This is a genomic window from Nostoc mirabile CHAB5784, from assembly GCF_020829645.1.
Taxonomy (GTDB): domain Bacteria; phylum Cyanobacteriota; class Cyanobacteriia; order Cyanobacteriales; family Nostocaceae; genus Nostoc; species Nostoc mirabile.
The window spans coordinates 57,672-115,342 of sequence record NZ_JAIVFS010000017.1; the positions used below are offsets into that span (position 1 = coordinate 57,672).

Below are 57,671 nucleotides of genomic sequence, written 5' to 3' on the forward strand. Positions count from 1 at the left end.
CTTTTGCTATTAGCAAGGAACTTCAGTTCCTTGCGGGTACGTTAAGTTGACACCAATGTACAGCCATACGCCCCTACAGGCAATTTGTTGCAAAGATTTTTGGAAATGGTGTTATTAAGCCTTTTCGTTAGGCGAAGCTAATGAGGTAGTATTGGCTTATCTTCGTCTAAGGTTGGTGCTGGTATACCCAAATGCTTTCTTGCAGATTCTTCAGCTAGCTTTCGGTCTTGCTCGTTATCGAACTGACTCTCATCTAACAAATGAGGGTTTTTTGCCGCTTCATCTCGGCTTGGTCGATAGCCATTTTTCCACCTGTACTTCAAGTCCATAATTTGAAAAGCAGATATACTGCGATTTGATTCCCTAGTTGTTCATAGTAGGCGCTTAATGGAAAATGACACTCCTGCTATAGGTTGAAGAGGCTCATTCAGAAGGTACAAATTTAACAGAATCTTTGAGTAAGAATACTCTATTAAGCAGGACTTGATAGATTAGCACACTGAGACAAGTCATGAGTAGCGATCGCAAGTATGATAACTTTGGTGATTATTGGCGATCGCTGCTGGATGTCATATAAAATTTCACAGTTGCAGTATTTATTTGGTTTTATATTTTAATTTAAAAACCGATATGATAAATATTATTTTAGATATTGCCAAAACGCAAAACAAGACAATTATGCTTAAAAAACAGATTACACAAGAACTAGAAAAATTACCTGAACCTCTGTTACAGGAAATTTTAGATTTTGTTCAGTTTTTACAAGCCAAATACCAGAAAGATAAAACTTTAGAAATCACCATTATGAGTGAATCATCACTGCAAAAAGATTGGTTAAAACCAGAGGAAGATTCCGCATGGCAGGATTTGTAAAAGGAGATGTTGTTATTGTTCCATTTCCCTTTTCAGACTTAACTAAAACAAAACGCAGGCCTGCTTTAGTTATTGCTACTCTTCAGGGTAATGACCTGATTCTTTGCCAAATTACTAGCCAATCTGTTGGCGATATCTATGCTATTGAAGTGGAGAATAGTAATTTTAACTCTGGCCGTTTAAATCAGCCAAGTAATATCAGACCAAATCGGATTTTTACTGCCGACAAACAAATTGTTTTATATCAAGCAGGTCAAATAAAAACTGAAAAATTAACAGAGGTGATTAATAAAATTATTGAAATTATACAGTACTCAAACCTGTAGTTGTATTGAGTATTTGACTAAGTTGGACTGCTATCGTCGTCGGGTGGTTGAGTAACTGGTGGTTGTGTGACGGTTGTACATGGACTTGGTACATCTTCTGGTAAAATAGAGACGCCAAAGCGTTTCAGCTGGGATAAGTCCAGCAATACTGTTTCCGGCAAAGGTTTTGAATTTGATGGAACTGAGGAAGTTACTGCTGGATTATTAGTATTAGCTGGAGTTTGTGTGCTTTTATTAGCACAGACTCGCATAGACACGGAAAAATTAAGAGAAGCAGGTTTAGAATTTGGTTTTGTGTTGATAACTTCTAAAAAAGCTCCAGGGGGAAGCGATTGGTTGTTTCCCAAGGCAATTTGATTGTTGGTTTTAATTACCCAGCCAGGAGAAAGGTTAGCAAGCGATCGCGCTGCGGGTGTCGGTTCGATGGTAGGATTTGAAGTTGGTATCGGAGTGGATGAAATCAAGGGGACTGATGGCGATCGCAGTTGCCTCACGAACAATCCTAAAACACCTGCTCCTACCACAAATATTAACGGAACAATCCACTTTAGCAGTACTTGGGGACTTTTGGGAAGCTCTGTGTCTGGAATTACCTGAGTTGTTTGGTTTGGGACAGATCATCTTTTTGACGATGGGCAAATAGATTTTCGATAGCTTCCTCCATATCTTGGCGCTGGGGATTTTTTAGCACCATAATATCTGCTTCGGCAAAGCCGCCCATTTCTGGGTGTAACAGCACTTGCTCCATCGCTTCAACATCTTTGATAGCAGCAGGTAGCGGGTTTAACCCAGGCTCATACTCACTCACGCCAATCAGCAACGCTACTTTAGCCATTTGAAATACTCTATCCTGCTACGAATTTCTCTGCTGCCTCAATTGCCGCTTCTAACTCTTGCCGACTGCTGGCTTTGACTTTCAGCTTCTTGCCATTGGCCTCAATTTCTAGTTCAATGGTTTTGTTACCAAGGCGATCGCCTAAAAATCCCATCAGTGCTTTAATATTCTTGGCATTCACCTGCGCTGTTAGCCAACCCACGGCCAGCCCTGTGAGTGACTTGCTCTTTTCTGGTGCTTCTGCTTCACCAAAAAGACTAGCGTCTTCTACTTCATCCAGTTCTAGCAACTGTTGCAATAGTCTCTGCGTTTGGGCTTGCAGTTCATCGTCATCTAAATCAGGCTCTTGGAGGGCGATGGTAATCTGGACGTTGGATGTACTTGCCATTGTCAATTTCTAATTGTGATTAATGCTTAAATTATTACAAGGATCTTATACAATCCAATTACTAATAATTTCGACCTTGATTGTCATAAATACAAATTTTGCCAAGATTCATAGCACGCTATGAATAGGAAGCGTACTGTAAAGTAAAAAAAGATACTATTGCTCACCATAGCAAGCTAGGCTTGATTTTGATTTACTTTGTTAATTTTGCAATACGAGAGCGATCGCTATTGCCGTGTCATATAAAATTTCACAGTTGCAGAAGGGAGGATCCCAAATGTGTAAAAACATATTTTGTCATTGCGTTCGCCCTTGGCGTTCCCGCAGGGTACGTAATGAAATGAAGCGTTCGCGGAGCGTCTCGTAGAGAAGCAATCGCAACATCTAGACTTTGTGATTGCTTCATTCCGCTTCGCTTCATTCGCAATGACAATCTATCAGTTTTATATCAAGCAGGTCAATTAACAATTCAAAATTCACGCATTCAAAATTCAAACATTTTAGACATTTTCAGATGGGGATTTAAACCCCAACTGAAACTGCGCTACGTGTAATGGTTGGGGTCTTAAACCCTTTAATTTCCGATAAATACAAATTTTGCTAAGATTCATAGCGTGCTATGAATAGGAAGCGGACTGTAAAGTAAAAAAAGATACTGTTGCTGACCACAGATAGCTAGGTTAAATTTTTATTTCCTTTGTTAATTTTGCAATACGAGAGCGATCGCTATTGCCGTGTCATATAAAATTTCACAGTTGCAGAATATCTAAGCGTCGGCTTTGTACCCTTCCCTACGGGACACCACGCTAAGGCGAACGGGATGTTGGTATGTGCAGCCGTGAGTTTTAATCGTCAGGTATATTTGCTGATTACTTTATCAAAAAGCCTAATTGCTTTATCAAAAAGCCTGTTTACTTTCTCAAAATACTTAAATGCTTTCTCAAAATGCCATTTGACTTTCTCAAAATGCCATTTGACTTTCTCATTTTGGTGTTTTCCGCAAGCAAAATGGCATTTGACTTTCTCAAACCCCAGTTTGCTTACTCATTTTAGTGTTTTCCGCAAGCAAAATGACATTTGACTTTCTCAAACTCCAGTTTGCTTACTCATTTTGGTGTTTTCCGCAAGCAAAATGACATTTGACTTTCTCAAACCCCAGTTTACTTACTTATTTCAGTGTTTTCCGCAAGCAAAATGAGATTTGACTTTCTCATAAATGCTTTTTCAATAGACCTCTTGCATAAATCAAAAATAAGGAACCCCACCCCGCATTTGAGTAAACTTACGCTCCCCTCCCCAAAGCATCTACGGTGTACACACAAGTCTGAAATAGCTGATTAACCAAGGTTTTACCCCACCCTAACCCGGACCTTATAAAGGGGAGGGAACTAGATTTCCGGTCTCCCCCCTTTCTAAGGCTACGGTGTACACACAAGTCTTGTCGCAGTCTATCTTTATTAAAAAATCTCGCACTGCGTTTCTATCCCGCCTCGGAATGAATTCCGAGTCTCATAGCTGAAGTCCACTTAAGTGGACTAAATTGATCGTTCAGTCCACTTAAGTGGACTTCAGCTATTAGCCCTGAACTTTAGTTCTGGGCGGGATGTTGGTGAGTGTGACAGTTTAACTCTGACAAAATGTAGGTAAAAAAGTTGAAACCTATGTGGACAGCACTTGTGTGTACACCGTAGCTTTCTAAGGGGGGATTAAGGGGGTAATTCGACTTGTGTGTACACCGTAGCCCCAAAGCATCGGGGAGGAATACTGCCCGACGCTCGCGGACTCGCTAACGCTGCGCTATCAGTCTCCTGCCGCGACCAATTAGGGTGCATGGTTTAAGTCCCACACCAAAATCTCCAATTTGGTGGACTGAAAAAATTTATAAAATTTTAGGACTTACGCATTGACAATGAATACCAAATATGTTTGAAGGTTAAAAACCATATCTTTTGTAAGGGCTAAGCTTTGCTCATTAGTGTCAACTTAAACTCAAACGCTTATCCCACAGGCGTTTTACCCCCCTTAATCCCCCCGTTTATTGGGGGGAAACAAGAAAATCCAGTTCCCTCCCCTTGGAAAGGGGAGGGTTAGGGTGGGGTAACGCGGATCGTGATGGGAAGCCAGAGAACTGAATATCACGTTTTGACAAGGGTTTGACGTTAAGTTGACACCAATGAGCAATGCTTAGCCCCTACAGCATGGTCTATTTACGATCGCAGGATAATTAAGAAAAGCCTGAAAACTTCCTCAAGATAGGTAATGCACATCACGATGCATTTGTACAGTGCGTAAGTCCTAAATTTATGTCTAAAGAAATAAGCCCAAAATTCACCTGACTATGCCTAAAGGTTATGTATGCACAGAACAGTCACTTTTAACCAATATCTCTATAGATATAACTAAAAAAGCTAATTTTAGGATAATTCCATCTGTAGGCTCACGCAATTTAAACAAAAAAGGTTAATACTGAAAAATAACTTTACCAGCATGAAACCTGATTGTAATCAAAAATTACAGTCAACGAAAAGCAAATAGAGAAAAGAGTACAAACAATGGCAACTTCTACAGACCGCGATCAACAGATTCAAAAGCTGCATGAACTAATCAAAAATATTGATTATGGTATGTTTACCACAGTCGATGATGATGGCAGTTTGCATAGTTACCCCATGTCAAAAAGTGGTGAAATTAACTCTGAAGCCACACTCTGGTTCTTTACATACGCTGGTTCCCATAAGGTGACTGAGATTGAACACCATGAGCAGGTAAATATTAGTTTCTCGTCACCCGAACAGCAGCGATACGTTTCTATCTCAGGTACAGCACAACTCGTGAAAGACCGCAACAAGATGCGAGAGCTATGGAAGCCGGAACTTCAAACCTGGTTTCCTAAAGGATTGGACGAACCCGATATTGCTTTGCTTAAGGTGAATATTAACCAGGTTAATTATTGGGATAGCACATCGAGTTTCAAGCCACAAACAATTAATTTATTGACATCATCACGGCTTTAACTAATTCGTAATTCGTAATTCGTAATTCGTAATTAATAATTCAATTATAGATTAATAATTACGAATTATTTTCAGACGTGTAATTCTTAAACTAAATTGGCAAGAATTAAGTATTTTTAATTACAAAAAATCAGTGACAGGAAAAAATAATGATGAAGCCGCCCAAAAGCATCTACCTTTAGAGGTAAAGCGGCGAAATTTTTTAAAAGGAATAGGCTTTATCGGTGCAGGTGCAGGGGCAATCTTTGCTGATCACATCCTCAATGCAAATCCCGAAGTGGAAGCAGCAGAGGTTCCAGCATTATCTGTAACTCCAACGAATAGCACAAACAGTGCTGAAATCCCTCTCCGTCCACTGGGAAAAACAGGGGTGAAAGTGTCAGCAATCGCACTTGGAGGTGCAACTTTAGGGCAAGCAAAGAACAAGGAAGAGGCGATTCGCATCACCCACGAAGCTATTGACAATGGCATCACTTTCATGGATAACGCTTGGGAGTATAACAAGCATCGTAGTGAAGAGTGGATGGGAGAGGCGTTGCAAGGGCGACGAGACAAGGCTTTTTTGATGACGAAGGTTTGCACCCACGGACGCGATCGCAAAGTGGCAATGCAGCAACTCGAAGAATCTCTACGTCGTCTCAAAACTGATCACCTAGACTTGTGGCAAATCCACGAAGTTGTTTACGACAACGATCCAGAAAGGATTTTTCGTGCCAACGGAGCAATTGAAGCTCTGGATCAGGCGAAAAAAGAAGGTAAAGTCAGATTCGTTGGCTTTACGGGTCACAAAGACCCCGCTATTCATCTAAAAATGCTCTCTTACAATTACCCATTTGATGCGGTGCAATTGCCGCTTAATTGTTTTGATGCTAGTTTTAGAAGCTTTGAACGGCAAGTACTACCGGAACTCAATAAACGGGGAATTGCCGTAATTGGCATGAAAAGTCTCAGTGGCAATGCTGATGCAGTAAAAAAAGGTGTCGTGACTCCCCAAGAAGCCATCCGCTATGTTATGAGTTTACCGATCGCTACACTTGTTAGCGGTATTGATTCGCTGGAAGTACTGCGGCAAAATTTAGCAATCGCTCGTGGTTTTCAACCGATGCAGGCAAAAGAAATGCAAGCGTTGCGCGATCGTTGCGTCCAATATGCAACTGATGGGCGTTTTGAACTCTTCAAAACCTCCATGAAGTTTGATGGCGATGAAGGCAGAATCCAGCATGGCTTTCCACCTCAAAGCCAAGTGCAGACATGAGATTGGGGAGATGAGGGAGACAAGGGGACAAGGGAGACTACTAAACCCAATGCCCCATACCCATATAAGGAAACTAAATTTATGCCTTACAAACAGATTACAGACTTACCTGATTCAGTCAAACAGCACTTAACCCTTGCACGCTCAAGAAATTTTTCGGGCTGCATTTAATAATGCTCAAGAAGAATATGGGGAAGAAGAAAGTGCCTTTCGTGTTGCTTGGAGCGCTGTGAAACGCGATTACGAAAAAGGCAACGATGGGCAATGGCACAAAAAGCCAGAATAGCTCATACAATTTTAGATTTTAGATTGGCAAAGAGTTAGTGGTAATCGCTTTTAGACCTTCATCTGTCGCAATCATTTTTCAAATTGGTATCAGATTGTATTAAGCAGTTTTATTGCTGCACAAAAAAACTTTATTAAGTGAGGTCTTATGAATTACCTTGTTGCAGTTTTACCAGATCGAATACAAGCAGAAGCCGCCTACTCTGCTCTGGAAAAAGCAGGCTTACCAGCTTCACAAGTCAATATTTTGGGCGATGGTTATCTAAGTGCTGATGAATTTGGACTAATTGATCCCGACAAGCAAGCCCGCAAACAATCAAATCGGCTCTTTTGGTGGCTTGTACCTTTTGGATTTGTTGCAGGTTATGCCTTCAACTATCTCACAAAAATTGAAATATTTCCCCAGTTTGCTCGATTTGGCAATGAATTTCTTGCTGGGATCTTAGGAGGTATAGCCGGTGCTTTGGGCGCTGGTTTAATCGGTCGAAGTGTCGGCTTTACAGTTAGCAGTGGCGATGCTTTACCCTATCGTAACCGTCTGAATGCTGGCAAATACTTAATTGCAGTTACCGGAAATGAGGATTTAATACGCGAAGCTACGCGTGTACTGCGTCAATTTGAACCAGAAAATATTCAAGGCTATACAGACTATTCACAAAAGAGCAAACTTGTGGGGAATTAAGTCAAAATTTGTGAGTTTTGAATGTGCAATTTTTCTATTACGTTTCTAGGACTTACGCTGTGAAAACCTGAAACCTCGATCCCCCCTAACCCCCCTTAAAAAGGGGGGGATCTGAAAAGCCCCCTTTTTAAGGGGGTTGGGGGATCTCTTCTGCGTAAGTCCTAGTTTCTAAAAAAGCTAATCAACATCGGGTTCAACGCCGAGCGATCGCAATTGTGCAATCAACCGTTCAGCCCGTTGTCTTTCCTGTTCAGCCCGTTGACTTTCTTGTTCAGCCCGTTGACTTTCTTGTTCAGCCCGTTGACTTTCTTGTTCAGCCCGTTGACTTTCTTGTTCTGTAGAAGTCAATACCCAGCAGCCTGTCCAATCATACCAGCGTAACCAGGGCTGTTCTACATCTTGATAGCGTCCGTGCCACACACCCAAACCTAATTCTAGTTCTGGTATCCAAAAGCGTGATTCTGACAGTGTTATCTCAGCATAACGACCACCGTCTAACTTAAATACCCTTAACTCATATTTATAGCGATCAAATACTGCATAATAAGGAACACGCAAAATCTGCTCATATACTTCCCATTTTCCTGGTGGTTGCTTGATATCTCGCAATGTCTGCCCCAAGTCTTCCTTTTCAGTACCTGGAGACAGCAATTCAACCACAATAAAAGGCTGAACTCCCTCTTGCCAAAGGACATAACTTAAGCGTAAATCTCGTTGTTCATAGAGACGGGAAACACCTAAAACGGCAAACCAATCAGGCCGTTTATGCCACAGTGGATGGCGCGGGTCATAATAAAGATTCAAATCGCTAGCAACAAATATCTCGTCGCTGGGATAATTCGGTGGACGAAAGGTTTCGTCTAACAGACGAGGTTGCAATAAATGAAACTGATCGGGCAAACCAGGCTCCTTAGGATCTTCACTGGGAAGATCATACATGGTTGGCAATACATCTTTTGGCGATCGCGGCGGGTCGGTTTGATACATCATAAAGCAGTCCTGATGATGAAACTCTCAGTTCTATTATGATTCAATTGTTTTTGAGTAATATGATGTCCGGCAAATCACCCAAAATATGTCATTGCGAGTGGAACGAAGTGAAACGACGCAATTCACTTGCGTTTTTGGGATTGCTTCCCTTCTCCTAAGGGAGACGCTGCGCGAACGGTCGCAATGACGGTTATTTAAACGGACATGATATAACTCAACACCTTGCAGAACGCGGCAGCATAAATTTCTCGCCCTCGGCTGCAAATTTACCACGAACCATCAGCACAGTTTCATCAAATACATGGGGGAATGATTGCACATCTTTGACATCAAGAAGTTCTGGACTAAAGTAAATCACTACTTCTTCAATGGGTTGAGGTATCTTAGCAAGAATATTCTTCAAAGGACATATCTGCGTTGTAACTAGATCAAAAAGATGAAGTCGGGTATCTTCTATCTCCAGACAGGCGATTAAATCTAAATCTTCTGCATAGTATAAGGGACGACTTCCTTCATTGACACAGAACACAGGTTTTTCCTTGACTACGCCAACTATATTAGAGACAGGGGCGCGTGTTTCCAAAAGTCTGTGTAACAATGTGTAATCTTTGGTATCTGTAAAATCCAGTGTTCTGAAGCTATCAGTGCTACCTGTAGAGTTACACTTAACTTTGAAGATGTGTTCTTCGACTACACAAAAGCCAAAAGGTAAGTAAAACTCTGGTTGTGGTGTTGTCAGTACCAGGGTTTCATAAAGGCGATGGCAATATTCCAGCACTTCTTTCATTACTTCGCGGTAATACCCTCTCCTGCGAAACTCTGGACGGGTAGCTACTCCATGAATTCCTCCGACAGTGAGCTTTTGTCCCATAATTTGCATGGGAATTTCTAACACTCCCACATGGGTAATAGCTATATCATCATGAAAGCGAATAAACGGAGTTGAAGCTGTTTCCCAAGATGCACCAAGTTTTCTTGCACATTCTGCTAAACTGCTGAGTCCGGGAAATGTGACTTCCATCAAGTCAAAAAGCTTATCGCTTAAGGTGGGATCATCAGAGAAGGACTGTTTGAAGCGATACTGGCTCATAGTTCAAGTATTACGATCAATTCAGTAAAGAATACAAAATCAATTCCAGCAAATCCAGAAAAAGGGAAATTATAAATGGATAACAAGGGCGTAAGGTGTTGCGCCTCCAACGTTTAACCCAATATTTCTCAAGCCTGAGTTTCTTCAAATAAGACTAAGCCATACTTCTGGCCAGTAGGCAAAAAGCCAATTCCTCGATAAACGGCTTGGGCTGCTTGGTTATTCTCACCTGTAAACAGGATGGCACGTTTTACTAAGAGCGATCGCGCATCTAACAACGAGCCTGCTACTACACTTTTGGCGTAGCCTTTACCCCGCAGCGCTGGCGGTGTCCACACTCCACCAATTTGCACAATATCAGGTAAGCTGGCATTGAAAGCAGAGTAGGAAACTGGGGTGTCTCCTGCTACTAAAACCCAATGCATATCCGTAGCTTGACGGGCTTCAATGATGCGATCGCAAGCAAGTCTTAAACTGGGAGTATCTGTTCGTCCTAAAGTTTCCACATTATAAGCAACGCACCACTCGCCCAGTAACTCCAACTCCTCTGGATGTGGCAAACGACACTGCACCTTTGCTGATGCTAAAGCTTCAGGTATTTGTAAGTCTCGTAATGCTAGAGAAAACAATATCTCAGCCTCATCAAGCTGAGTCAGTCGGTTGCTAAGTCCCAAAATGCTTTTTGTCGCTTCGACTTGTGCTGCTGGGCCACTAATTCCAGAAATAGCACGTCCAGATTGTGCCACAACTGCTTGCACCACCTCTTGCAGATGTACAGGGGCTTGGACTACGATCATCCCATTCCAAAAGTGGGCTGCAACTGCCACTATAGTTTCATCTATGTAGGCTGCTATGTAAGTTCCTTGAAATCTGGCACCTTGGTCAAGTAGTCCCGCAACTCGCCAATTAGAGCGCAAAAACATAGAAGTATCGCTGTGTTGCAAGAGAAATTCTTCCAGCGATGCTTCATCTCCAGGTTGTAGGGTTCTCAAAGTAGGCACAAAAAACTCCTGAGTATCCATTCAGTTTACCGAAGAAGCAGTTCTGGGAATAATAGCAATGCCACCTGTGAAGCTGGTTCTACCTAGAATAACCGCAGCGATGTCTGGCGACAAACAGCTTTCTTTGCGTCTACACAAAAAGTACCCTTGAGTGTACTATTCACTGCCCAATCGTATATTCCATGCTAAGAATAATGTGGATATAAGCAGCAAATAAGCAAAAACAAAGTGATTGAGTATCTTGGCCAATTCCCTCAAACCTATTCACAGATACACCTATAAACTTTAGAAAATAATTGGAGGCAAAATGGTTTCTAATCAAAATATAACTGATAATCATTGGAATTTAGATGAAAGTAGGACACTTATTCAGGCACTTATAAAGGATTTTTATAAAAATAATTTAAATAGTTTTGCAGATCCAATTAAGCAAGAAGGTTTAGTAGCAGCAGGAAAAGAAATATCTCAAATCATTATATTGTTTAATAGGCTTCAAAAACTCATTAATAGAAATACACCGCAAAATATTTGGTGGAACAAAATACCGAGAATAGTTATACCTGACAATAGGGATAAAATTCAAAGAGAACTGACTGAACTCTCTAAAGCTTTAATATTTGCAATAGAAGCTCTGCGTGAATCATCATCGAATATAAATATTGCTCAGGCTATTAGATTTGATGTTGAACAAATTGTTTGCAAATATGAACATCCTCTCACAGGATTTATCATCAACCCATTTTTATCAGTCCACCGTTCACCATCAACAACGACTAAAGTAATTTTTGGACTTATAAGTGCCGTTTTTATATATGGAGGAATTACTTCTTCTTCTCTTGCCGGACTTTGGATTTTTTCAGAAGTTGTTAATTATTATAATAACAATAATTATAATACAAACAAGAAGGCATTACAAAATGAAATCAAAGAGATCCAGAGATATACAGATAGCCGGGTAGAGCAAATTCAAAACAAAGCTGAACAACAAAACCAATCAGAAAACACAAATTCTACTTCCGAGAATGATGTTAATAAATTGAAACAAAGCAAAGAGGAAATTAAAGAGTTAACTATAATCTCACAAAAGAATACTGAATTTAAAAGTACAGAGCTAACAACACTCAATAATAATCTTGCTGAATTAAATGCACAATATAGCAAAAGGCAATCTGTAAATGAGAAGTATAATGAATTTCTTCTTCAACTAAGTTTAGCTATTTCGGCAGGAACATTAGGTAGCATTATCAGTATTTTAATCAGAATTGAAGAATTTCAGAAGAAGAAATATTCTGATCCACTAACTCCTTTCCTTGTTGGTGCTTTTAAACCAATGATCGGAGGAGCATTTGCTGTTTTGTTTTTAGCCTTGATTAACTCTGGAATAATATTAATGTTTATTAATCCCAGTGTATTTAAGCTAAATCCAACTACCAACCAACAATCATCTCAAGACCAACAAAGGTCTCTGATTTTTGTAATAGCATTCGTTGTTGGTTTTAGTGAAAGGCTTGCAAAGGATTTTATAGGCAAAGCAGAAGAAATAGCAGGAGGTAACCGAGATAACCCTGAATATCAACCAGTTACTAATGAATTAGCAACCGATGTACGTAGTTTAAACAGGTTATCAAATCAACTAGCTATTAGTGGTTTAAAAAATAGTACAGTCGCTTCCAATATATCGCCAAATCAACTAGATAGTATTGATCCTCTAAATGGTGGAGATGATTTAAACCCAAGCAAAAACGATCGCTAATTTTTCACTCTATGCTAAATAAACGTTTCTATCACATTGGCTTTGGACAAGACGATTTAGGTTCATCGCCTCCCAGCATTGCCCTATTATCTGGCGATCCAGAGCGATCGCGTCTAATTGCCCAAACTTATTTACAAGATGTGCGCTTGTTGTCGGAGAATCGCGGACTCAATAGCTACGTAGGATACTTACCTAATGGTCGCACCATCTTATCAGCTACTAGTGGTATGGGTGCGCCTTCATTAAGTATTGTTGTCAATGAGTTAATACAAGTAGGAATCCGGCAAATTATTCGCATTGGAACTTGTGGTTCCATTCAATCTTATATAGCAGTCGGTAGCGTTGTTATTAGCAGTGCAGCATTGTGTCGCCAAGGTGCAGCAAATGACATTGCACCTGTGGAGTATCCAGCCGCAGCCGATCCGTTTCTCACAGTTGCTTTAGTTAAAGCAGCGCGAGAATTAAAGGTTGAACATTACATAGGAATTACAGCATCAGTTGATACTTTTTACGAAGGACAAGAACGCACTGATTCAGCGAATCCAAATTTAATGCGATCGCTGCATGGTATTACAGAAGAATATCGGCGATTAAATATCTTAAATTATGAGATGGAATGCGGCACATTATTCAAAATGGCAGGAGTGTATAATTTTGCTGCTGCTGCTGTTTGTGGTGTAGTTGCTGGGCGTACTGTTAGTGAAAATATCATCTTAGAACAAAAGGATATTGCTGTTAAAAATGCGATCGCAACTGCTGTACATGCAGCAGAAACCCTTGAATAATCACAAATGTATCTTATTTAACTTCTTACTCTGCTAGATTTAACTCCTGTCCGTGGGTTTAAGTCCCCCGGTTCAATAAAAATTTTGTTTTGTGTTGGGGTTAAATCCCCATTACAAAACAAAATTTACGTTAACCTGAGTTCGGGATAAGAAATCCTCAAAACCCTTGATTTATCATTGTTCGATCTGAAGCTCTGTTTTAATCTATTCTCAATAAGGCATATTGTTGATATTAGACTTATTTGTGAGCCTTATTGACAAAATGATTACACTTTAATCGCTTCCTTTATCACTTAGAGTTTTGCTCAATCCTTACAGAATAAGCTTTTTAGCTTCTGGCTTAACCCGAACTCAGGTTACGAAAGCGTTGCGGGGCGTTCGCGTTTAGCGTCTCGAAGAGAAGCCCATTACGAATTACGAATTACGAATTACGAATTACGAATTATAGCGATCGCACCAAAAGCAAGCATCGGCTTACTGGGTCACGATTTCTTTGGCACTTATGATATTAAGATTCTGGAAAAAGAGGTCGAATTTCATCACCGCTAATGTTCGCAGGTAAAAACGTAGTATCCTACATTTTGGTATCTATAAAAGGACGGGGTTTCTACCCAAATTTTCGATGACTAAGCTGATTGAATACGAAGAAGCCAGCGACGAAGTCCGGGCAGTATATGACGACATCTGCGCTACACGGCAGAATGACTATATCAATAACTTTTGGAAAGCTATAGCCAATCATCCCCCTACCTTGCAACGAACTTGGCAAGCGGTGAAGGAAGTGATGACTGGCCCTGGTGAGATTGATCCACTGATGCGCGAACTAATTTACATCGCCGTGAGTGCGACGAATGGCTGTGAGTATTGCATTGCCTCGCACACAGCAGGGGCGCGGGCCAAGGGCATGAATGATACCATGTTCGGGGAACTCATGGCGATCGCAGCCACTGCCAACATGACCAATCGCCTCGCCAACGGCTATCAAATTCCAGTGGACGAGAGATTTAAGACGTAGGAGTGTAGCCTTGTCCATCCCTGCTTAGGGACTTCTGAATAAAAAAATACTCAAAAAACTGGCGAAAAAACTCTCTCCTCCTTATTCCTCTGTGTTCTCTGTGTCTGGAGTGGTTCGTTTATTTGGATAATTTATTTCTTGGAAATCCCTTAAGAAAAGGTTTAGCAGAATAATTGACTATGCCCAAAGTTCAGATTAACGGGATTGATTTGTTCTACGACATTAAGGGAACTGGTGAGCCTTTGCTATTAATAGCTGGCTTCCTTTGCGATCATGCCTATTGGTCGCTGATTATGCCATCGCTGGTTTCGCAGTATCAAGTCATTCGCTTAGACAACCGAGGTATGGGGCGAAGTTCTGCTCCCGAAAACCCTTATAGTCTGAAACAGATGGCTAATGACGTTGCAGCATTGCTCGATTATATTGCGATCGATAAAGTGCATTTAGCAGGTCATTCAATGGGTGGCCAGATAGCCCAAGAGTTAGTGTTAGCACATCCTGAAAAGGTAGAAAGTCTGATACTACTTTCATCCTTGGCAAAGGGTGATGGATTATTCAACAGCATCATCGAGACTTGGGGCGACCTCTGCAAAAATGTAGACTTGAAACTTTATGAAAAAGTCGTATTACCCTGGATATTTACAGATACGTTCTACTCGATTCCTGGGATGATCGAAGGTTTGATTGAATTTGCAATCAGATATCCTTTCCCACCTGCGGCTCATTCACTCTATCATCACAGCCGAGCCATGCTTGACTTTGACACAACAGACCGCCTACAACAAATTCATTGTCCTACCCTAGTTCTAGTTGCTAAACAAGACATTCTCACCCCGCTAAAGTTTTCCCAGCAACTTGCTCAAGGCATTCCTAACGCTGAACTTTTAGTCCTCAACGGTGGGGGTCATGGCTTCTTAATTGAGTCCCCGGATGCTGTGGTTTCAGCTATGCTTAACTTCCTGCGGAAGTTGAAGCCAGCTTACACGATGTAATTACGAAAACTGGTTCTACCGCTCCTTTCTTTTATAGCTTGTCGTTACCCACATTTTTGTAACAGTCAAAGTGTCGCGCTCACCCGATATCCCGCCTCGGAATAAATTCCTCTTGCTTATAGCTAAAGTCCACTCAAGTGGACTGAAATTTTCTCTTTTATATCAGGTTCGGTTAAACACTTATAACATCTGTAGGTTGGGTTGAGGAACGTAGCAAGATCCTGTAGGATAACCCAATACTTGATCCTTGTTCATGTTGGGTTTCACTGCCGTACCCCTATGGGGATCTTGCTACAACCCAACCTACATTGATAGATTTTATTATAAATCACCTGAACTTGATATTACATAAGATAGCCTTCTACATGGCTGAAAACTTTGTATTTAGTCCTCTTTAGAGGACTTTAGCTATAAGCAAGAGGAATTTATTCCGAGGCGGGAATGGTGACGAAGCCCAAGATTTAAAAAATGTTGGTAATAACAAGGTGTTAAAGGCAGAGGTTAAGTTTTGAAAACTAGATAGAATAATTGAAATATTCAGCGAGTTTCTAAATTAGAAACTCGCGCCTCTAATTTGTTGACTTGTTGCTTCAATTCAACCACCAAAGTTGCCAGCCGATCAAACATCGGATCTTGCTGTGATAAGTTCCTTCTGGAACCAGTTGACTGGCGTGGGGTAAGTGTTGTTCTTGGGGATGAAGACTGGCGACTTGAACCCAGTTGAGACTCTATCTGGTTTAATCGTGACTCAACACGATTTAAATCCGCTTCCAGGTTGTAGATGCGGGACTGCACTTGCTGGGATGAAGCAGTGTTTCCAAATAACCCACCCCAGAGAATTGTTGCTAAAATCCCGGCAAATATTAGCACTTGGATTTTTTTCATAACAGTCTATTTAGACAGGATATGTTGGGATGGCTACAGAGTATAAGTCTGTAGTCACTTCACTTATTTATCCTTTACTAAATCAAAAAATAACTTCTGCCAATCGATAGAGTTAACAGTATTATCTCCCTGTTTTACTTCAAACGTGACATTACAAGCTTTTGCTAAATTTAGCGATCGCACGCAAAGTTCTGCCACATCCTCACGGCTGATTTTGCCCTTAATATTATCGCCTTGCTCGAATATTAATTCCTTCCCTCCTGGTTCTTCAGTTAAGGCACAAGGTCTAACAATCGTATAAGGAATTCCGCTTTCTCTTAAACTATCTTCTCCCTTCAACTTCCAAGTTAAAATTCCTCCCAATTGGTCATTTAATTTCACTGCTGGCGGTTCTTCATCTAAATTAATGCCAGGGCGGCCAGGACGAGTCACGCCTGCTGAACTGACGAGGATAAATTGTGGTAAAGTTGCACCGCCGTAAGCTTTAATTGATTCCAACTGCAAAGCAAAACCACCGGGAGAAAATTTAGGATTCAAAGCGCCATCATATTCAAATTTGCTCAACATCAGTTGGAATGAACAAACTCTATTCTGCTCAATTGGCGGCGCATCTTTGACAACTTTTGCCCGAAACACGGGAATCAAATCTGCAAAGGGAATGTGAACATCTATCCAGGTATTAGCTATGGTATCGAATGAATAGCTATAGCCAATACCATCCCATTTTGTATCTGTCCGCAGGAATATTTTATAACGTTGTCCGTCACCTTTGACGCGCAATTTCACACCTTCGCAATCAGATAAGTTGAAGGGTGGATCAAAATTCTTGGTTCTGATAGAAGCAAATCCGCCAGAGTTAGCGGTGGAGACATTACCAGCAAACAAAGCTGTATTTTCTACTAATTGAATATTACTGGCACTCACGCCACCCATGACAACATCATCCAGCGCCCCCCAGTAATCTTTTAATTCTGCTGATGGCTTTGTGAAATCAAATATCGGTTTCTCGTTTGCTTGGGGTAGATATTTTGCCGCCGCTTGGACTAAGTTTTTAACACCTTGATATTCTACATTTTCTGGGGTGTCGCCAACAATTTCTGGTTGGTAAAATTTAACACCTTGATAATATTTGGCTCTATCTGCTGTGTCTCCCTCAACTGGTTGCACGCGTACTGCTGTACAACAAATTACAGCTTGGATATCAGCCATAACTAAAGGAGTTAAAGTTTCTGGTTGAGTGATATCCGCAACTACTAAGTCTATATCATTACCAATAATTGTCCGGGCTTTGTCAATGTCTCGAACTAGTGCGCGAACTTTATAACCTTGTTCGAGCGATCGCTGCACCACTCGTTTACCTACACCACCTGTTGCACCTGCTACTAATATTACACCCACATTTCTTCCTCCATTGGGTCTATTTTGATTATCCTTAGGACGGCCTTGGATTAACTGCTGTACCCAGTTAAGGAAAGGAATTACCTCAAAGTAAGTCAGGGTTTCGATAAACCTGCCTAAATCCCATTGAGAACGATTTTTGTCAGTCATATTTGCGTCCTCATAACTTTCTTAAGTTTAGCCCAATGTTTGTTTCTCCAAATCCTCCGGTACTCAGAGCTTGGATAATGCTGAATTGCTTTAATTAGGGGAAAGGGTACAGGAGATACCTGTAACCTATTCCCTTCAATGAGGGACACTAGCTACAATTAAGCCAACTCTTTGGCATTCCATGCGACGCAGAATAGCCCGCACAACTCTTGGAGACGCTGCGCGTAGCAAGATCCACGAAGTGGTACGACAAGCTACTTCGACTCCTTTCGACTTCGCTCAAGGCAAGTCGCTCAGTACAAGTCAGTGACCATCGTAGACATCGCTTAATCACGTTAGGATACTTAATGAGGTGTTCCTAATCAAACGGTAATTTATTTATGAGCCAACTTGAAAACATTCAAGCTGAGTACGAAAAGTTTCCAGAAAAATTAGAGAGTGTAATTATTAGCACCGTGAACGCACAGGCAATACCCAATGCTAGTTATACTCCCTTTGTAATAGATGATTCCAAAAACATCTACATTTACGTCAGTGGTCTTTCAACTCATACCAAAAATCTCTATGACAATCCTCATGTTAGTGTCTTATTTATCGAGGATGAAGCCAAGAGTAATCTAATTTTTGCCCGTCGTCGTTTGAGTTTTGATTGTACAGCAAATTTGATAGAGCGTGAAACTGACAAGTGGAATCAAATTGTTGAGCAATTTCAAGGGCGGTTTGGTCAAATTATCGAGGTTTTGCGCGGCTTGTCTGACTTTAGGATTTTCCAGCTAACTCCGAGTGAAGGTCGTTTTGTAGTTGGTTTTGGGGCAGCCTATCACATCAGTGGTGATAACTTAAATCAAGTTGTTCAGATCACAGGAGATAGTAATCAAAAGCAAGGATGAATTGTATGCGAATTAAATATGAAATAGCTTAAAAGACAAAAAGTTTACTTACTCTGATATTTATCGGTAAGCTTGACTTTATACCTCGTAATTTTGCCTTCGGGTAAAGTGCCATTAAACTATACTTTTTAATTTTATGCTTCAGTTTCAACCTCCTGGCTTTGGACATAAACTTATCCATACATCCTTGGGGGCAATGGTTTACTATACCCAAACGAATGCACCTTGGGCATTTGCTGATACTGAAGATTTACCTCCACTACTGTTTCTCCATAACTTTGGTGGTGGGGCGTCTGCGTATGAATGGTCTAAAGTTTACCCGGCTTTTGCCTCTAATTACCACATTTTAGCTCCCGATTTAATCGGCTGGGGAGAATCGGCTCATCCAGTCCGGGATTATAAAATTAGGGATTATCTCAGCACGATCGCAGAGTTTATCATTGAAACTTGTCGTCAACCAGTGACAGTGGTAGCATCGTCTCTGACAGCCGCTTTTGCTATTCGTTTAGCTATTGTTCAACCCAATTTATTCAAAGCGCTGTTTTTGGTGTCCCCTTCTGGATTTGATGATTTTGGGCAGGGTGCTGGACGCAGACTTCCGCTTTCGGTGATCAATACGCCTCTGTTGGACAATTTTATTTATATGCTTGGTGCTGAAAATGAAATTGCAGTCCGAAATTTTTTACAAAGTTTTCTGTTTGCCAAGTCACAACGAGTTTCTCAAGAAATGGTGGAGGCTTATTTAATCTCTGCACAACAGCCTAATGCCAAGTTTGCCGCTTTGTCATTTTTGCGGGGCGATCTTTACTTTGATCTGAGTTTATATATTAAACAACTGACAATTCCTACTGTCATCTTTTGGGGAGAAAGGGCACAATTTACCAGCATCAAATTAGGACAACGCTTGGCAAATTTAAATACAAGTGCAATTAAAGATTTTTATGCGATCGCAGATGCAGGAATATTACCTCATTTGGAAATACCAGAAGTTGTCATTGGTTTATTGCAAAGGTATCTTGGGGAAGTGGGGAGTGGGGAGTGGGGAGTAGGGGGAGCAGGGGGAGCAGGGGAGGCAGGGGGAGAAGAACTAATGACAAATGACCAATGACAAATGACAAATGACAAATGACAAATGACAAATATCTACTTAGAAATTAACTGTGCATTTAATGCTTTGGTGATGCGATCACCAGAAGCTTCTAAGTGGGCTAGGGTGTAAATATCAAGGCTTTCACTCATATGATGTCCGGGTAATTAACCATAATAACCGGAACCCCACCCCGCAAAAGCTGCGCTTTAGCTCCCCTCCCGAAGAGCGGGGTGGGGTTCTTTATTTTTGATTTATGCAAGAGGTCTTATAAACAGAAAGAGAGACTCCTAAAAAAGCTGTTATTGAGCATTAAAAAGCTTTTTGAACATAATGATTTTCTTTAGTAGATTGAAAAGATAGGAGCATCCCAATGCAAGCAAATTTACCAAAATCGTTACAAGTCAATTGCGAATGAAGAGTAAAGTCAACGGCATAGCTTCGCTTAACGCGCTAGCTTTTCTAAGAGTTGCAAAATGAAGCGATCGCAACATCTGTACTTTGCAATTGCTTTGTTTCACTGCGTTCCGCTCGCAATGACCAATTAACGTCAAACAAATTGCCTCTTCCTAAAGATTTAAAATATATTTATTTTTCCTAACTAAAATATGCCTTTTGCTAGAAGGATAATTACCTTTCTATAGTTAATCTTTATTTGTAGTCAAAAAAAAGCTAATTGGCATGATAAATTTGATTTCTGGGACGATTGCTAACATCAGTTCCCTACTTAAAGGACTTCAGGTAAAATCTTTTTTGGCTGTTGTCGTAGTTGGTTTTCTAGTGCTGACGACGAATGTTAGTTCTGGGGAGAATGATAAAGGCTTAAAGGAGAGAGTTCGCGAACAGGTAGAGCAAAATGATGCCCAAAGACCGAAAACAGTAGGGCAGTGGTATAAGGACGCTCGTGAAACGGAAGGTTCTCCTGGTGAACGACTTCAGAAGATTGGGCAACAGTCAGGAGAAGCCCTTAAAGAGTTTGGATCTGGATACGTAAAGGGCGCTCAAGAAACTGCTAGTGATGTAGGCGACAGTGCGGCAGAGGCAGCCAAAGATGTCTCAAACAAAGTTGGACTCTAGATGCGTTACAATATTCTATTGGCAGCAAGTACTAATAACTTTTCGCCAATACAAAGAGTAATAATAGGGACGCTGGTGTTCAACCACCGAATTCTAATACTTGGGTAACGCGCTTACCCTTGCAGATGATAGATTGTAGTCTTTCTCAGTTGCATAAAATATAGTCATTTAGTAGGGGCGTACAGCTAGCTGTGCGCCCCTACTGCATGTTGCATCTAAAGAATGCTAATTTTGAGAAGCGATGCCGATAGCGAACGCGAGTGCGTCTCCCCTCCCCTTAGCAAGCCTACAGTGTACACACAAGTACTTTGGTTCAGAACACAAGGACTTTGGTTCAGAACACAAGGACTTTGGTTCAGAACACAAGGACTTTGGTTCAGAACACAAGGACTTTGGTTCAGAACACAAGGACTTTGGTTCAGAACACAAGGACTTTGGTTCAGAACACAAGGACTTTGGTTCAGAACACAAGTCTAGGACTGTTAACAGTGAACAGTGAACAGTGAACAGTTATCTATTTATCTCGCAAGTTTTTGTCCCCCACCTACAGGTGTCAGGCCTTGGTGGCGCAACATTTATCCCCCACAGTATGCCTTGAGGACTGATAACTGATAAGCTGTTGCGCCTTCAATTTGCACTAATATTTTTTTCAATATGATTGTGGGGTGGGCATCTTGCCCGCCCTGATAATGCAAGTTGTATACGTAACAGCTTAACTGATAACTGATAACTGTTTTAAACTGAGTCCCGACAGATTAAGACGGGTACTCAAAAAAAGGGGGTCACGTCGCTTCTCTACGAGACGCTGCGCGAACGCTCCGAATTCACGCATTCACGCATTCACGCATTCAAACATTTTTGATCCCCATAAATAAATTTACTTGCTCTGTATCCTTTTCGGTTCCGGTCAATTGGAAGCGAGCTAGAAAGAGCTAAATATTCTGCAAGGGTTATACCAATTCTATATAAAGATGCGCTGAATTCGACCCCTGTAATTCCACGCCAGATGCTTCAAGTCGGCAGAGCCGCCCAACGCACTGGCTCCCCTTGGTAAGGCTATGGTGTACACACAAGTATTGAAATCCTACCTAAAACTTGGTTTCGTTGCCCTAGCCCTAAAAATTAGCGGGATAAATGGAGTTTCCAGTTGCCCCAAATTTGGGTATTTATGGGGCTGGAAGTGTTGGAACCCTTGTGGCCTATACTTGTCTGTACACCGTAGCTTGGGAAAGGGGACGCCAAAGGCGGGGGGTAAATATGGTGCAGCTTCACAGATAAACGGTATTAGGAGAAAACACAACTCATGCTTAGTGCATTTCCCAAAAATGATGCTTTATTAGGCATATTACCAGAAAATTCGGTTAAATCTGTTGTTTCTGAAAGAGTTAGTCAGTCTGATTTATTAGTTGAGCCGGGAACTGGAGAGGAACAAAGCCTTGGAACTAGCCAAGCTCATGCTGATGCAATTTACCCACTAGAATACACACTTCTAGAGCCGAGTACGTTCCCTAATGGCGATTCCAAATGGCCACAGCCCTCTGGTAAAGGAACACCAATCACTATTACTTATAGTTACAGTAATCTTCTAAACGGCAACTTACCTGGAGGTCTTGCTGTAAGTACACTGACTTCAGCAATAGAAGAGGCATTAAGGCTGTGGGCAACTTATGCACCGCTAAATTTTGTGGAGATAGCTGATAGTGGCCCTGCACCATCGAACAATTATTACCCCGCAGCTACCCATCCTCAAATACGGTTTGGTTATTCTACGATAGATGGTAGTAGTGGTGATGCTTTGGCAGAAGCCTATTATCCCTCAACCACAGATGGTCAAGGTGGCGATATTCACTTCGACGGCAGTGAGACTTGGGCAATAAAACCTGGTTCTAATCAAGAAGACATCCTAGAAACAGCAGTACACGAAATTGGTCACGCTTTAGGGCTTCGCCATGAACTAGTCAATAGCGGTATCATGAATCCAGTTGACGTTAGTCGTTATTCTGGTTTAGGAAGTGCGTTCCTGCTAGATGATGACATTAAGGGAATCCGAGACATCTACGGAACAGGTGTTGGTTCGGTTGAGCCACTTGCTTCTCGTGGAATCGACGGTACTGCCAACAATGACAACATCATCGGCACCCCAGGCGCTGACATTAATTATGCTTTGCCTGGCAATGATACCGTCTCTGGCAGCGACGGCAATCACCAGCTTTTTGGCGGTAAGGGCATTGACCTAGTACACACACCTCTAGAGCCGGAGAACTTCAAGAAGAGCGGTTCCAAATGGCCACAACCCTCTGGAAAAGGAACACCAATCACTATTACTTATAGCTACAGTAATCTGCTAGACGGCAACTTACGTGGAGGTCTTGCTGTAAGTACACTGACTTCAGCAATAGAAGAGGCATTAAAGCTGTGGGCAACTTATGCACCGCTAATTTTTGTGGAGAGACCTGATAGTGGCCCTCCACCATCGGACAATCCTTACCCCGCAGCTAACCATCCTCAAATACGGTTTGGTTACCATACGATAGATGATGGTACTGAGGTGGCACATGCCTATCCTCCCTCCCCCGGTTCAAGTTATGGTGTAGGTGGTGATATTCACTTCGACAGCAGTGGGACCTGGACATTAAAATTTGATTCTAATCAAACTGACATCTTAGAAGTAGCAGTACACGAAATTGGTCACGCTCTAGGGCTTGACCATGAACCTTCAGCTAAGGAGGGCGGCACTAATGCTATCATGAATCCATTTGTCGCTGGTCGTTATTCTGGTTTAGGAACCGCGTTCCTGTATGATGATGACATTAAGGGAATTCGAGACATCTACGGAACAGGTGTTGGTTCGGTTAATCCATTTCGTAGAATCTACGGTACTCCCAACAATGACAACATCATGGGCACCCCAGATGCTGAGATTATTTATGCTTTCGCTGGCAATGACATAGTTGATGGCAAGGCAGGTAATGACACTCTAATTGGTGGCTTAGGTGAAGATACTGGGGACTACTCAAGTGCAACACAAGGGATAAATGTTACACTTGGAGGCTCAGGATTCGCTACTAATGATGGTTTCGGTACACAAGACAAATTGAACGGAATTGACCATATCATTGGTAGCCAATACAACGACACTATTGTTGGTGATGCAGGTTGGAATAATACGCTACGTGGTGGCGCTGGTAATGACAACCTTAGTGGTCTTGGTGGCAATGACACTCTCATCGGCGGTAATGGTAACGATACCCTTAATGGTGGCACTGGTAATGACACTCTAGATGGTGGCTTAGGTGAAGATACTGGGGACTACTCAAGTGCAACACAAGGGATAAATGTTACACTTGGAGGCTCAGGATTCGCTACTAATGATGGTTTCGGTACACGAGACAGATTGGGCGGAATTGACCATATCATTGGTAGCCAATACAACGACACTATTGTTGGTGATGCAGGTTGGAATAATACGCTACGTGGTGGCGCTGGTAATGACAACCTTAGCGGTCTTGGTGGCAATGACATTTTAACTGGTGGTGCTGGCGCTGATAGATTTTTATTCAACTCTGTATCAGAGGGGATTGATACTATTACAGACTTTTCTCATTTGTCCAGAGATAAAATTTTTATTCGCTCTACCTTTGGCGCAACTTCCACAAGCCAGTTCCGTTACAACAACACTACAGGTGCTTTGAGCTTTAATTCCACTCAGTTTGCTACTTTGAATACCAATTCTAGTTTCATTCTTGCCGAAGACATCATATTTGCATAGTCGAGTCTAGAGTTGAGAGGCCATTTATAAAGTAAATATTAAGTAGGGTGTGTTACGGCTATGTAAGGATTTAAGCGTTTGAGAGTATGAATTATATCATGTCCGTATAATTAGTTATGATTTCCACAGTCATTGCACCCCACACGCTATCCGGCTCCACTTGGGGAGACCCCAAGACCGCACTGGCTCCCCAAAATCTCCCCTCCCCGCAAGCAGGAGGGGAGACAAAGCTACGCTTTGGCGGGGTGGGGTTCTTCGGGTTTAATAAGTAATCAAGCGGACATGATATTAGCCGTAACGCACCACTAAATACGGTGCGTTACGCGCTGCTTTAACGCACCCTACAATTTAAGGTTTACTTTATAAATCAATACAGTTCAGTTAGCGCCAAAAACCTTAAATTGTGTAGGTTGGGTTGAGGAACGAAACCCAACATTTCCGGGGCTTTGTTGGGTTGCGCTTTGCTTAACCCAACCTACAATTTTCCTTAACCCAAGCGTATTGCTTTATAAATGATCTCTGAGTCTATCACCCCTGCATCGAATGGCACTAAAAAAAGCAAAAACGCTTGTGGTTTAAGCAGCAATACCGTTCAGTTAAGTCCAAAATCTTTGGTAGAGACATCTCTAACAATTTTGCCTTTACGCTACGCACTCGAAAAATTTCTGATCGTGTGAATTAATGAAAATACATCGTTTTAGGCTTCTCTGAATTATCTTTATCAATAAATAATTCAGCAGCTAGAATTAAACCGCGTCTATCTTGAAACCTGTAGTTCTTCGGTGATGAAAAGGATTTGCCCTCATCCCCCAACCTATCCCCCAGATTTGGGAGAAGGGGAGCCAGAATTTCAAAGTCCCTCTCCCATATCTGGGAGAGGGATTTAGGGTGAGGGCAAAAACTACGGTTCTCAACTTAGATGAGGTTTAAGTTTGGCTTTCTGTGCGACTGGAGATGAATCAAGGGGTTTAAGAAACTTGTATATCTTGTAGCTTTGCCACCATTTCTGCACGCGCCGAAACCTTCAACTTACGAAACATCCTCTTCAAAGCTTGTTTGACGGAATTTTGCGTAATCCAAAGTTTTTCCCCAATTTCCGCGTTTGTTAACCCCTGCGCCACTAAGTCGGCAATTTCTAACTCACGCGCTGTTAGAGGATTTACTAAAAGAGAATGGGATATTTTTGGTTTTGTCCGTAGAGTTGCCATTTTTGCTGATAAATGAATGCATAAGGCACTCAAATCAGCTAAATCGTTGCCATTAAAAGCAGGATTTCCCTTGTCACGAGCCAAATTAAGCGTTCCTACAAGACGACCATTGCAAACAATTGGCCCAGTCATCACATGTTCGTGATCGGAACGCGAACAAAAATGCTTCCAGTCTTTTGGTGATAATAATAACTGTTCATGGGCGGGAGCGTGACGCTCAACCACGTAGCGCCCGACAGGATTACTTTCTAAACATACTGCCGGAATAGCCTGAACATCGATTTGGGCCGTTGGTTGCTCATCTAGGAAATAAATGCCCCAATTTTGCACGCCAAAATGCTCACCAATTTTATCCGTGAGAGCTAGTCTTAATTCTTGCTCATTTTGGACATTGGCGATCGCATGAAATACAGCGTGGAGAGAATTAACCATAAGTGTACCCAGTTGGGGACTATCCAAGCCTCAACAATTACTTCTATGCTAATACCAAGGAAACTAAAACGCTAATTACAGTAGCGACTAGGAGAAGCACATGACAGTTACACAACTCTCTGCTCAGGAACTTTTCCGGGCTGCTTATGAGAACCGCTACACTTGGGACAAAAATTTCCCTGGTTATACCGCAAATATTACCTTTAAGCAAGATGATAAAGTGTTTACAGGTAAAGTGATCATCAACGCCAATCTGAAAGCGGAAGTTTTGGATGTAGATGACGAGCCAGCAAAGCAAGCAATTCATGGTCAAGCCTGGGAGATAGCAATTCACCGCATCCGCCGCAGCTTTGAAGACACCCACAGCGCCAATACGTTTAGCTATGGTAAAACTGACGAAACTGGTGCGGTTGAGCTTTTAATGGGTGGTAAGGCTGAGGGCGATAAATACAAAGTCCGCAATAATGAAGTATGCCATGTTCACCGGTTAATCCACGGTACTTACGTGACAATTGACACCTTCAGCAGTCATGACACCGGGTCAGGCTACCTATCCCACAGCTATGACTCTGTGTACCATGATCCCAAAACAGGGGAACAAAAGGGCGGTAGAAGCGAATTTATCGATGAATATGAAAAAGTTGGTGACTATTTCATTCTAAATCGTCGGGAGATTCGCACCGAGACAGCAGGACAAGTTTCTATTCAAGAATTTATCTTCTCTGATATTAAATTGTTGGAACCTGTTGCTGCTTAAGCTGTATTTTTTAATTTACAAATTAGCGTAGGCGCAGCCCGCCGCAGGCATCGCTCTTTATTTAAAAGCAGCGATCGCTTTTTTTTTGACATTTTTAGGACTTACGCAAGAGTTACGGAATAACGAACCACAGAGGCGCAGAGTACACGGAGAAATCAGAGTTTAAGAGATATTTTGCGTAAGTCCTAATTTTGATTGATGAATATGAGGTTTTAAAAAGAGAGCTTGATCTGAAAGAATATTGATATAGCAAAAGCCTTGGTGATTAGGACATCAACAGATGATAAAATTTAGACACAAAAAGACTTTTCACCCAGTCCCAAGTATTGAGTCCCAAGTATTGAGTCCCTTGCTATAACTAATTTCTGGCGATCGCTTCAGATATAATCAATATATAGAAAGTAAGAGGCTCTTATCCAATCAAATAGTAAACCAAATGACACAGCTATCTTCTAATCACACACCACGTCGAGGAAGAGTATTTCCAGAACGTCAACTATCACCAGAAGAAAGAGCCAGACGCAAAGCTGAAGATGAGGTATTTTATCAGCGTTGTCGAGTAGTATTTGATAGAGTTCAACCAGAGTTAATTAAAGAACACTACGACTGGTTTATAGTCATTGAGCCTGAGAGTGGAGACTATTTTATAGATCCAAATGAGGATGTTGCCAGAACAAAGGCTCGTGATAAATTTGGTGATACTTTGCGTCTCATGATGCGAATCAATGAGACTGGAGCCTGTGGCAAAATATGATTTTCGGAGAGTTTAACAGTAAAGGCGAGTTAATTTTTGAAATTAGTTTGATAGCTGCTGATGGTGATATTATCCCAGTACAGGCGCTACTAGATACAGGATTTACTGGCACTCTAGCAATTGATAACCAAGATGCTCTAAGTTTAGGATGGATTCTTAACACAAATGAACAACGAGATATGCAAACAGCATGGGGAGAAGCACGGTTTAGAGGTTGTTTGAAAAGTGGTTAGCTGTGATTTTAAGTACTCGTTGATCCCCCCTAGCCCCCCTTAAAAAGGGGGGAATTAGAATCAAAGTCCCCCTTGAAAAGGGGGATTTAGGGGGATCTAAAACTTTTTGCTACTAACAAAAGGACTTTTCAAACAGCCTCTTAGTCTTTATGAGGGAACCGTGCTTTTAGATGGAGAAAAGTTCACCATAGAAGTTCTGGGTGGAGATGATCAGGGTAGCATTCTTTTGGGTGTGCGTTGGTTGCAGACAAAACGACTAGTAGCAGATTTTCCAGCAGGAGTGTTGACATTGGGGTAAAGGCGATCCGCTTTACTTGAGAAACCTGTAATATTTAGAGGTGTTTTTGGTAATATTCCTCTATCGTGCCTACGTTCAAAAAATTTTGCCTTCAAAATTTGAGGCGATGCCTATAGCAACCCCTTCAGGTGTACGCGCAAAATTCCTTGAATTACTTGTTGTACAGCTTCTTTACTCAAGCTGCCATCTACTTGGATAATTCTTGAGGGATAGGATGCTGCTAACTCTGCGTATCCTTGCTGAACGCGCCGATGAAAAGCGATTGTTTCTTGTTCAATGCGGTCTAATCCTATTCCATCTCCCCGTTTCCGGGCTAGTCCTACTTCGACATCAACATCTAGCCAAATAGTTAAGTCACTCTCTAAACCACCAGTGGCAATATGATTAAGCTGATTGATTAAACTCATGTTAAGACCGCGACCATATCCTTGGTAGGCAATGGTAGAGTCAGTGTAGCGATCGCATAAAATATATTTCCCTGCTTGCAGTTGCGGTTTGAGTTCTTGTTCAACGTGTTGCGATCTGTCAGCAGCATACAACAAAAGTTCTGTCACTTGTGCAACTGGTTTATCCTCCGTCTTCTCTAATAGCAAGCGGCGAAGATGTAAGCCTAACTCTGTTCCTCCTGGTTCACGAGTAAGAACTACAGAAATACCCAGACTTTTCAACCACTCAGAACAAAGCTGCATTTGGCTGGTTTTACCACAGCCTTCTACCCCTTCAAATACAATTAATTTGCCACTCATGTTTTTTTATTGTAATTGTAATTCCGCTAAACCAGCAAGCTATCTAATTGTCAACATAAATAGAAATTAGTTCGACACCCATAGGATCACCTAAGTTAGGAATTAGACTATCATTTTGAAAAAAGGATGATAGATAATTATGGTGTGTCAAAACTGTCAACAGGTTATAGAACAGCTAAATATTGATATTGACCTTTTCTTTCAGAAATTAGAGATAGCTTCAAATAGAAGGCAAATTAGTGAAATTGACAAGGAAATTATTTGTCAATCTCTATTAGGACATTCTCGACAAGATATAGCTAAAATCTTCAATTTATCTGACCAACAAATTAGAGATAGGCTGAGTAATAATATTTATCCTAGAATAGCAGAACTGATGCAAATTGACCAAGAACAGATAGCTGGTAAGTGGGTTAAGCTGCTTAATTTCTTGCTTCATCCTAGTAACGGATATAAATTGCAGACTGCTCCTCAATTAAACAACGATAACTTTCAAGGTAGTTTTGGTAGACAAATTTTTCTTTCTCCCCCAAACCAAGATATTGTGGAGTTACAAATCCAAGGGAATAAATTTTATCAGCAAGGACTTTATTATCAAGCATTAAAGTGCTTTATTTGGGCTTGGAAAAAAGAAATAGAAATTTATGGTACAGGTAATCCAGAAATTTTAATTTATATTAATAACTGTTTAATCGAATATAAACAATCTGTTTTACGAGATAAAAAAATTACGATTTATACTTTTGCTGTAGTTGTGCCATTTTATCATAATCAAGGTCATGTTGCGTCTGAAATTTTACGAGGTATTGCTCAAATTCAACTCCAAGTAAATATTCAAACCTTTGAGAGAATTCCACTAGTAAAAGAGATAAATTTAGATGATATCAAACCCGACAAATTTTTTACTATAAATAATACAGATAGTCAACTAGTCTTGAAAATTCTAATTGTCAATGATCCTAATAATTTATATGCACCATATAGCCAAACAGCAGAGAATTTAGCCAATTTAGCGCCACAACTAAACCTGATTTCTATCATCGGTCACTATTCAAGTGAAATGACTAAAAAGGCACTAAATTTATATTCTCAAAATGGACTAATTTTAGTAAACTCTAGCAGTACATCTAATGAACTTTCTTATTTATCTAGGGGTGAAAGCTTATCCTTTTTTAGACTGACTACTCAAGATAGCATAAATGCCACACAGTTAGCTCATTATTTGACAGAAGGATTGCCCGAAAAAGATCATAAAAAAGTAGCTATTATCTATAATAAAAATAGTAGTTATAGCACTTCATACAGAAATACTATCAAAAAATGTCTAGAGCAATATAGTGAACAGCTTATTTTTCTCAAAGAATGTAATTATATTAGCGAAAAATATTATCAGATTCAAGCTTATCTAGAAGATATTAAACAAAATGGCGTTGATATTATTATCATAATTCCTGATGGAGGAATTGAACCTAATTCCCTTGATAATGCTGGACTGATTAGTAGATTAAAAATCAATAACTGTCTAATAGCTGGTTCAGCAACTTTTTACCATGAGAATGTTTTACATTGGATTGATGAGCAAAGTCAGTATAATTTGGTAAATAAAAATGACTGTCAAATTATAGCTTGTGTTCCTTGGCATTGGCACAGCAAAACAAATGGGTGCAATAGTGAAAATCAACTAGGGCAAAAATTTTGTCAACTAGGCACTCAATTATGGGGAGAAGAAAACTTAACATGGCGTAGTGCAACAGCTTTCGACTCAGTGTTAATAATTCTGAGAATTTTAGAGCAATTTAACATTTCAGATAGTCAATCTTTACTGATATATATGAATAAATATTTAAAAGAAGACAGAAAACAAGTCAAAGGAGTTACAGGAATTATCCAATTTGAAAAAAATGGCGATCGCATCAATCCCCCAGCAGAAATAGTAGCCGTAAAATGGAATGCAAAACAGTCTAAATGGCAGTGGACAATTTAAGATTTATGTTTCCCAGTGAATTGACTATATCTAAGATTCCACATCTGTAGAAAAATATTCCACACCTAAAGTAGAAAGACTTTATAACCCATTGTTATGCTACCTGTATAGCCTTGAGGAAACAGAATTATGTTAAAGGTTTTTGCCGATCGCGGTGGTACATTCACAGATATTGTTGCTGTTACTAATAATCAAGCAATTGTAGACAGACTCTCAAGACATCCTGAACGTTTTTTAATTGTGGCTCTGCCTAATCAGCAATGGATTATAGTCTACAAGCTGCTTTCAGAAAATCCTGAACAATATCAAGATGCAGCTATCCAAGGAATTCGGGAGATCATGGGTATTTCCAGCAACGAACCCATTCCTACTGAAGCGATGGAAGTAGTAAAAATGGGGACAACAGTAGCAACAAATGCGCTGTTAGAAAGGAAAGGAGACAGAGTTGTTCTTCTCATCACCAAAGGTTTTAAAGATGCTCTGCGAATTGGCTACCAAAACCGTCCTAAAATCTTTGCTCGTCATATCGTTTTACCAACCATGCTTTATGAGCAGGTGATTGAGATCGATGAACGTTATGATGCTCATGGCAATGAATTAATTCCTATAAATATTGAACTAGCCAAAAATGACTTACAAGCAGTTTATAACACAGGAATTCGGAGTTGTGCTATTGTTTTTATGCATAGCGATCGCTATCCTGAACACGAACAAAAAATCGCCCAAATCGCCCAAACAATCGGCTTTACACAAATATCTGTATCTCATCAAGTTAGTCCGTTAATGAAATTAGTCAGCCGAGGAGATACAACAGTAGTCGATGCTTATTTAACTCCTATTCTACGTCGCTATGTCAAGCAAATAGCGAGTCAATTGAGAATGGGGAATAGGGAATGGGGAGTAGGGAATGGGGAAAATAACCACTCCCCACTCCCTACTCCCTACTCCCCTATCAAATTAATGTTTATGAAATCTGACGGCGGTTTAGTTTCAGCCCAAAAATTTCAAGGCAAAGATAGTATTTTAAGTGGCCCGGCTGGGGGTATTGTCGGTGCAGTCCAAACTAGTAAAAGAGCAGGTTTTGAGTTAGTTATTACCTTTGATATGGGAGGGACAAGTACAGATGTCGCCCACTTTAAAGGAGAGTATGAACGGCAACTAGATTCGGAAATTGCTGGGGCGCGGATGCGAGTTCCCGTATTAGCAATTAATACCATTGCGGCTGGAGGCGGTTCAATTCTCTTTTTTGATGGTTCTAGTTATCGTGTCGGCCCTAAATCTGCTGGTTCAAATCCTGGGCCTGCTTGTTATCGACGTAGGGGGCCATTAGCGGTTACTGATGCCAATGTGATGTTAGGCAAAATCCACCCGCAATATTTTCCTTCGGTTTTTGGAATTGATGGCAATTTACCTTTAGATAAAGATACTGTAATTGAGCAATTTACACAATTAGCCCAAGATATTCAAGCCGCTACATTGACTCATTGTACTCCCGAACAGGTAGCGGCTGGATTTATTGCGATCGCAGTGGAAAATATGGCGAACGCAATTAAAAAAATCAGTCTGCAACGGGGTTATGATGTCAGCCAATATGTGCTTTGTTGTTTTGGCGGCGCAGGCGGACAAGTTGCTTGTTTAATTGCCAATACCTTGGGAATGAAAAAGATATTTCTACATCCTTATGCTGGTGTTCTCTCTGCTTATGGAATGGGATTAGCTGATGTCCGGGCGATTAGAGAAGGAGGAGTAGAACAGCCTTTAACTCAAGCATTAATTCCTAAATTACAGCAGTTAATGGAATATTTAGAAGCTCAAGCTATAAGTGAAATAAATGAAGTTAATGCTCAAACAGAAATAGTCCAAAAAGTAAACTTAAAATATGAAGGAACTAACTCTACTTTAACCGTTAACTTTGCCGATGATGTGGTATTGATGCGGCAAGAATTTGAGGATGAACATAAATCCCGCTATGGTTTCATTCAATTAGATAAAACTTTAATTGTTGAATCCGTCTCAGTAGAAGTAATTCAGAAAATGGAGACTCCCGAAGAACCCTTAATTACTCGTACACGTTCTATAGTTGGAGCCACCGAAGCCGTTGAGATAGTAAGGATGTTTACTGCTGATAGATGGTATGATACGCCTGTTTATCGACGAGAAGATTTACAACCAGAAGATAGTATTAATGGGCCTGCGATCGTTGTCGAAAAAATTAGCACAATTGTAGTAGAACCTAACTGGGAAGCAAGATTAACTGAACGTAATCATTTAATTTTGCAACGTCTTGTATAGAGCTTTTCAATTTAACTATTTCCGTGGGTTTAAGTCCCCCGGTTCAATAAAAAAGCAAGTTTGTGTTGGGGTTAAATACCCATTACAAAACAAAATTTCCGTTAGCGCAGCGTTAGCGAGTCCGCGTACTCTTACAGAGAAGCAAGCTACGCGCAGCGTCTCGTAGAGAGCGTCATTACGAATTACGAATTACGAATTATTTAAATTTCATTAGCCAAAACTACTAACTGTTTGAAAATTCTTAGGAGATTTTCAATGTTAAACTTTTCTTCTCTTCCTTCCGAAATACGCCAGCTTTGTCGAGACGGAAAATTAGATACGTCTACTTCTGGGCTTGCACTAGGGTTTGTTCAAGCGAACTTAGTTGTATTGCCATACTCTTTAGCATTTGAATTTTTACTCTTTTGTCAACGAAATTCAAAGGCTTGTCCAATACTTGATGTCACAGAAGTTGGAGATTATGAACCTAAAATAATCGCTCCAGGTGGCGATATTAGAACAGACTTACCTCGCTACAGAATTTTTCAACACGGTAAATTAATTGAAGAAACAACCAATATCAAATCATTTTGGAAAAGAGATTTAGTAGCCTTTTTAATTGGTTGTTCCTTTTCCTTTGAAAATGCCATGCTCAACTCTAGACTACCAGTTAGGCACGTAGAAGAGCAAAAAAACGTCCCAATGTACAAAACAAATATTGAATGTATACCGACTCGAATGTTTTCCAGTCCGTTAGTAGTTTCGATGCGCCCACTTCCGGCTAATAAAGTTGTTCGTGCTGTAGAAGTAACGAGTCGATATTATAAAGCACATGGTTCTCCTGTGCATATTGGCAATCCAGAAGTGATAGGAATTAAAAATTTAGAAAAACCTGATTATGGTGATGCTGTCACGGTTCATGATGGAGAGATCCCCGTTTTCTGGGCTTGCGGAGTCACTACTCAAACTGCAATTATGCAAGCAAAACCTGAACTAGCAATTACTCATTCTCCTGGATATATGTTTATTAGTGATTTGAAGGATGAGTATCTTACTTTCTAAGTATTAATGTTTGTGTTTTTTTATAAAAAGGAGTTAAAAATGTACACAACAACGCAACCAGATCCCGTCCGCTTAGAAATATTCAAAAATCTCTATCAATTTATCGCCGAACAAATGGGAATTGTTCTCCAAAATACGGCAGCATCTGTAAATATCAAAGAGAGGCTAGATTTCTCCTGCGCTATTTTTGACTCTTCTGGATTATTAGTTGCTAATGCCCCCCATATTCCTGTACATTTAGGCTCAATGAGTGAAAGTGTCCGCAGTTTAATTAACGAAAAACGCGACACCTTAAAACCAGGGAATGTATATCTATCTAATAATCCTTATAATGGGGGAACCCACCTTCCTGACGTAACTGCAATTACCCCTGTTTTTCTAAAGAGTCGTGAAAATACTCCATTCCCTACTCCCCTCTTTTTTGTTGCTTCTCGTGGACACCAAGCAGATATCGGTGGAATTACTCCTGGTTCAATGCCTCCCCACAGTACGACAGTAGAAGAGGAAGGAATTATTTTTGATAATTTTCTCTTGGTTGAAGAGGGCAATTTCCGAGAACCCGCAGTAAGACAGCACCTCTCAACTCATACTTATCCTGCTCGTAACCCTGACCAAAATATCGCTGACTTTAAAGCACAAATTGCCGCAAATGAACGGGGAGTACAAGAACTTCGTAAAATGGTTTCACAATACAAGCTCGATACTGTTCAAGCTTACATGAAGTTTGTGCAAGCTAATGCTGAGGAGTCGGTGAGAAAGGCTATCAATCTTCTCAAAGATGGCTCATTTATTTATGAAATGGATAATGGGGCACGAATTAAAGTTAAAGTGACGATTCACCCAGAAACTCGTAGCGCTACCATTGATTTTACTGGAACTTCTGAGCAACTAAATAGTAATTTTAATGCTCCCAAAGCTGTAACTCAAGCAGCAGTTTTATATGTCTTTCGGACTTTGGTTGATGATAATATTCCACTTAATGCCGGGTGTCTTAACCCTCTAGAAATTATTATTCCAGTTGGCTGTATGCTGAATCCAATTTATCCAGCAGCAGTAGTAGCGGGTAATGTCGAAACTTCTCAAACCATTGTCGATGCTTTATATGGCGCTTTAGGTGTCATGGCTGCTTCTCAAGGAACGATGAATAATTTTACTTTTGGTAATGAGCAATATCAATATTATGAAACTATCTGCGGCGGCTCTGGGGCAGGAATTGATTTTGATGGAACTGATGGTGTTCATTCTCACATGACTAACTCTCGTTTGACCGATCCAGAAGTTTTAGAAACCCGTTATCCTGTACTTTTAGAAAGTTTTAATCTTCGTCCCGATAGCGGTGGTAAAGGGCAATATTCCGGTGGTAATGGAGTTGTGCGCCGCATCCGGTTTTTAGAACCCATGACAGCTAATATTCTCTCTGGTCATCGGGTTGTCTCTCCATTTGGATTAAATGGTGGGGAAGCCGGAATTGTCGGACGCAACTGGATACAACGTCACAATGGAATTGAAGAGAATTTAGACAGCACAGCAACAGTAGAGATGAAACCTGGGGATGTTTTTGTGATAGAAACTCCTGGAGGAGGCGGATTTGGTAAAGTCTCCTATTTGCGTAATTCGTAATTCGTAATTCGTAATTCGTAATTATAGGACTTACACAAAATATCTTTCAAACTCTCATTTCTCCGTGCCCTCTGCGCCTCTGCCGTTCGTTATTCCATAACTGGTGCGTAAAGACATTTAATAAGGGTGGCTTATTTCTGGCGTGCGGTTCGGCATTTTTCCCCGATAAGCAAGGTTATCGGGCGATGCGTCTGACTTTCTGTCTTTCGCCAGAGGAGATTGAGCAAGGTATTTCGATTGTGGGTAAGTTGCTGAAAAAGTATATTTCCAAAGGATGCGTAGATACAGAGCGGCTTGTCGTCAAACATCGCATATCTAATTATCAACCGCTTGTTCACAGTTTGTAGGTTAACACAGATGTTTTAACTCCTGTCCGTGGGTTTAAGTCCCCCGGTTCAATAAAAATTTTGTTTTGTGTTGGGGGTTAAATCCCTATTACAAAACAAAATTTACGTTAGCGCAGCGTTAGCGAGTCCGCGAGCGTCATTACGAATTACGAATTACGAATTACGAATTATTTAATCTACTCCGCGCTGAAGGTGATTAACATAATGCAGCACATCTTGGCAATCATAAATCACGGTTATTTATTTGTTTTTGTAGCATTAACCTCTCCCTGGCTTAAAAGCACAGGGAGGTTTTTTTAGTAGGGATTTATCGGATTGTCAAAAACAGCCTCATCGCTTTATATATGAACCATGATGAAGCACTTCAAAATTGCTAATTGTAGTAAATACTCCAGCATCGGCAGCTAGATTACCGATATTAATTTGGGTTGGATAACCAAGTTGTGAGTTGTACACCACAGTTAGTTCGGATTCTCCACCGTTGATCGTATTCCGAATCAAATTAAAGAGCTTAGGAATTGTACTATATTGTTGTAATAGCTCTGAATTTACTCGCTTACCAGTTTGAGCATTCGTGATAGATTTTGTGATGCCGTTACGTACTTCAATGATTAATGGCCCTCTGAAATCGGGAAGACAAAAGCAACTATTGCTAACTCTGTAGCGATAGTTGTTAATTTTTTGTCGATTCCACAATTGGCGATTAATTTTTAGCTGTGTTAAGTTCGAGTTAGTAATCTCTGCTTTTGCTCCATGCGTAGGAGGCACAGACATTACTGGAGCGTTCAAACTTAAAGATGCTACTAAAATTGCACCAATAGCAATAGGTAAGCGCATATCAATCCTTTGTTAACTAACGTTGAGTTATAACTTCAGCGTGACTAAATATGATTCCAGAGAGTTGAAATCACTTCTAAAAGTTGACACAGTTTATACAGACAATCCCCAAGCGCTCGTAACAGCAGGAATAGTCCATAGTATAAACTTCAACAAATCCCAGACAAGCTTAGAATACTATTCACCTCAAATTTTGTGTTTTATGCAAAAAACGAATAATTTTAAAATTGGCATTATAAAATTTAAAAGCCAGTATCAGGCAAACCCCAAGACCCTAACTACATAAGACTTTCAGAAAATTAAATATTTACCTGTATAATAATCATTATAATTTGGGAGTTAGAGGCAGATTCAGTTGAAGATAAGCTAATTTATGTTTTCTGAGAATAGTTGATTTATTTATTTTATAATTTAATCAATTTTTACAATTATCTAGTAAGAATAGCTATACCCATGTAGTAATTGCTTCAGTAAGAGCAACTACTTATAAAACGCTGCTAGAAATCGAAATTCTATGAGAAAAATTATTGTTGGGGTAATGGGGCCTGGAAAAAATGCGACAGCAAATGATTTGCAAAATGCTTATACGCTAGGTCAACTTATTGCCAAACAAGGATGGATTTTACTCACAGGCGGTAGAAATGTAGGTGTAATGGATACAGTAAGTAAAGGTGCAAAATCTGCTGAGGGTTTAACTATTGGTATTCTTCCTAGCGACAATCAAGATAGTATTTCCTCTTCAGTGGATATTGCTATTTTCACAGACATGGGGAATGCTAGAAATAATATTAATGTTCTCACTAGTGATGTGGTAATTGCCTGCGGTATGGGTGCAGGAACTGCTTCAGAAATTGCCTTAGCTTTGAAAGGAAGTAAGCAAGTAATTTTGTTGACTAACGATGAAGAAAGTAAGGTTTTCTTCAAAAAGCTATCGCCAGAAAATGTTTATATTGTGGAGAGTGTGGAGCAGGCGATCGCTACTGCCAAAACAATCTTATATAGCAGTCCGCTTTGATTTTTGAGATTATTTGTGTAGAGAGGGAGTGGGGAGTAGGGAGTGGGGAGTGGGGAAGAAGCCTTTTCGGGGTGTACTGATTTTTTTCAGAAATCAAATACGAGTCTTATACTAATTCATAATTTGTAATAGACACATCCTTAATACAAACAAAGTGGAATAATAATTTATCGTGGACTAAGATAGCGATCGCCTATTGATGGGGTCATTTCCCCCAAGCTTTTAGCCCCCAACCAAGAGCCTCTTCGTTGAATTGGTGTTCTAGAGCGCATACAGCTTGCTCACCAGACCAAAAAGCACCATGCACAGTACCTGGATCGGTTGGATGTACAGCCTCGCCAGCGAAGTATACTCGACCTGCAATGGGTTGGCTTAACTGCCTGGATTCAAGCCCAGTTGCCCCAACTAGCAGTCGTGCGTAAGAACCTAATATAAAGAGTACCTCAGACAACTGTATAGCTAGCCCACGAGCCAGATAATCTATGATTGTGTCCATACCACCCACCACAAAGCGATCGCTAGTTGCGGTAATCAGTGACCAAATAATTACTAATTCGTAATTCGTAATTCGTAATTCGTAATTAAAGGTACAAGCCCCTAACTAAAGTTTATGGAGACAAATAAATTTATTCCTCAATTAGGCCCCCGACTTCAGTCGTGGGGTAATAATTACGAATTACGAATTATAAATTACGAATTATTTTGACTTGGGTTTGAATTTGCTTATCCTGGGCTATTGGCTTTAAAGGGTTTCCTGAACCACCGTGCAACCAAGAAGCTCCCAGATCAATAGGCGTACCTAACTGATGTTTCGTCTTGACTCGACCACCCAGGCGATCGCTAGCTTCCAATACCGTAACATCGTATCCCTTAGTTTTTAACATTTTTGAGGGGTCTAAGTCCCTCGCTTCTAAATCGCGACAAGTTTTGCGGTGGGGTTAAAATCCCCATTGCAAAACTTAATTACGAATTACGAATTACGAATTACGAATTATTTTAATAGCCGTGCAGCACTTAACCCAGCAAAGCCTGCTCCAATGACTATCACTCGACCTTGGCCAGAACCCGCATTGTAACCTGGAATATGAGCGTTTAGGCTATCGGGAAGCATAGCTTTTATTTACTCCCTACATCTAATTTACAGGTATTGAAGCAGAAAGCCAAAAATCCAAGCATCCAACCCAAGGTATTTTTAATTCTGGCATTGCAGAGAAAGCGGGATGATTTAGCAACTTTCAAAATTTCCCCCCTGTCTCAAGAGCTTGCCCCAATTCATCCCACTATTCTGCAACGCCTTAAATTCTTTGTGCTAGGGGAGAAGCAAATATTGGCCCTAGCATTGCAAGTATGTTTCGGGTAAAACTGAAGTACCCAAAAAAATTGAAAAACCTCAAATTTTTACCCAGACTTACTTACAGGCATTTATGTATTTATTTATAGTGTATTCTTGCTCTGCTTGGGTTCTCAACGGCTATTAACACTCAACTAACTTGCCGATCAGTCTTTTACCCTTGAGTAGACTTTGTTTCTAACTCCCGACAAAATGGGCGAACCGGGAGTATTATGTGCTGTTATAACTTGCACCATACTGTGTGGTCTATTTGTTTAAAGATTTGATGTATAAATGACTTAGAATTGTATTTTTTTTGCTAAGAATTATCCCTTATGTAATATTTCAAAAAATTTACACGAAAATAGGCATAAACATATTCAAACTTTAAGTTAATCAGTGTAAGCTAAGTAGGTATGCACAAATAAACCTAACTATGTAACAAAATAATATAAAAAGCTTTAAGCTCTTGTGATTGCTTGGCTTGGCTTTGCTGCGTACCCTTCGGTAACGCCAGGGGCGAACGCAATGACATATGACATGGTTATAAATTTTCCCGCCTACTTAATTATGTAAATATGTTTCTCGCAAAACCATTTTAACCACTCGCACTAATTCCGTTGTAGGAGGTGTAATAAATTTTACATAGTTGTTTAAAGAGACTAAACATGACTGTAAAAAGATTGAGTTTAGTAGCTTCTAAGCAAACCAAGCAATATTGTTTAAGTGAGATTTTTATTGGCTAGTAAAATCTCAAAAAATCATGATGTGCTTTATAGTTTTTCTCGTCTCTGGACTGTAGCCTGCCCAAAGCCAGCCTTTTAATGCTGGAGGTTACGGACTATAGACTGAAGCATCCCCACTAAATTGATTTAAATACCTTGCTTGGCAAAGCCGTAGACGCTTTGCTTCTAAATTCTTCTTCAACCTCTTGCTGAAAACACGAATCTTGTGGCGGCCAAAGACACCTCAAGGGGTACTGTTTTGCGAGCAATAAGGCTTAGTTAGGCAAACGTCTAGCCCAATAATCTAGCATTCACATTAGTGATTGTCAAATAAAATACCTTTTTATCAAAAAAACTCTTTTCTTAACAGGAGGCTTAGGGTTTCCTCGCAGAACACAAGAGAATCAAATAATCCTAATTGTTGTTTTTTCAATTTAGACCAATAGCTAAATTTCGTCTTGGAGGTTAGAAAATGCCACCCGTGCTTTCTGGGGAAGATGTAGGCGAAAGGCTCTTGTACACCTTGGGTGCAAAGCTTTCAGAACAAGAATTACAAAACTTCTTGGCAGCAATGGAAATTGTGGAGCCACCACTAGCAAAGCAGTTCTGGCAATCTGCACAGACGAATCCAGGTATCTATATTATCCTTACAGGTAAAGTCCGACTGTTGGATAGCTCTGAGAATTTAATCACTACCTTTGGTGCATGGTCTGTTTTCGGCGAATTGACTCTTTTTCCCGAAGCTGACTTTAGTCCTTATGTAGTCAGAGCTTCGACAAGCTTAAAACTGGGCTATTTCAGGCAAGACGCATTGCAAACATTGATAGACAAGTATCCTAATATTCGCGATCGCCTTTTTGCCCGTGCAGAACTTTGGGATTTGCTATTGTTATGTCGCCAAACCTCACAATTACCGTGCCATACTTCACTTGTACCAGGGATGCTCAAAGCTTTATCTCTCTTTGAGCGACAGCAATTAGAAACTGGCTCTCTAACTACGCAAGTGTCCCAAGATTCTGAGTTATGCCTATTGTACAGAGGTCAACTGCGGCATTCTGAAGGTCATTTTTTGACGCCAGGCACAATCTTTGCCCAACCAAAACAAGGTGATTGGCAAGCAACTCAACCAACAATTGCTTACATTCTGAAAAACGACCATCGGCAAACAGCACTAAAATACTTGCCGGAGTTGGGCAACTGGGGGCTGGGGAGTGGGGAGTGGGGAGAGACGCGATTAATCACGTCTGTAGTAAAGAGTGGGGAAAAAACTTCCCAATCTCCAAAATCCAAAATCATTCCTTTTCCCCAACGAGATCAGCAGTCACAACAACAACCAAAAAAAGCACGTTTTTACTTTCCCAGTCCACAGGTACAAGTGGGGCATTGGTGGAGACACCTCACTAAGAGCTATCCCTTCTATGCACAACAAAGCGCTGCCGATTGTGGCTCTGCTTGCTTGGTAATGATTGGTAACTATTGGGGCAAGCATTTTAGTATCAATCGCCTGCGGGATCTGACCAACGTCAACCGCAGTGGTGCATCTTTAAAGGCTATGGCAACAGCAGCAGAAAACCTGGGTTTTGCCACCCGTCCGGTGAAAGCCACTCTTGATAAATTAGCAGAACAACCTTTACCTGCAATTGTCCACTGGGAAGGCAAACACTTCATCGTTGTCTATGAAATCAGCAAAAAGCGGGTGATTGTATGTGATCCGGCTCTTGGTCAACGCAGCCTGACAAAAGCTGAATTTCAAGCAGGTTGGAGTGGTTATGCATTGTTACTGCAACCTACAGCTTTATTAAAAAATACTAAAAACGAAAGTACAAGCTTCTGGAAGTTTTTTGAGTTAATCAAACCTCACTATCGGGCACTATTAGAAATCTTTGCAGCTTCGATATTAATCCAAATATTTGGACTGGTAACGCCAGTCTTCACTCAGTTGTTGCTCGATAGAGTACTTGTGCAACGTAGCGTTACAACCTTAAACGCCATTGGTTTGGGGATGATTATTTTTGGGTTATTTGGTGTGGCTGTCAATGCTCTACGGCAATATCTTCTATTTCATACCGCTAACCGCGTTAGCATCGCCCTACTCGTAGGTTTTATTAGACATACCTTCCGCTTGCCTCTTTCTTATTTCGAGTCGCGTTTTGTTGGGGATATAGTCTCACGCATCCAAGAAAACCAGAAAATTCAGCAATTCCTTACCGGTCAGACACTCTCTATCTTGCTGGATATGCTGACATTGGTGGTTTATCTGGGCTTGATGTTCTCCTATAGCTGGCGCATGTCATTATTCGTGCTGTGTACAGTACCGCCATTTTTTATCTTGGCGCTGGCTAGCACAAATATTTTGCGCCACATCTCCAGAGAAATTTTTAATGCAGGCGCTAAAGAACAAAGCTATCTCATAGAATCCCTAAGTGGAATTCGTACCGTCCGCTCATTGTCAATTGAACAGACTGTGCGCTGGCGTTGGGAGGAACTGCTGAATGATTTGATCAAAAAAGGCTTTAATGCTCAGATAATTGGTAATCACCTGCAAATTATCAGTGGCGTTATCCAAACTTTTGTAAATACTGCATTGCTGTGGTACGGAGCGACCCAGGTAATTAATGGCGAACTGACGATTGGACAATTAGTTGCTTTCAATATGTTGGTGGGTAATGTCTTGAGTCCTTTCCAGCGCCTATCTATGCTGTGGAATCAATTGCAAGAAATTGTGATTTCCACCGAACGCATAAATGATGTGTTGGAGGCGGAACCAGAAGAAGACTTAGAAACTAAACCCCGGAAGGCGTTGGGTAAGCTGCGCGGTCACATTAGCTTTCATAATGTCACCTTTCGCTATCACTCAGAAAGTGAGACTAACGTCTTAGAAAATCTTAACTTTGAAATCCAACCAGAACAGATGGTAGCAGTGGTGGGGCGCAGTGGTTCTGGAAAAACAACGCTGAGTAAATTGATTTTAGGTTTATATCCACCAACAGATGGCAAACTACTGATTGATGGTCGTGACATCACTAGTGTTTCCTTGCGATCGCTGCGTTCTCAAATCGGCGTTGTAGACCAAGATACTTTTCTCTTTGGTGGGACTATTCGGGAAAACATTGCGATCGCTCATCCAAATGCTTCTTCAGAAGAAATTATCCAAGCCGCAAAATACGCCGGAGCCGATGAATTTATTCAAAAACTACCGATGGGTTACGAATCCCAAATTGGTGAAAGCGGCGGTATGCTTTCTGGTGGACAACGCCAACGCCTAGCGATCGCTCGTGCTTTGCTCGGAAATCCTCGATTATTACTATTTGATGAAGCCACCAGCCACCTAGATTCCGAATCAGAAAGAATTATTCAAAACAACCTCAAAACAATTCTTCAAGGACGCACAAGTGTAATCATTGCCCATCGCCTCTCTACAGTCCGCAACGCTGACTTGATTCTGGTTTTAGATCAAGGCGTTTTGGTAGAAAGCGGTACCCACGACGAATTAATCGCTAAAAAAGGTCATTATTACTACCTGAATCAACAACAACTGGCTCAAGTCAGTTGAGATTGGGCACTTGTACTGAGCGAAGTCGTTGGCGCAGCCTAAGAAGAGAAGTATGGGGCATTAATAAATAATTAATAGTTCTTCCCCACCTCTCTCATATATATATTTACTTTTATCGGAACTAAAGCTATGCCATCTCCCAATAGATCATCCCCACTTCCTCAAGATCAGACAGATAAGTATCAAAGTTACACACAGCAAGAGGAATCTGTAGAAGTTGCTGAGGCAGAAAGCAATAGTCAAGATTTGTACTACGGTACTGAAGCATTGCTTAATGCCTTACCTCGGATTTGGACTCGTGGTTTGTTGTATATACTCATAGGCTTTGCTGGTCTGTTTTTGCCTTGGGCAACTCTGTCGAAAGTAGATGAGACTGGTAGTGCTAGAGGGCGTATAGAACCTAAAGGCGCAACTCAAAAATTAGACGCTCAAGCTGGTGGGAGTGTCAAAACAGTTCTGGTCAAAGAAGGAGATACAGTCAGAGCCGGCCAGGTTCTAGTAGAACTAGAGTCTGATGTGCTGCAAACGGAACTGCAACAAGTCCAGAGCAAATTGCAAGGGCTACAAAATCGGCAATCGCAACTGGAATTGCTCAAAAATCAACTTTTAATTTCAACTAACCTTTTAGAGCAACAAAATAAATTTCAAGAATTAGAAAAAATGGCTCAAGTTAACCAGGTGCAGCAAAACCTGGATGCCAAACTGAGTAGCCATAACCTCCAAAAGTTAGAAAAACAAGCATTAGTTAAGCAAGCCCAGCAGCAGATTTACACCACTCGCGATGATAAGCAATCGGCTAAAAACCGTTTGAGTATAGATTCTAGGCAAATTGAACGCTTTAGCAAACTCGTTCAGGATGGTGCAGTTTCTGCAACCCAAATTGATCAACTTAAAAAAGAACAACAAGAAAGTAAACGACTCTATAGCAGGGCTGTATCAGATATCAAACAAGCAGAATTCCGTTTAGCGGAAGAACTAAATCGTTATCAAGTAACTATCAAAACGTTAGAGTCTGATATCAAACAAGCAAAACTGCGACTGCAAGAAGAACAAAGTAGTTATGAAAGTTTGATGCAAGCCGGACAACTGGCTGTAATGAAAAATCAGGAACAGCTAAAAGACCTACAGACACAAATAACAGCAGTACAATCGGAAGTCGCTCAGACTAGAAGCCAGATTACATCTATAAAAGTTCAAATACAGCAACGAGTGGTGCGATCGCCGATTAATGGGGTGATTTTTGAATTACCCACCACGAAGTCAGGAGCAGTAGTACAACTCGGTCAAAGGATTGCCCAAATCGCACCCAATAATGCAGACTTCGTACTCAGAGCTAGTATGCCTAATCAGGATAGTGGTTTCTTGAAGGTAGGAATGCCAGTTAAAGTCAAGTTTGATGCCTATCCCTTCCAGGAGTATGGCATCGTGCAAGGGAAAGTTACTTGGATCTCTCCTGACTCGAAAATTACCCAAACACCCCAAGGGAACATCGAAAACTATGAGTTAGAAATCACCTTAGATCAGCAATATGTCGAAAATGGCAACAAACGTATTCCATTAGGTGCCGGTCAGACAGCAAATGCTGAAGTGATCATTCGCCAGAGGCGGGTGATTGATTTTGTTTTAGATCCGTTCAAGAAACTGCAAAAAGGTGGTTTAGAGATTTAGTCAGAGCGATGCCTACGGTGGTCACTGAGCGGCTGGTGAGCATCTCGACTTGCGGACATGGAACCGGAGTCGAACCATGTCGAAGTGCGGCAAACTACGCACTGAAATTAGGAAATATGACAAGGGAGATAAGAAAAATAAATAACTCCTAACTCCTGTACAGACGCGATTAATCGCGTCTCTCCCAACTTATGCCCCATGCTTTTAATAATTGGAGATATCGTATTATGCCCCACAGTCTGACAATTTCCAGTTCAGATATCATTCACAGTCTCAAGCTCTCCTGTCAGATACCTGATGTAGTAGAGGCGATCGCTTCGCAAAGCATCATTACCGAAGCAGCTCTTGAGCTAGGAATTACAGTCACACCAGAAGAACTACAGCAAGAAGGAGATGCCTTAAGGTTTGCTAAGAAGCTTGTCAAAGCTAAAGAAACCTGGACATGGCTAGAAAAACACCACCTGTCTGTGAATGAGTTTGAAGAATTAGCCTACAACAAAATCCTTTCGCGGAAGTTGGCAAATCATCTATTTTCTGATCAACTTGAAAAGCACTTTTATGAACACCAACTAGATTATGTCGCCGCCGTTACCTACGAAGTTGTCTTCGAGGATCGAGACTTGGCTTTAGAGCTTTTTTATGCGCTAGAAGAAGGCGAAATCAATTTTCCTGAAATTGCTCGTTTATATATTCCAGAACCAGAACTCCGCCGTGCTTATGGATATCAAGGACTCCGATACCGCAAAGATTTTCGTCCAGAGATTGCAGCAGCTGTATTTGCTGCTGCACCACCAAATGCTCTCAAACCGATTACAACACCCAAGGGAGTGCATTTAATTTGGGTGGAAGAAATTATTCAACCCCAATTAGATGAACAGTTGCGCCAAAAAATCATTACAGAATCATTTTCTCATTGGTTAAAGCAACAAATTAACGCGATGAAAATTGTCACTCAGATAGACTCAGATGCAAATGTGCGATCGCACGAGGGATTGCCAGATATGTCATTCACCAAGACTAAATAGGTTATTAAATTTATCTGACTAAAGGTAGATGCTTTTAAATTTCAAAAATGTTATAGATGCTGGTATGCTTGCTTAAAATTTAATAATTTGTTCTCTTTAGTATTTTGTGAATATATCCACAACTTACCAGCTTAGTGCTTCAAAAAATTAAGTTTAATCTTCATAAGTCTTGTTGGGCAGTAACTAAGGTTATTAATGCCTAAAATTATTTTAGCTTTTTTTAATATTAGCTAATAGTATAGATGCTCCTTTTTAAGGAAATACATTAGTTTTTTAAATCACAAATTTATCAGAAAAAATTGACTTTTCAAGGAAAAAACTGTAGCATTTGTATAACCAGTTACAGACTGGTTAAGAAAAATATTCATTAAAAAAAAGTTGCACTTTTCAGGAGAAACTCAAATGGTTATTTCTGATCTAAACTACTTGGAAAATACCTCTGAAGAAATTCTTGGTGGTCGTGGTACTAACATCGCCAACATCTTCACAGCAGACAAGAGAGTTACAGCTGTTGTTGATGAAAGATTCAACAAGGTAGTTAACACTAACTTGAATGGTATCCAAGGCAACACTGCTGAATTAGTTGTTAGTGCTGATGCTACCGGAGACAGAACCTTCAGCAGCGTTATTGGTGGTGTACAAGTCGAAGACAATCGCTCTGAGACTTTCGTTAACGCTATTGCTGCTACCATTCAGAATCCTCCCAACCAACAGGTAGCAGGGATCACGACTCACTAACCCACATTTTTAAACGTGGGATTGAAAACTTGGACAACGCAATTCTTACGCTACGCGTCTCGAAAAACATCTTTTTTTTGAGTGAGCTTCAGACTCACAGCTAAACTTTAAAAATTCTTTCCTGTTCCCTATTAAGACTTCTCTCTCCCTTTTTGGGTGAAAGAAATCATTGAACCCCAACTATGATGAACAGTTGCGTCAAAAAACCATTAGAAAATCATTTTCTGATTGGTTAAAGCAACAAATTAAGGCTATGAAAACAGTTACTCAGATAGCAGTACGCTTGGGTTAAGGGTAAAATACTTTATTAAAGTCAGTTTTTTGACATGCAAATGCATCAGCCTCCGTCTACGACACGCTGCGCGAACGTAGATAAGCAGCTTGCTGCATGTCCTGTCCGTCGGGACTAGTGCTTGAGGTTTTCCCTTACGAGTATTGCACACTCTTCTGTTGGGCTATTTCGGTAAAAGCTAGACTACCTCTGTTTTTGCTGAAGGTATTGTTAACTGAACCGTATTGGCTCAGATAGGTTCAGATGCAAATTTATGTGCGATCGCACGAAGAATTCCTAGATATCTTATTTACTAAGACTAAATAGGTTATTAAATTCCAAATGTTTTTTTAGCTAACTATGTTATCTGATTTAAGGTAGATTTTTCTAGTGTTAGAAAATCTTATCGATGCTGCTATTGTTTGCTTAAAAATTTAATATTATTTTCGTTTTGTCTATTTTGTAAATCCATCTACAAAATGCTGTTTTAGCGCGATTAAAAACTTAAATTAAATCGCTATAAGTCTTGATGGGCAGTAATAAATTCAATTACTGTCTAATTTTAGTATGCTTTTTTTTGGTTTTAAACAATGCTTGTATATGCTTATATATGATCGTTTTAAGCGGCAATATATTAGTTTTTTTAATAATAAATTATTCAAAAAAAGTATTGACTTTCCTGAGAAATGAATTATAGTAATTATGTGGCTAACAAAAACAAGTTTGTAACGCCAAAGATTCCGCAAATAATTTACAACTTTCAGGAGAAACTCAAATGATTATTTCTGATCTAAACTACTTGGAAAATACCTCTGAAGAAATTCTCGGTGGTCGTGGTACTAACATCGCCAACATCTTCACAGCAGACAAGAGAGTTACAGCTGTTGTTAATGAAAGCTTCACCAAGGCAGTTACCACTAACTTGGCTGGTATACAAGGCAACACTGCTGAATTAGTTGTTAGCGCTGATGCTACCGGAAACAGAACCTTCAGCAGCGTTGTTGGTGGTGTTCAAGTCGAAGACAATCGCTCTGAGACTTTCGTTAACGCGATTGCTGCTACCGTATAATGTGGCTAACAAAGACAACTTTGTAACGCCAAAGGTTCCGCCCAAAAGCTAAACTTTTCAGGAGAAACTTAAATGATTATTTCTGATCTAAACTACTTGGAAAATACCTCTGAAGAAATTCTTGGTGGTCGTGGTACTAACATCGCCAACATCTTCACAGCAGACAAGACAGTTAGAGCTGTTGTTAATGAAAGCTTCACCAAGACAGTTAACACTAACTTGGCTGGTATACAAGGCAACACTGCTGAATTAGTTGTTAGCGCTGATGCTACCGGAAACAGAACCTTCAGCAGCGTTGTTGGTGGTGTTCAAGTCGAAGACAATCGCTCTGAGACTTTCGTTAACGCGATTGCTGCTACCGTCTAGTAGTAATAATGTGGCTAACAAAGACAACTTTGTAACGCCAAAGGTTCCGCCCAAAAGCTAAACTTTTCAGGAGAAACTCAAATGATTATTTCTGATCTAAACTACTTGGAAAATACCTCTGAAGAAATTCTTGGTGGTCGTGGTACTAACATCGCCAACATCTTCACAGCAGACAAGACAGTTAGAGCTGTTGTTAATGAAAGCTTCACCAAGACAGTTAACACTAACTTGAATGGTATCCAAGGCAACACTGCTGAATTAGTTGTTAGTGCTGATGCTACTGGAAACAGAACCTTCAGCAGCGTTGTTGGTGGTGTTCAAGTCGAAGACGATCGCTCTGAGACTTTCGTTAACGCTATTGCTGCTACCATTCGTAATCCTGGAACTTAATCCAACTGGATTAGTTAAGCTTAAGCCTAAAAACAAAAGCAGGTTAGAGTGAGTAAGAAAACCAACACTCCATAGCAATTGTTTTGTTGGGTTATCTTGTACTCTACTCAACCTACTGTTGGATGTTCAAAGATTGCTGAAAACTATCTTGGTTTATAGTTTTCAGCAATTTTCTAAATTCAATCTTAACACAGTTAACTAGACAGTTGCAAGACTTACCTTTTTAGGCAAGGTGATATCTGTTTGTTAATGTAGGAAGGCTCTTCTCAAGTCGAGTAATGCTAGGGTAGCGCCTCCAAAGTTCAGCATCAAAACAACTACCATACTCAGTAAACCAAAACATTTTTAGAAGTCTTACCATCTGGACATTTCAGCTAAAGCCAGGGATATCACAAAACTCACAAAACAACGTTAACTTCAGCATAAGAGACGATACCCCTAGTTACCTTCAAGCGGTAAGCATTACCCATACCATCAAGCTTATCGCTCTATTACTAATGGTGTTTGCTTCCTGATTCGTAAGGGCACAAACCTCTACTATTACGTTCGTTTTCAGTTTGTGGCTACTCATACTTGAGCTTTAGTATCATAACTATCTGTCAAAGAAGAGGAAAGGGGGCAGGGGGCACAAAGCTTAGGGGAGAACGCCATAAATAAATTTATGTCTGCTGAAAGTTGGACGTATTATTTCCTGTCGTAATGCATCTCGAAATAAATATTTAACATTAAGTAGGTGGGCGCTAAAAAATACAACTAGATTAAGAAATGTAAATCGCTTAAAAGCTGATATTAAAAGCGTTTCTGGCGCTTTACATAAATTTACACAGTTCAGTTTAATTGTGCCTACTTACTTAAGCATCAATAAATTTATTTGCTCTGAAACCCTCTTGGTAGGGAAATTACCCCATCTTCTCCCCTGCTCCCTGCTCCTTGCTCCTCTCCTCTCTGGTCAAGTCGGTATATATTATATCTAGCAAGATCAAGAGGAAATCTAATGAGCAGTATTTTTTTAACAGGTCTGTCCTACGTCAATCTGAGTGGTGCCGGCGGCAGCATTAACGTCAGCATTTCTTCTCCTACAGGTTTAACCATTAACAGGAGTGAAGAAGTTTTCGTACCCGGAGCAACATCCTATAGGAGTACCGTGGTAGCTACGAATTCCTACACCGCAGGTAACGCGAACGATTTGCTATTAGGAGGTCAAGATAACGGTACTTTCGTCAGCAATTTAGGCACTGATACACTTACCAGAGGTACTAATCGCAGTTTATTTCTAGGTACAACAACAAATTCTGCTTCTGGGCGTGCTAATGTCATCACTGATTTGAATTCATCTTTAGGTGATGGGATTGGGATAGGAATAAATAATAACCTGTTAAGCAACTTCGGATTTATAGGCTTCAATTCGATAGGTGATAGTTTCCTGTGAGGGGCTAATTTAGCCTATTTTTAGGGCAGTTTTTACAAATATTTTTGAGTAAAACAATAATTTAGCAATGAACCTAACACTCAAAAATAGCTAAGAGGATGTTTTAAAAGTTCTATTGTTGCTATCAAAACGTTTTAGATCCTCCTAAATCCCCCTTTAAAAAGGGGGACGAGCAAGCGACTTCAGTCGTGGAGTAATAATTACAAATTACGAATTATAAATTACGAATTATTTTGACCGACTGGCATGGGTTAGGGGGATCGAGAAGTGTCTAAAATCACAGCAAAATACTTTTAAAACATCCTCTTAGGATGATTACCCACTACACATTGGCAACTTCAACCAAGAATTTGCGAGGTAAAAAAATATGGCAATTGTAGAAATAAATGACAGCAACAATATAGGAGGCAATAATAATAATGCTGATGAAATCGCGAATCTTTTTAGTCGTAGAAACGATATCTTGACCGGGAGAGACGGTAATAATGGTACATCTGGAGGTAGGAGTATACGAGGAACTAGCGGCAACGATCTATTAAATGTCCCAGGAGGAAACACTAATACTAGGAGTTACACGATTTTTGGTCTTGGTGGTAACGATACTTTGACTGGGGGAGGCGGTAATGACAAGATATTTACAGGTATCGGTAATTCCCTAGTGAATGGGGGAGATGGGAATGACAACTTGTCTGGCACCCTTGGTAACGATACCCTGAATGGGGGTAGCGGTGATGATCTGGTGAGTGGAAGTCTTGGTGATGACTTGCTAAATGGGGATAGCGGCGATGATAACCTCCCTGGAAGTCTCGGTAATGACACCCTGAATGGGGGACTCGGAAATGATAATCTAACTGGAAGTGAAGGGGATGACTTTGTTTTTGGGGATGCTGGCAATGACACCCTCGATGGAGGTCAGGGTAGTGATGTAATATTTGGGGGCGATGGTAATGATAGTCTAACTGGAAGCCTTAGCGGCTCTCCTGATGCTCCTGAAGGATTTTTTGCGGACGTTCTTGTAGGGGGTGCTGGTAGTGACACTCTCAATGGATTTGGCGCTGGTACAGGATCAGGTGGTGATGATACTGTACAATTATTTGAGAGAGATGAGTTAATAGGTGGCGGTGTGCTTGACAGAAACGGCATCGTCACAGATGTTTCTGGCGACGGCGTGAAAGATTTCTTTGTGCTTGGGGATGCGAAAGGCGCTTTTTATACAGTTGCTGGCGAGAGTGACTATGCTCTTATTTTCGGCTTTGAGAAGGGTATTGATCAGTTGCAACTTAGTCCATCTGTGACTTATGAACTTCAAACAGCCTCTCAGATAACTCAGCTTGATACTTTGATTTTCGCCAAACTTACTGGCGGTAATGAGCTAATTGCGATTGTAGCAAACGTTGACCTGACTAGATAGGTATGGCTCATCATCAATAGAACATGAAATTAACAATACCTTGTTTGTGGTCAAGAGTAATATAGATGCGATCGCCCTGCTTAAACCAAGAATATAAATAATATTTAAGCAGCAACGCAGATAATAGTAAAGTTTACAACTTTAGGAGACAAAAATATGGCAATCTTACAAGGAACTAACGCCGATGATACCCTCAATGGGGGTAGCAATAACGATAGCCTTAATGGAGGTCTTGGTAATGACTTGCTTTTTGGGAATGGTGGCAATGACACCCTCAATGGAGCTGAGGGTAGTGACGTAATATTTGGGGGCGATGGTAATGATAATCTAATTGGAGGTTTTAGCGGATCTCCATCTGCTCCTCAAGGATTCTTTGATGACTTTCTCGTAGGGGGTGCTGGTAGTGACACTCTCAATGGATTTGGCGGTGCTAGAGCAAGATTATTTGAGAGAGATGAGTTAATAGGTGGCGGTGCGGTTGACAATAAGGGCGACGTTACAAATATTTCTGGCGATGGCGTCAGAGATGTGTTTGTGCTTGGGGATACGAATGCCCCTTATTATACAGCTGCTGGCGACAGGGACTATGCTCTTATTTTGGGCTTTGAGAAGGGTATTGATCAGTTGGGACTTAGTACAACTGTGAATTATAGACTTGAAACTAGAGGTCAGATAACTAGCCTTGATACTTTGATTTTCGCCCAACTTTCTGGCGGTAATCAGCTAATTGCGATTGTAGCAAACGTTGACCTGACTACATAGGTATAGCTCATCATCGTATCCGTTCAATAAATCGAGGCGACCTACCAGTTCAGGAACGATTTTACGCTATTTGAGGCTTGTCACTGAGCAATTTACCTTGGATTATTGAGCGGTTACTCATCATCAACAGAGGATAAAAGTAACAATACCTTGTTTGTGGCCAAAAATAATTTAGATACGATCGCCCTGGATAATTGACATGACTGCTGAAATTATGAGATTGTGCGATCGTTATGCCTAATTCCACAAAATAGGGTTGCATACACTCATACATCTTTGTAGACAAAGTACTTAACAGGAACAGAAAATATTATGCAGCCACAGACACTCTTTTTAAAGCCAACTGTAAATCAAATTCCTAATCCCAACCCTAACTTTGCTAACGCTAATGGGTCTACTTCTTCCTCAAAGTATAGTCAAAAGCCCTCAGGAACTTTGACTACCACTGAGATAGAGGCGTTGGTTGAAAGTGGAGTTGCTATTGTTACGGCTCAAGCCGGAGCTATTTATGAGAATGACCCAACTTTTTCTTGGCTCTTTAGTGACATCACTGGCATCGGATTAGATGGTTCGGGAGCAGGAACTGCCAGTAGTGAAATACAAGTGGTTGCTAGTTTTAAAGTTGATGCTCATAAAACCTTCTCTTTCGATTTCAATGCAGACTTAGCACTAAAAGCTAAAGAAATTGAAAATTATGGTACTGAATATAACCAGGCTAAGGGGATAATTTGTTTAATGGTACTAGATACCACAAATCCTTATAAACCTAAGGTATTAGATTATTTCGGTATCCACGGTAAGTTAGTTTCCTCTGAGCAGATTGCTGATTTGAAATCTAGCAAAAGTAGTAATGTTAGTATTAAAAGTATCCCGCAAACTACTGATATTGACGGCGATAATGGTGAGGACTCCCTCAAAGCAAAGAGCGTTGGTAGTTATAAAAAAACTTGGGAGCGTGACATCAACATAACAATAATAGAAATGAATCTCAGTAATATTCTTTTTTTAGGAGATACTTTAATCAACAATTTAGGTAAAAATGTTACTTATGGCACGGTTTTGAAAGATGATCTTCAAGGAAGTAACAGGGGAGACAAAATTTATGCCAGCTTAGGAGATGACAAGCTGGATGGAAGGAAAGGCGATGATATCCTCGAAGGCGGCGAAGGGTATGATACCCTAATTGGAGGCCAAGGCAATGATAGCCTAAATGGCGGTTGGGGTGATGACGTTCTGATTGGTGGTAAGGGGAATGATGTTTTAGTTGGTGGCGACGGCTATGACAAATTTGTTTTCAACTTTAGCGTTAACGATAGCTTGTTGACAGATACGCTTGGTGGCGTCCAAGATTTACTAGTTGGTATTGGTATTGATCTCGGTCTCGATAATATTTTCAACACTAGCGATAAATTCTTGACAAGTGAGTTTGATGTCATTCAAGATTTTAAAATTGGTATTGATAAGATTGAATTTACGGGCTTGCATGATATTGACGCTGAGACTTGGTTAAATGAAATGTTTTATCAAGGAAATATAATTGATAGTAATAATGGTCTCCTTTTGAGTTTTAATTCTGGAGACACTAAACAAACATTACTGCTATCAGGTGTAAATTCTAACCAGTTTTGGTCTGATTCGACCCTACTTTCGATCGTACTTTCTTAGAGTAATTTACTAATACATACTTTGCGTAATTCGTAATTCGTAATACCTCTTTCCTATGGTTTTTAGACAATAGCCACTAAGATGAAATCAGGTATGTAAAAACGATACGGATGACACTACAAGACGCACGAGAATACGTTTCAACGAATATCTGCGGGAATCTCATCTCAATAAAAGGGGTGGGAGGAATAGCCGCCCACTGATTTAGTCATTAGTCATTGGTATTAATCGCCAGATACTCCACTTGGGGAGACCCCAGACGCTCGATAGCGCAGCGTTAGCGACGTAGGAGCGTCTGACCCGCTCTCCGTGGCGCTATCGCCCTACAGCCCTTTGGGCATCCTACGGCGGGCGTCTCCCCTTGGGCTACAGTGTACACACAAATCGAAAAATCCTCTAACCACATTTTTGTCAGAGTGAAACTGTCACACTCACCCACATCCCGCCCAGAACTGAAGTTCAGGGCTGATAGCGAAAGTCCACGCTTTGTGGACTTCAGCTATGAGACTCGGAATTCATTCCGAGGCGGAATAGAAACGCAGCGCGAGATTTATTAATAAAGATATGCGGCAATACGCTTGGGTTAAGGATAATCGTAGGTTGGGTGGAACTTAAGTGTTACCCAACAAACCCGCGAAAATGTTGGGTTTCGTTCCTCCACCCAACCTACGCATGGTAAAATCTACCAGTGCAGTTAACTAACGTTTTGTTTTTTACCAGAAGTGTTATATTGACTCTTGACCCGACCGAGTACAAACTATGCATAAGCCCATAGGAGTCCGAAGTCAAGGTATTGTACTCAGTACTACAGGACAGGAAGGGGGAGTCGGCAGATGAACAAAAATACTAAACAAAGTGGTGTTTTTTCTCTGTTTAAAGGCGTACCCCTACGTCGCATTTTGGTAGCGTTGTTTCTGCTGCAAATCTTGCTAGCTGTGGGATTAACTGCATATTTATCAATCCACAATGGGCAAAAGGCAGTCAATGAGGTAGCTAGCGAATTACGTTATGAAGTCGCTAATCGAGTAGAGCAGAATTTACAGACTTATCTCTCAACCCCGCGTCAAGTACTACGCGGTAATCAAAATGTCATTGACGCCGGGTTGCTAAAGATGGAAAATTTGGCAACCTGGGAGTCATACTTAATAAAGCAGTTAGAGATTTTTCCTGATGCGTTGGCGCAGCCCGCCGCAGGCATCGCTTTAACGGCAAGCAATGAACAGCAAGAATATCTAGCGGTGGAAAAGCTCAACGATCGCCAATTTTTACTCAGAAAAGCCGACAAGTCAACTGGGTACGACCTCTACACTTACAGAATTGACTCTCTTGGTCAACGTACCCAACTACCAGAAGTGATCAAAAACTATGATGCGCGATCGCGTCCTGATTATCAAGCAGCAGTTACCGCCAAAAACTTCAGCTTTAGTCAGATTTTTACACCCCTGACTGAATCAACACTTCTGATTAGTGCTTCTCTTCCTATATATAACTCCCAAGGTCAGTTACTCGGAGTCAACAGCACTCTAACTCATATATCACAAATTGGGGATTTGCTGCAAAATATTAAAGTTAGCAAGTCTGGGCAGATTTTTATTATCGAGCGATCGGGGCTATTAATAGCAAGTTCTACAACTGAAGAACCATTCCGCTTACAAAATGGTAAACCCATTAGGTTGGCAGCTTCTCAAGGCGGGAATTCCTTGACTCAAGCAACCGCTAAATATTTAACAACTAAATTTAGTAACTTTGACGAGATTAAGAGTTTACAGCAGCTAGATTTCTCCTTTGACGGCAAACGACAATTTTTAGAAGTTAGACCCTTCGAGGGTGAACCAAATGTGAATTGGTTGATAATAGTGGCTGTCCCAGAAGCAGACTTTATGGGACAGATTGAGCGCAACACTCAAACCACAATTTTTCTCTGTTTGGGAGCATTGGGATTAGCTACTTTACTGGGGATTATCACCGCCCGTTGGATAACTCAGCCAATTTTGTACTTCAGCACGGCGACAAAAGATTTAGCAGATTTGACTAATGGCGAAGACTCTGTGGTGATAGTACAGGGCATTAAAGAACTAGAGGTGCTGGGTGGATCTTTTAACGAGATGATGCAGCAGTTACGCAAAACCTTTACTGCACAGATAACTAAAAATGAAGAGTTAGAATTGCAACTTAAGCAGCGAACTCAAGAATTACAGCAAGAGATTCAAGTACGAATTAACAGTGAGCAAAGACTGAGCCAGCATCATCGGGTGTTAGTAGAACTGGCAAATAACAAGGCGATTTCAGAAGGAAAGCTGGAAACGGCATTCAAAGTTATTACCGAGAAAGCAGCAAATGCTTTAGAAATAGAACGAGTCAGTGTGTGGTTATTCGATGGCGAACGCACCAAACTACAATGTATAAGTCTCTATGAACGTAGCAACCAGAGACATTCGGCAGATATAGAACGCAACCTTGCAGATTATCCCATCTACTTTAAATCCCTGACATCTGCCCGGATCATTGCTGTCACCGACACTCGCACCGATTTACGGATACAAGAATTATGGGATGAACTGCTAAAACCGAAGAATATTGTATCCCTAATTAATACTTCCATTTGGGTTGGGGGGGAAGTAGTGGGAACAGTATTGTATGAACAGATTGATATTCCCCGCATATGGGAACTGAGCGAGCAAAACTTTGTTAGCTCAATTGCGGAATTTGTCGCCCTAACTTTGGAAGTATGCAATCGCAAAAGTGCAGAATCCGCTCTGCGTGAGGCTCAAGAAGCTGCCGAAGTCGCAAATCGTGCCAAAAGAACCTTTTTAGGAAATATGAGCCATGAATTGAGAACTCCCTTAAGCTCCATTCTTGGAATCACAGAAGCACTCCAAAATGAAGTGTACGGTACTGTAAATGAAGAACAGCGCCAGTTCTTAAATACTCTCGAATCCAGTGGTAAGAATTTACTAGAATTGATTAACCAGATCCTTGAGCTTACCGACATTGAATCTAGCAAGATAGAACTGCAACTAGCTGCTACTTCGATTCAAGGATTATGTGACTCTAGTCTCAGTTTTGTCAAACATTTAGCGTTCCAGAAAAATATCCAACTGAGTTTACAAATACCTGAAGAACTCGAACCCATCCAAATCGATGAGCGCCGCATCCGCCAAGTAT

At 40.7% G+C, this 57,671-nt stretch carries 50 protein-coding genes and 1 pseudogene (1 of these 51 only partly in view); 37 read left to right on the top strand and 14 right to left on the bottom strand.

Features of this window, described 5'->3' with window-relative positions; translation table 11 throughout:
- Nucleotides 1-137: 137 nt before the first annotated feature.
- Complete coding sequence (locus LC653_RS13670; RefSeq protein WP_229494997.1) at nucleotides 138-329, bottom strand: bromodomain-containing protein; 192 nt, start codon at nucleotides 327-329, stop codon at nucleotides 138-140.
- 271 nt (nucleotides 330-600) lie between these two features.
- Here LC653_RS13670 and LC653_RS13675 point away from each other — a divergent pair, with 271 nt between their 5' ends.
- Together LC653_RS13675 and LC653_RS13680 are read left to right on the top strand one after the other, a co-directional pair.
- Nucleotides 601-873, top strand: a complete 273-nt coding sequence (locus LC653_RS13675) for a DUF2281 domain-containing protein (protein WP_229494998.1) — start codon at nucleotides 601-603, stop codon at nucleotides 871-873.
- Nucleotides 858-1,199, top strand: a complete 342-nt coding sequence (locus LC653_RS13680; RefSeq protein WP_229494999.1) for a type II toxin-antitoxin system PemK/MazF family toxin — start codon at nucleotides 858-860, stop codon at nucleotides 1,197-1,199. Before LC653_RS13675 ends, LC653_RS13680 begins: the two co-directional genes overlap by 16 nt.
- Before the next feature lie 17 nt (nucleotides 1,200-1,216).
- Here the strand turns inward: LC653_RS13680 and LC653_RS13685 are convergent, their stop codons facing one another.
- From LC653_RS13685 to LC653_RS13695, 3 genes are all read right to left on the bottom strand, one after another.
- Nucleotides 1,217-1,723 carry a hypothetical protein gene (locus LC653_RS13685; protein ID WP_229495000.1) on the bottom strand — a complete coding sequence of 169 codons (507 nt, stop codon included), beginning with the start codon at nucleotides 1,721-1,723 and terminating at the stop codon, nucleotides 1,217-1,219.
- Between the two features lie 65 nt (nucleotides 1,724-1,788).
- Nucleotides 1,789-2,034, bottom strand: coding sequence for a caspase family protein (locus LC653_RS13690; protein ID WP_308189083.1), 246 nt, complete (start codon nucleotides 2,032-2,034; stop codon nucleotides 1,789-1,791).
- A gap of 10 nt (nucleotides 2,035-2,044) precedes the next feature.
- Complete coding sequence (locus tag LC653_RS13695) at nucleotides 2,045-2,422, bottom strand: hypothetical protein (protein ID WP_229495001.1); 378 nt, start codon at nucleotides 2,420-2,422, stop codon at nucleotides 2,045-2,047.
- 2,552 nt (nucleotides 2,423-4,974) lie between these two features.
- On the opposite strand from LC653_RS13695, the gene LC653_RS13700 reads away from it, so the two are divergent.
- The 4 genes from LC653_RS13700 to LC653_RS13715 all read left to right on the top strand — a co-directional run bounded on the left by LC653_RS13700 (nucleotide 4,975) and on the right by LC653_RS13715 (nucleotide 7,658).
- On the top strand, nucleotides 4,975-5,436 hold the full coding sequence (locus LC653_RS13700; RefSeq protein ID WP_229488521.1) for a pyridoxamine 5'-phosphate oxidase family protein: 462 nt from the start codon (nucleotides 4,975-4,977) through the stop codon (nucleotides 5,434-5,436).
- Nucleotides 5,437-5,569: 133 nt separating this feature from the next.
- Nucleotides 5,570-6,691, top strand: coding sequence for an aldo/keto reductase (locus LC653_RS13705; protein WP_229495002.1), 1,122 nt, complete (start codon nucleotides 5,570-5,572; stop codon nucleotides 6,689-6,691).
- A gap of 136 nt (nucleotides 6,692-6,827) precedes the next feature.
- Nucleotides 6,828-6,977: a ChaB family protein gene (locus LC653_RS13710; protein ID WP_229495003.1), complete on the top strand. Its 150-nt coding sequence runs from the start codon at nucleotides 6,828-6,830 to the stop codon at nucleotides 6,975-6,977.
- Nucleotides 6,978-7,124: 147 nt separating this feature from the next.
- A complete protein-coding gene (locus LC653_RS13715) occupies nucleotides 7,125-7,658 on the top strand; it encodes a hypothetical protein (protein ID WP_229495004.1) in 534 nt (177 codons plus the stop codon).
- A gap of 177 nt (nucleotides 7,659-7,835) precedes the next feature.
- On the opposite strand, the gene LC653_RS13720 is transcribed toward LC653_RS13715, so the two are convergent.
- The 3 genes from LC653_RS13720 to LC653_RS13730 form a co-directional block, all read right to left on the bottom strand.
- The gene (locus LC653_RS13720; RefSeq protein WP_229495056.1) at nucleotides 7,836-8,645 is read right to left on the bottom strand and encodes a Uma2 family endonuclease; all 810 of its coding nucleotides are present in this window, start codon (nucleotides 8,643-8,645) and stop codon (nucleotides 7,836-7,838) included.
- A 217-nt stretch (nucleotides 8,646-8,862) separates the two neighbouring features.
- Nucleotides 8,863-9,738, bottom strand: a complete 876-nt coding sequence (locus LC653_RS13725; RefSeq protein ID WP_229495005.1) for a GNAT family N-acetyltransferase — start codon at nucleotides 9,736-9,738, stop codon at nucleotides 8,863-8,865.
- 128 nt (nucleotides 9,739-9,866) lie between these two features.
- On the bottom strand, nucleotides 9,867-10,760 hold the full coding sequence (locus LC653_RS13730; RefSeq protein ID WP_229495006.1) for a GNAT family N-acetyltransferase: 894 nt from the start codon (nucleotides 10,758-10,760) through the stop codon (nucleotides 9,867-9,869).
- A 286-nt stretch (nucleotides 10,761-11,046) separates the two neighbouring features.
- On the opposite strand from LC653_RS13730, the gene LC653_RS13735 reads away from it, so the two are divergent.
- The 5 genes and pseudogenes from LC653_RS13735 to LC653_RS13755 all read left to right on the top strand — a co-directional run bounded on the left by LC653_RS13735 (nucleotide 11,047) and on the right by LC653_RS13755 (nucleotide 15,284).
- Nucleotides 11,047-12,492: a hypothetical protein gene (locus LC653_RS13735; protein WP_229495007.1), complete on the top strand. Its 1,446-nt coding sequence runs from the start codon at nucleotides 11,047-11,049 to the stop codon at nucleotides 12,490-12,492.
- An 11-nt stretch (nucleotides 12,493-12,503) separates the two neighbouring features.
- Nucleotides 12,504-13,277, top strand: a complete 774-nt coding sequence (locus LC653_RS13740) for a nucleoside phosphorylase (protein WP_229495008.1) — start codon at nucleotides 12,504-12,506, stop codon at nucleotides 13,275-13,277.
- A 444-nt stretch (nucleotides 13,278-13,721) separates the two neighbouring features.
- Nucleotides 13,722-13,826, top strand: a pseudogene (locus LC653_RS13745) (retropepsin-like aspartic protease family protein); the annotation flags it as partial.
- 73 nt (nucleotides 13,827-13,899) lie between these two features.
- Nucleotides 13,900-14,292: a carboxymuconolactone decarboxylase family protein gene (locus tag LC653_RS13750; RefSeq protein ID WP_229495009.1), complete on the top strand. Its 393-nt coding sequence runs from the start codon at nucleotides 13,900-13,902 to the stop codon at nucleotides 14,290-14,292.
- Nucleotides 14,293-14,471: 179 nt separating this feature from the next.
- Nucleotides 14,472-15,284 (top strand): alpha/beta fold hydrolase, encoded by an 813-nt coding sequence (locus LC653_RS13755; protein ID WP_229495010.1) that lies wholly within the window; start codon nucleotides 14,472-14,474, stop codon nucleotides 15,282-15,284.
- A 537-nt stretch (nucleotides 15,285-15,821) separates the two neighbouring features.
- On the opposite strand, the gene LC653_RS13760 is transcribed toward LC653_RS13755, so the two are convergent.
- On the bottom strand, nucleotides 15,822-16,169 hold the full coding sequence (locus LC653_RS13760; RefSeq protein ID WP_229495011.1) for a hypothetical protein: 348 nt from the start codon (nucleotides 16,167-16,169) through the stop codon (nucleotides 15,822-15,824).
- A 63-nt stretch (nucleotides 16,170-16,232) separates the two neighbouring features.
- The gene (locus LC653_RS13765; protein ID WP_229495012.1) at nucleotides 16,233-17,717 is read right to left on the bottom strand and encodes a CIA30 family protein; all 1,485 of its coding nucleotides are present in this window, start codon (nucleotides 17,715-17,717) and stop codon (nucleotides 16,233-16,235) included.
- A 380-nt stretch (nucleotides 17,718-18,097) separates the two neighbouring features.
- Here LC653_RS13765 and LC653_RS13770 point away from each other — a divergent pair, with 380 nt between their 5' ends.
- The 5 genes from LC653_RS13770 (at nucleotide 18,098) to LC653_RS13790 (ending at nucleotide 24,540) form a co-directional block, all read left to right on the top strand.
- A complete protein-coding gene (locus tag LC653_RS13770) occupies nucleotides 18,098-18,607 on the top strand; it encodes a HugZ family pyridoxamine 5'-phosphate oxidase (protein WP_229495013.1) in 510 nt (169 codons plus the stop codon).
- Nucleotides 18,608-18,743: 136 nt separating this feature from the next.
- Nucleotides 18,744-19,715 (top strand): alpha/beta fold hydrolase, encoded by a 972-nt coding sequence (locus LC653_RS13775; RefSeq protein ID WP_229495014.1) that lies wholly within the window; start codon nucleotides 18,744-18,746, stop codon nucleotides 19,713-19,715.
- Nucleotides 19,716-20,375: 660 nt separating this feature from the next.
- Nucleotides 20,376-20,771 carry a hypothetical protein gene (locus tag LC653_RS13780; protein WP_229495015.1) on the top strand — a complete coding sequence of 132 codons (396 nt, stop codon included), beginning with the start codon at nucleotides 20,376-20,378 and terminating at the stop codon, nucleotides 20,769-20,771.
- Nucleotides 20,772-21,012: 241 nt separating this feature from the next.
- Complete coding sequence (locus LC653_RS13785; protein WP_229495016.1) at nucleotides 21,013-21,270, top strand: hypothetical protein; 258 nt, start codon at nucleotides 21,013-21,015, stop codon at nucleotides 21,268-21,270.
- Nucleotides 21,271-22,074: 804 nt separating this feature from the next.
- Nucleotides 22,075-24,540 carry a matrixin family metalloprotease gene (locus LC653_RS13790; RefSeq protein WP_267923049.1) on the top strand — a complete coding sequence of 822 codons (2,466 nt, stop codon included), beginning with the start codon at nucleotides 22,075-22,077 and terminating at the stop codon, nucleotides 24,538-24,540.
- A gap of 968 nt (nucleotides 24,541-25,508) precedes the next feature.
- Here LC653_RS13790 and LC653_RS13805 read toward each other — a convergent pair.
- Nucleotides 25,509-26,180 carry a LuxR C-terminal-related transcriptional regulator gene (locus LC653_RS13805; protein WP_229495017.1) on the bottom strand — a complete coding sequence of 224 codons (672 nt, stop codon included), beginning with the start codon at nucleotides 26,178-26,180 and terminating at the stop codon, nucleotides 25,509-25,511.
- Between the two features lie 100 nt (nucleotides 26,181-26,280).
- Here LC653_RS13805 and LC653_RS13810 point away from each other — a divergent pair, with 100 nt between their 5' ends.
- From LC653_RS13810 to LC653_RS13825, 4 genes are all read left to right on the top strand, one after another.
- Nucleotides 26,281-26,937, top strand: coding sequence for a DUF3386 domain-containing protein (locus LC653_RS13810; protein WP_229495018.1), 657 nt, complete (start codon nucleotides 26,281-26,283; stop codon nucleotides 26,935-26,937).
- 436 nt (nucleotides 26,938-27,373) lie between these two features.
- A complete protein-coding gene (locus LC653_RS13815; protein ID WP_229495019.1) occupies nucleotides 27,374-27,691 on the top strand; it encodes a hypothetical protein in 318 nt (105 codons plus the stop codon).
- Entirely contained in the window at nucleotides 27,688-27,924 is a 237-nt protein-coding gene (locus tag LC653_RS13820; protein ID WP_229495020.1) for a hypothetical protein, read from the top strand. The genes LC653_RS13815 and LC653_RS13820 overlap by 4 nt, the downstream gene beginning before the upstream one ends.
- Nucleotides 27,925-28,030: 106 nt before the next feature.
- Nucleotides 28,031-28,222, top strand: coding sequence for a hypothetical protein (locus LC653_RS13825; RefSeq protein WP_229495021.1), 192 nt, complete (start codon nucleotides 28,031-28,033; stop codon nucleotides 28,220-28,222).
- Nucleotides 28,223-28,332: 110 nt separating this feature from the next.
- Here the strand turns inward: LC653_RS13825 and tmk are convergent, their stop codons facing one another.
- The gene (tmk, locus tag LC653_RS13830; protein WP_229495022.1) at nucleotides 28,333-28,968 is read right to left on the bottom strand and encodes a dTMP kinase; all 636 of its coding nucleotides are present in this window, start codon (nucleotides 28,966-28,968) and stop codon (nucleotides 28,333-28,335) included.
- Between the two features lie 139 nt (nucleotides 28,969-29,107).
- Between tmk and LC653_RS13835 the strand changes: the two genes are divergently transcribed.
- The 4 genes from LC653_RS13835 to LC653_RS13850 all read left to right on the top strand — a co-directional run bounded on the left by LC653_RS13835 (nucleotide 29,108) and on the right by LC653_RS13850 (nucleotide 35,905).
- Nucleotides 29,108-30,952 (top strand): ABC transporter substrate-binding protein, encoded by a 1,845-nt coding sequence (locus LC653_RS13835; RefSeq protein WP_229495023.1) that lies wholly within the window; start codon nucleotides 29,108-29,110, stop codon nucleotides 30,950-30,952.
- Nucleotides 30,953-31,081: 129 nt separating this feature from the next.
- Nucleotides 31,082-33,244 carry a hydantoinase/oxoprolinase family protein gene (locus tag LC653_RS13840; RefSeq protein WP_229495024.1) on the top strand — a complete coding sequence of 721 codons (2,163 nt, stop codon included), beginning with the start codon at nucleotides 31,082-31,084 and terminating at the stop codon, nucleotides 33,242-33,244.
- Between the two features lie 255 nt (nucleotides 33,245-33,499).
- The gene (locus LC653_RS13845; protein ID WP_229495025.1) at nucleotides 33,500-34,285 is read left to right on the top strand and encodes a putative hydro-lyase; all 786 of its coding nucleotides are present in this window, start codon (nucleotides 33,500-33,502) and stop codon (nucleotides 34,283-34,285) included.
- A gap of 39 nt (nucleotides 34,286-34,324) precedes the next feature.
- The gene (locus LC653_RS13850; protein ID WP_229495026.1) at nucleotides 34,325-35,905 is read left to right on the top strand and encodes a hydantoinase B/oxoprolinase family protein; all 1,581 of its coding nucleotides are present in this window, start codon (nucleotides 34,325-34,327) and stop codon (nucleotides 35,903-35,905) included.
- Between the two features lie 677 nt (nucleotides 35,906-36,582).
- Here LC653_RS13850 and LC653_RS13860 read toward each other — a convergent pair.
- Nucleotides 36,583-37,089, bottom strand: coding sequence for a DUF6174 domain-containing protein (locus tag LC653_RS13860; RefSeq protein WP_229495027.1), 507 nt, complete (start codon nucleotides 37,087-37,089; stop codon nucleotides 36,583-36,585).
- Between the two features lie 514 nt (nucleotides 37,090-37,603).
- Here LC653_RS13860 and LC653_RS13865 point away from each other — a divergent pair.
- Nucleotides 37,604-38,104, top strand: coding sequence for a TIGR00725 family protein (locus LC653_RS13865; protein ID WP_229495028.1), 501 nt, complete (start codon nucleotides 37,604-37,606; stop codon nucleotides 38,102-38,104).
- A 205-nt stretch (nucleotides 38,105-38,309) separates the two neighbouring features.
- Here LC653_RS13865 and LC653_RS13870 read toward each other — a convergent pair whose 3' ends face one another.
- Both LC653_RS13870 and LC653_RS13875 read right to left on the bottom strand, forming a co-directional pair.
- Nucleotides 38,310-38,600: an FAD-dependent oxidoreductase gene (locus tag LC653_RS13870; protein WP_229495029.1), complete on the bottom strand. Its 291-nt coding sequence runs from the start codon at nucleotides 38,598-38,600 to the stop codon at nucleotides 38,310-38,312.
- Nucleotides 38,601-38,787: 187 nt separating this feature from the next.
- Entirely contained in the window at nucleotides 38,788-38,988 is a 201-nt protein-coding gene (locus LC653_RS13875; protein WP_229495030.1) for an FAD-dependent oxidoreductase, read from the bottom strand.
- Between the two features lie 1,643 nt (nucleotides 38,989-40,631).
- On the opposite strand from LC653_RS13875, the gene LC653_RS13880 reads away from it, so the two are divergent.
- From LC653_RS13880 to LC653_RS13945, 12 genes are all read left to right on the top strand, one after another.
- On the top strand, nucleotides 40,632-43,712 hold the full coding sequence (locus tag LC653_RS13880; RefSeq protein ID WP_229495031.1) for a peptidase domain-containing ABC transporter: 3,081 nt from the start codon (nucleotides 40,632-40,634) through the stop codon (nucleotides 43,710-43,712).
- Between the two features lie 129 nt (nucleotides 43,713-43,841).
- Nucleotides 43,842-45,380, top strand: coding sequence for a beta-barrel domain-containing protein (locus LC653_RS13885; RefSeq protein WP_229495032.1), 1,539 nt, complete (start codon nucleotides 43,842-43,844; stop codon nucleotides 45,378-45,380).
- 227 nt (nucleotides 45,381-45,607) lie between these two features.
- Entirely contained in the window at nucleotides 45,608-46,405 is a 798-nt protein-coding gene (locus tag LC653_RS13890; protein ID WP_229495033.1) for a peptidylprolyl isomerase, read from the top strand.
- A 402-nt stretch (nucleotides 46,406-46,807) separates the two neighbouring features.
- Nucleotides 46,808-47,143, top strand: a complete 336-nt coding sequence (locus LC653_RS13895; protein ID WP_229495034.1) for a hypothetical protein — start codon at nucleotides 46,808-46,810, stop codon at nucleotides 47,141-47,143.
- A gap of 1,046 nt (nucleotides 47,144-48,189) precedes the next feature.
- On the top strand, nucleotides 48,190-48,483 hold the full coding sequence (locus LC653_RS13900) for a hypothetical protein (protein ID WP_229495035.1): 294 nt from the start codon (nucleotides 48,190-48,192) through the stop codon (nucleotides 48,481-48,483).
- A gap of 72 nt (nucleotides 48,484-48,555) precedes the next feature.
- Complete coding sequence (locus LC653_RS13905; protein WP_229495036.1) at nucleotides 48,556-48,849, top strand: hypothetical protein; 294 nt, start codon at nucleotides 48,556-48,558, stop codon at nucleotides 48,847-48,849.
- An 81-nt stretch (nucleotides 48,850-48,930) separates the two neighbouring features.
- Nucleotides 48,931-49,239 (top strand): hypothetical protein, encoded by a 309-nt coding sequence (locus LC653_RS13910; RefSeq protein WP_229495037.1) that lies wholly within the window; start codon nucleotides 48,931-48,933, stop codon nucleotides 49,237-49,239.
- Between the two features lie 994 nt (nucleotides 49,240-50,233).
- Nucleotides 50,234-50,668, top strand: a complete 435-nt coding sequence (locus LC653_RS13915; RefSeq protein ID WP_229495038.1) for a hypothetical protein — start codon at nucleotides 50,234-50,236, stop codon at nucleotides 50,666-50,668.
- Between the two features lie 367 nt (nucleotides 50,669-51,035).
- Entirely contained in the window at nucleotides 51,036-52,079 is a 1,044-nt protein-coding gene (locus LC653_RS46210; RefSeq protein ID WP_267923051.1) for a calcium-binding protein, read from the top strand.
- Between the two features lie 156 nt (nucleotides 52,080-52,235).
- Nucleotides 52,236-52,841: a calcium-binding protein gene (locus LC653_RS13935; protein ID WP_229495039.1), complete on the top strand. Its 606-nt coding sequence runs from the start codon at nucleotides 52,236-52,238 to the stop codon at nucleotides 52,839-52,841.
- Nucleotides 52,842-53,276: 435 nt separating this feature from the next.
- A complete protein-coding gene (locus LC653_RS13940; protein ID WP_229495040.1) occupies nucleotides 53,277-54,506 on the top strand; it encodes a calcium-binding protein in 1,230 nt (409 codons plus the stop codon).
- A gap of 833 nt (nucleotides 54,507-55,339) precedes the next feature.
- Nucleotides 55,340-57,671: the 5' portion of a sensor histidine kinase gene (locus LC653_RS13945; RefSeq protein WP_229495041.1), read on the top strand. Its footprint extends 323 nt past the window's final position; 2,332 of the gene's 2,655 nt are visible here — the first part of the coding sequence; the start codon lies at nucleotides 55,340-55,342; the stop codon falls past the right edge of the window.

What these genes read in the sequence shown, in the direction of transcription:
- LC653_RS13850 (WP_229495026.1), top strand. Translation starts at nt 34,325, where the DNA reads ATGTACACAACAACGCAACCAGATCCCGTCCGCTTAGAAATATTCAAA.
- LC653_RS13715 (WP_229495004.1), top strand. Translation starts at nt 7,125, where the DNA reads ATGAATTACCTTGTTGCAGTTTTACCAGATCGAATACAAGCAGAAGCC.
- LC653_RS13750 (WP_229495009.1), top strand. Translation starts at nt 13,900, where the DNA reads ATGACTAAGCTGATTGAATACGAAGAAGCCAGCGACGAAGTCCGGGCA.
- LC653_RS13730 (WP_229495006.1), bottom strand. Translation starts at nt 10,760, where the DNA reads ATGGATACTCAGGAGTTTTTTGTGCCTACTTTGAGAACCCTACAACCT.
- LC653_RS13725 (WP_229495005.1), bottom strand. Translation starts at nt 9,738, where the DNA reads ATGAGCCAGTATCGCTTCAAACAGTCCTTCTCTGATGATCCCACCTTA.
- LC653_RS13720 (WP_229495056.1), bottom strand. Translation starts at nt 8,645, where the DNA reads ATGTATCAAACCGACCCGCCGCGATCGCCAAAAGATGTATTGCCAACC.
- LC653_RS13700 (WP_229488521.1), top strand. Translation starts at nt 4,975, where the DNA reads ATGGCAACTTCTACAGACCGCGATCAACAGATTCAAAAGCTGCATGAA.
- LC653_RS13870 (WP_229495029.1), bottom strand. Translation starts at nt 38,600, where the DNA reads ATGGACACAATCATAGATTATCTGGCTCGTGGGCTAGCTATACAGTTG.
- LC653_RS13900 (WP_229495035.1), top strand. Translation starts at nt 48,190, where the DNA reads ATGATTATTTCTGATCTAAACTACTTGGAAAATACCTCTGAAGAAATT.
- LC653_RS13845 (WP_229495025.1), top strand. Translation starts at nt 33,500, where the DNA reads ATGTTAAACTTTTCTTCTCTTCCTTCCGAAATACGCCAGCTTTGTCGA.
- LC653_RS13840 (WP_229495024.1), top strand. Translation starts at nt 31,082, where the DNA reads ATGTTAAAGGTTTTTGCCGATCGCGGTGGTACATTCACAGATATTGTT.
- LC653_RS13885 (WP_229495032.1), top strand. Translation starts at nt 43,842, where the DNA reads ATGCCATCTCCCAATAGATCATCCCCACTTCCTCAAGATCAGACAGAT.
- LC653_RS13860 (WP_229495027.1), bottom strand. Translation starts at nt 37,089, where the DNA reads ATGCGCTTACCTATTGCTATTGGTGCAATTTTAGTAGCATCTTTAAGT.
- LC653_RS13915 (WP_229495038.1), top strand. Translation starts at nt 50,234, where the DNA reads ATGAGCAGTATTTTTTTAACAGGTCTGTCCTACGTCAATCTGAGTGGT.
- LC653_RS13815 (WP_229495019.1), top strand. Translation starts at nt 27,374, where the DNA reads ATGACACAGCTATCTTCTAATCACACACCACGTCGAGGAAGAGTATTT.
- LC653_RS13785 (WP_229495016.1), top strand. Translation starts at nt 21,013, where the DNA reads ATGCCGATAGCGAACGCGAGTGCGTCTCCCCTCCCCTTAGCAAGCCTA.
- LC653_RS13905 (WP_229495036.1), top strand. Translation starts at nt 48,556, where the DNA reads ATGATTATTTCTGATCTAAACTACTTGGAAAATACCTCTGAAGAAATT.
- LC653_RS13890 (WP_229495033.1), top strand. Translation starts at nt 45,608, where the DNA reads ATGCCCCACAGTCTGACAATTTCCAGTTCAGATATCATTCACAGTCTC.
- LC653_RS13740 (WP_229495008.1), top strand. Translation starts at nt 12,504, where the DNA reads ATGCTAAATAAACGTTTCTATCACATTGGCTTTGGACAAGACGATTTA.
- LC653_RS13760 (WP_229495011.1), bottom strand. Translation starts at nt 16,169, where the DNA reads ATGAAAAAAATCCAAGTGCTAATATTTGCCGGGATTTTAGCAACAATT.
- LC653_RS13770 (WP_229495013.1), top strand. Translation starts at nt 18,098, where the DNA reads ATGAGCCAACTTGAAAACATTCAAGCTGAGTACGAAAAGTTTCCAGAA.
- LC653_RS13810 (WP_229495018.1), top strand. Translation starts at nt 26,281, where the DNA reads ATGACAGTTACACAACTCTCTGCTCAGGAACTTTTCCGGGCTGCTTAT.
- LC653_RS13880 (WP_229495031.1), top strand. Translation starts at nt 40,632, where the DNA reads ATGCCACCCGTGCTTTCTGGGGAAGATGTAGGCGAAAGGCTCTTGTAC.
- LC653_RS13820 (WP_229495020.1), top strand. Translation starts at nt 27,688, where the DNA reads ATGATTTTCGGAGAGTTTAACAGTAAAGGCGAGTTAATTTTTGAAATT.
- LC653_RS13865 (WP_229495028.1), top strand. Translation starts at nt 37,604, where the DNA reads ATGAGAAAAATTATTGTTGGGGTAATGGGGCCTGGAAAAAATGCGACA.
- LC653_RS13790 (WP_267923049.1), top strand. Translation starts at nt 22,075, where the DNA reads ATGCTTAGTGCATTTCCCAAAAATGATGCTTTATTAGGCATATTACCA.
- LC653_RS13935 (WP_229495039.1), top strand. Translation starts at nt 52,236, where the DNA reads ATGGCAATCTTACAAGGAACTAACGCCGATGATACCCTCAATGGGGGT.
- LC653_RS46210 (WP_267923051.1), top strand. Translation starts at nt 51,036, where the DNA reads ATGGCAATTGTAGAAATAAATGACAGCAACAATATAGGAGGCAATAAT.
- LC653_RS13670 (WP_229494997.1), bottom strand. Translation starts at nt 329, where the DNA reads ATGGACTTGAAGTACAGGTGGAAAAATGGCTATCGACCAAGCCGAGAT.
- LC653_RS13765 (WP_229495012.1), bottom strand. Translation starts at nt 17,717, where the DNA reads ATGACTGACAAAAATCGTTCTCAATGGGATTTAGGCAGGTTTATCGAA.
- LC653_RS13690 (WP_308189083.1), bottom strand. Translation starts at nt 2,034, where the DNA reads ATGGCTAAAGTAGCGTTGCTGATTGGCGTGAGTGAGTATGAGCCTGGG.
- LC653_RS13695 (WP_229495001.1), bottom strand. Translation starts at nt 2,422, where the DNA reads ATGGCAAGTACATCCAACGTCCAGATTACCATCGCCCTCCAAGAGCCT.
- LC653_RS13775 (WP_229495014.1), top strand. Translation starts at nt 18,744, where the DNA reads ATGCTTCAGTTTCAACCTCCTGGCTTTGGACATAAACTTATCCATACA.
- LC653_RS13755 (WP_229495010.1), top strand. Translation starts at nt 14,472, where the DNA reads ATGCCCAAAGTTCAGATTAACGGGATTGATTTGTTCTACGACATTAAG.
- LC653_RS13735 (WP_229495007.1), top strand. Translation starts at nt 11,047, where the DNA reads ATGGTTTCTAATCAAAATATAACTGATAATCATTGGAATTTAGATGAA.
- LC653_RS13910 (WP_229495037.1), top strand. Translation starts at nt 48,931, where the DNA reads ATGATTATTTCTGATCTAAACTACTTGGAAAATACCTCTGAAGAAATT.
- LC653_RS13875 (WP_229495030.1), bottom strand. Translation starts at nt 38,988, where the DNA reads ATGTTAAAAACTAAGGGATACGATGTTACGGTATTGGAAGCTAGCGAT.
- LC653_RS13680 (WP_229494999.1), top strand. Translation starts at nt 858, where the DNA reads ATGGCAGGATTTGTAAAAGGAGATGTTGTTATTGTTCCATTTCCCTTT.
- LC653_RS13835 (WP_229495023.1), top strand. Translation starts at nt 29,108, where the DNA reads ATGGTGTGTCAAAACTGTCAACAGGTTATAGAACAGCTAAATATTGAT.
- LC653_RS13805 (WP_229495017.1), bottom strand. Translation starts at nt 26,180, where the DNA reads ATGGTTAATTCTCTCCACGCTGTATTTCATGCGATCGCCAATGTCCAA.
- LC653_RS13780 (WP_229495015.1), top strand. Translation starts at nt 20,376, where the DNA reads ATGATAAATTTGATTTCTGGGACGATTGCTAACATCAGTTCCCTACTT.
- tmk (WP_229495022.1), bottom strand. Translation starts at nt 28,968, where the DNA reads ATGAGTGGCAAATTAATTGTATTTGAAGGGGTAGAAGGCTGTGGTAAA.
- LC653_RS13895 (WP_229495034.1), top strand. Translation starts at nt 46,808, where the DNA reads ATGGTTATTTCTGATCTAAACTACTTGGAAAATACCTCTGAAGAAATT.